The sequence below is a fragment of the Bradyrhizobium sp. 33ap4 genome, from assembly GCF_032654765.1.
GTDB classification, from domain to species: Bacteria; Pseudomonadota; Alphaproteobacteria; order Rhizobiales; family Xanthobacteraceae; genus Bradyrhizobium; species Bradyrhizobium australafricanum.
The window spans coordinates 56,947-102,957 of record NZ_JAUMTJ010000032.1; the positions used below are offsets into that span (position 1 = coordinate 56,947).

Consider the following 46,011-nt stretch of genomic DNA (forward strand, 5'->3'; position numbering starts at 1 on the left):
GATCCGACGAAGCTGACCGGCAAGGCCCGCGTCGCGTTCCGCAGTGGCTTCCTTGGGGTGCAGTCCTGGGGCTGGTCGACGCTGGTGCAGATCGTGCCTGCCACCGAGAACGATTGCAGCGCGCTGATCGACCGCCTCGCGAGGCAATTGATCGATCGCTTCGGTGCGCCGGATCTGGCGACCGCGCGGACGGCGGCGGAAGAGGAGGTCGCCTTCGCGCAGTCGCTCTGCAACCATCCGGTCAGCTCGCTCATTGCCGTTCACCGTTCGGTGAGCGACGGCGAAGTCCGGGAGTCGTTCCGCAGGCTGCAACTGCGCCAGGGTCAGGGACACAGCAAGGCGTTCTCGTTCATGGAAGTCGAAGACGATGTCGAGCCTGACGGTGATCTCAAGCTTGCCGATATGAGTGGGGAGTCGCGGCACCGATGAATGATTTCTGGATCGCGTGCGGCCACCATCTGCTCGATCGCGACGGGAGCGGGGGGCTTTGCGTCACCGACGAGTTCCTGAAGGCCTATTTTGCTCGTCCGGAGCTGGTTCCGCCGGACGAAGCATGCCCGGTCGAGCGGCGGCTGCACCGCGCGCTGTTCGCGGCTCCCCGCAGGCCGGTCGGCGCCGAAGAGATTGACGCGATCGTCGATGCGGATGCTCGGGAGAACTGGCGGCTCGTGCTTGCCTTCCGCGACCTCCTCGTGCGGCATCCGACGCTGGAGCAGGCCTATCTTGCAACCGTCCGGTCCGGGACGAGCGATTTGCCGCCGCTGTTTGTCAATCAGCTCGTGCACGTGATCCTGCGCAATGCGCTCGATGGCTGCGATGATCCGTTCGTGCTGCGCGCAGCCGAACTGTTCTTCCGCCCGCAGCGCATCCTGCCGCAGGAGCAGGCCCTGCTGCTCGGCGATGAAGAGATCGTCGGGGGACAGAGTCCGACCCCGGTGCTCTCGCTGATGTCGATGCTGGGGGCGGTGACCGATGCCGAGCTCGACGTCTTGCGTGAGGACAACGCCGACGACTACTGGCGCCGGAGCGATCAATTCGACATGGCATTCGACCTCACCGCAGGCGGCCGCGGGCCGGCGGCGCTGGCGCAGGCGATGGTGCGCTGGATCTCCCATCTGCTCGGGATCGACGTCAGCATTGAGCCGCTGCGCGAGCTTCGTGATGCACGTCTCACCTGGTATGTCGGGCTCGACGCCGATGCGACCAGGCTCGGCGACCGTCTCTGGCATGGCGAGCAGCTTGACGACCGCAGCGCCGGACGCGTGCTCTCATTGTTCCGCCTGACGTTTGCGGACACCAGCGTGGCCGCAGACGAGATGCGGGGCGAGCCGGTCTATCTCATTCTGTCGATGAACGCCGATCAGAAGCTGCGGATGAAGCCGCAGAATTTGCTGACGGCGCTGCCGGTCAAGCATCTGGAGATGGCGACATGAGTCGGGCCGCGCTGCCGCTTGTGCGTGTTCCCGTCGGCGTCGTGGTGGAACGGCATCAGGCGGACTCGCCGTGGACCGATTTCGTCTGGCGCGCGGTTGCCGTTCTGCCCGACGAGCCGGACACCAAACCCTGGACGGTGCTTCGCGACGAGAACGGGACGACGCTGTTTTATGCCGGCAGCGCCACGGTCGATCTCTATGGTTCCGAGACGGCGCGCTATCGCGACAATCTCGCCTCGGGCAGTCCGGCCATCTGGGCCGTCTTGTCGCCGGCGGAAGGCGCCTGGCCCTACTCGGTGGCTGCCGCGACCGCCGATCCTTCGGAGGGCGAGGCGTTCACGGAGGCCGGTGCGAATCTGGTCGAGGCCGTCCCCATGCCGGAGATGCTGCGTGAGCAGATTGAAAGCTTCGTGGCCGAGCACCACGTCGAACGTGAGTTCTTCAAGCGCAAGCGACGGCGGGCCGATCCCGAGGCGCTCGCGCGCCGGCAGCATGAAGGCGGACACGAATGAGTGAGGACAAGTTCCTGACGCGCTGGTCCCGCCGCAAGCAGGAGGCAAAGGCGAACGCCACGCCACCGGATCCGGCAATGCGCGACGACATGCAGTCGCCGCCGCCAGCCGTCAAAGACGACGACGCGGAGTTCGACCTTGCGAGCCTGCCTTCGATTGACACGATTACCTCGGCGACCGACATCACCGCGTTCCTGCGCAAGGGAATCCCGCAGGAGCTGAGGCGTGCGGCGCTTCGTCGCGCCTGGAGCGCCGATCCCGTCATTCGCGACTTTGTCGGGCTTGCCGAGAATGCCTGGGACTTCAACGACCCGACCGCGATGCCGGGCTTTGGCCCGCTGGATTGCTCCGAGGCTGAGCTCACCGCACTCATCGACAGAATCGTCGGCGGCCTCGGCAAGCCGGCCGAGGCACCGCCCGAGCGTTCGGTTGAAGTCGCGGATTCTTCGCAGGAATTGCGCGAGGTCGAGTTGCCGGGCATCGGCGCCGAAGAAGCCGCGACCACGGGAACCGCACCTGATCCTGCTGCAACGCAACGAACGCTCACCGAAAGCTCCGACGGCGAACAGGTGCCGGTTGAGCGCCGCACGCACGGCAGCGCGCTGCCTCGCTAGGGACCGCGACGAAAGGCCATAGCCTCAGACTATGCAGCTGATTGACCCCCCGTTGGGCTGGGACTAGGCTTCGCTAGCGCTTTGTAAGAAAAGCAAAATCAGCACCCGGGACTTGGATGGAGGTCCACGTGCGCGATGCTGGCCTTGAGCGAGCCATTGACGCTGCCGGCGGCGTTGCAGAGCTTGCGCGCAAAATCGGCATCAGCCAGCCCTCTGTTTCGAACTGGAACAAGGTGCCCGCGCAACGGGTGATCGCCGTCGAAGCCGCCACAGGCATCTCGCGCGATCATTTGCGGCCTGATCTGTACAGCGAGCCGTTTTTCTCCGAAGAGCCGATCGATTCTGTCGATGTCGCGCGTGCGCAGGAATATCTGCTGCTCGCGACACTGTTGTCCGCTGCACCATCGAAGAAACTGCTCGATCAACTGGCTGCGTTGACCGCCGATGCCACGCCGCTTGGGCGCGCGCATGCCGCGCTGGCCGAATCCGCCGCCAATGCAGTCGCGGCGACGGTCGAACGCGAATATTTCGATCTGTTCACAGGTCTCGGCCGCGGCGAACTCTTGCCCTACGCCTCCTACTATCTGACCGGCTTTCTCAACGAGCGGCCGCTGTCGAGGCTGCGCGCCGACCTCGCTGCGTCCGGGATCGAGCGCATAGCGAACAATTCCGAGCCGGAAGATCACGCGGCTCTCCTGTGCGAGATCATGGCGGGCTTCGCGGGAGGGCGTTTCCCGGCGCCGTTCGACACGCAGCGTGCCTTCTTCGGCAAACACGTCGCGCCCTGGATGGGGCGGCTGTTCGTCGACATCGAGCGCGCGGAGAGCGCCGTCTTCTATCGTGCGGTCGGTGCGCTTGGTCGCGCCTTTGTCGAGATCGAGACAGAAGCATTCACGTTCGCGAACTGACCTGCATCCGCAGGTCCAGGAGAGATGCGATGAGTGAAGACAGGACAACCACAGTCGGGCGCCGCGATTTCTTGCGCAAGGTCGGCGTCGGCACGGTGGGCGCGACCCTCGCAACGCCGCTGGTCGGGGCTGCGCAGGCTGACAGCGAAACCAACGATGAGAAGCGCAAGGCGCGCTACAAGGAAACCGATCACGTCAAGGCGTTCTACCGCGTCAATCGTTATCCGGCCAAGGGAGGTTGACCGTGCTGATCAAGCGAACAAACCAGCGTTCCCTGCGCCAAGGCTCCGCCGCCAGCTCCCTTGCAGATCAGGCCGGTGGCCTCGACCGCCGCAGCTTCCTGCGCAAATCCGGTCTTGCCGGCGGCGCGCTTGCCGCATTCGGCAGCTTGCCGCTCGGCAGCGTGCGCAAGGCGGAAGCCGCGGCGGCCGGTCCGCTCACGGCGGGAGCGACCGTGCGCAAGAGCATCTGCACGCATTGCTCGGTTGGGTGCACGGTGACGGCCGAGGTCTTGAACGGGGTATGGATCGGCCAGGAGCCGAGCTGGGATTCTCCGATCAATCGCGGCTCGCATTGCGCCAAGGGCGCCTCCGTGCGTGAGCTCGTGCACAGCGAGCGGCGGCTGCGCTATCCGATGAAGCTGGTGGGCGGGCAGTGGACCCGCGTCTCCTGGGACACCGCGATCAATGAGATCGGCGACAAGATTCAGGCTGTTCGTGAGAAGTCGGGTCCCGATTCCGTCTATTGGCTCGGCTCAGCCAAGATGACCAACGAAGGCGCCTACCTGTTCCGCAAGCTCGGCGCGTTCTGGGGCACCAACAATACCGATCACCAGGCCCGCATCTGCCATTCAACCACCGTCACCGGCGTCGCCAACACCTGGGGCTACGGCGCGATGACCAACAGCTACAATGACATCCGCAATGCGAAGACGCAGGTCATCCTGGGCGGCAATCCGGCCGAGGCGCATCCCGTCTCGCTGCAGCATCTGCTCGAGGGCAAGGAGCTGCAAAGGGCCAACTTCATCGTCATCGACCCGCGGCTGACGCGCACCGCCGCGCACGCGACCGAATATGTGCGGATGCGGCCGGGTACCGACATTCCGGTGCTCTACGGCATGATGTGGCACATCCTGCAGAACGGCTGGGAGGACAAGGAGTTCATCCGGCAGCGCGTCTACGGTTTCGACGACCTCAAGAAGGAGGTCGAGAAATGGCCTCCTGAGGAAGTCGAGCGCGTCACCGGCATTCCCGGCGAGCAGCTCAAGCGCGTCGCCAAGATGTTCGCCACCGAGAAGCCGGCAACGCTGATCTGGGCCATGGGCCAGACGCAGAAGACCGTCGGCACCGCCAATGTGCGGGCGAGCTGCATCGCGCTGCTGATGACCGGCAATGTCGGCAAGGCCGGCGCCGGCGCCAACATCTTCCGAGGCCACGACAACGTGCAGGGCGCGACCGATGTCGGGCTCGATATCGTCACGCTGCCGTTCTACTACGGCCTTGCCGAAGGCGCCTGGAAGCACTGGTCGCGGGTCTGGGAGGTCGACTATGACTTCCTGAAGGCGCGGTTCGATTCCAAGCAGATCATGGAAACCCCCGGCATTCCGCTGACCCGCTGGTTCGAGGCGGTGACGTTGCCGAAGGAGCAGGTTGCGCAGAAGGACAACGTGAAGGCGGTGTTCGTGCAGGGACACGCCTCCAACAGCATCACCCGTATCCCTGAATCCCTCAACGGCCTGAAGGCGCTCGAGCTGCTCGTCATCGCCGATCCGCATCCGACGACCTGGGCCTCGCTCGCGGTCGAGGCGGGACGCACCGAAGGCGTCTACATTCTCCCGGTCGCCACCCAGTTCGAGTGCAAGGGGTCGCGCGTCGCTTCCAACCGCTCGCTGCAATGGGGCGAGCAGATCGTGAAGCCGATCTTCGAGTCGAAGGACGATCTCGAAATCATCTATCTGATGGCGAAGAAGCTCGGCTTCGCCGATCAGATGTTCAAGAAGATCAAGGTCGAGAACAACCTGCCCGAGGCCGAGGACGTGCTGCGCGAGATGAACCGCGGTAGCTGGTCGACCGGCTATTGCGGACAATCGCCCGAGCGCCTCAAGGCGCACATGAAGAACCAGGCGAAGTTCGACATGCTGACGATGCGGGCGCCAAAGGATGATCCCGAGGTTGGCGGCGACTATTACGGGCTGCCTTGGCCGTGCTGGGGATCACCCGAGGTCAGGCACCCCGGCACGCCACTGCTCTACAACACCAATCTGCACGTGATGGACGGCGGCGGCACGTTCCGGCCGCGGTTCGGCGTCGAGCGCGAGGAGAAGCTGCCGGACGGCACGGCGCGGAAGGTGAGCCTGCTCGCGGACGGCTCGTATTCGTTGGGGTCGGGAATCCAGGATGGCTATCCGGAATTCACGCTGGCGAGCCTGAAGAAGCTCGGCTGGGACAGCGAGCTCACCGAAGCGGAAATGGCCGTGATCAACAAGATCAATCCGGCCAATCCGGACACGGTGTCGTGGTCGCTCGATCTGTCGGGCGGCATTCAGCGCGTCGCGCTGGCGCACGGCTGCGTGCCCTACGGCAACGGCAAGGCGCGCATGAATGCCTTCGGCTTGCCGGATCCGATCCCGGTTCACCGCGAGCCGATCTATACGCCACGCGTCGATCTCGTCGCCAAATACCCGACGCTGCCCGACGCCAAGCAGTTCCGGATGCCCAATATCGGATTCTCGGTGCAGAAGGCCGCGGTGGAGAACGGCATTGCAAAGCAGTTTCCGCTCATCCTCTCGTCCGGCCGTCTGGTCGAATATGAGGGCGGCGGCGAGGAGACGCGCACAAACCCGTGGCTCGCCGAGTTGCAGCAGGACATGTTCATCGAGATCAACCCTGTTGATGCCGCCGACCGCGGTGTCAAGGACGGCGGCTGGGTCTGGGTCACCGGCGCCGAGAACAATTCCAGGGCAAGGATGAAGGCGCTCGTCACCGAGCGGGTCGGCAAGGGCGTCGCCTGGATGCCCTTCCATTTCGGCGGCTGGCTTGCGGGCAAGGATCTTCGCGGCAACTACCCGAAGGGCACCGATCCGATCGTGCTCGGCGAAAGCGCGAACACGATCACCACCTACGGATACGATCCCGCGACGGGCATGCAGGAGCCCAAGGTCACTCTCTGCCAGATCGCGGCGGCATAAGGGAGCAACGACGATGGCACGTATGAAGTTTCTCTGCGACGCCGACCGTTGCATCGAGTGCAACGCCTGCGTCACGGCCTGCAAGAACGAGCACGAGGTGCCTTGGGGCATCAACCGCCGCCGGGTCGTCACCCTCGCCGACGGCAAGCCGGGCGAACGCTCGGTCTCGATGGCCTGCATGCACTGTACGGACGCGCCCTGTGCGGCGGTGTGCCCGGTGAATTGTTTCTATACCACCGCCGACGGCGTGGTTCTGCACTCCAAGGATCTCTGCATCGGCTGCGGCTACTGCTTCTACGCCTGTCCGTTCGGCGCGCCGCAATATCCGAAGGTCGGCAATTTCGGCTCGCGCGGAAAAATGGACAAATGCACCTATTGTGCCGGCGGTCCCGAGGCCGATGGCAGCAAGGAAGAGTACGAGAAATACGGCGCGAACCGGCTTGCCGAAGGCAAGCTGCCGCTGTGCGCGGAGATGTGCTCGACCAAGTCGCTGCTCGCCGGCGACGGCGAGATCATTGCCCAGATCTATAAAGAGCGCGTGCTGAAGCGCGGCTACGGCTCAGGCGCATGGGGCTGGAAGACCGCCTATCGCGAGACGATCGAGTCCTGACGACGACCTGGCGCGGGTCGCGTCGATATCGGGAGGACCTTATGGCGTGTTTTGCACGATGTGTTCGGCTCGTCATTGGCGTGGCTGGACTCCTGCTGCTCGTCTCCGCGGCTTCCCCGTCCGTAGCCCAGCAGGTCAACCCGACCGCAAGCGCGGTCAAGGAGCAACAGCTCCTGCAGGAACTGAACCGGGTGCAGGGACGCGTCAGCATACCCGACCAGCGCTCGGGCGTTCTCGAACAGCCGGCCGGCCGTGAATGGCGCGAGTTCCGGAACGTGACGCTGCGCTGGATCGGCGGCATCGCCATTCTTGGCATGCTCGCGGCGCTGGTCATCTTCTATCTCAGCCGCGGGATGGTGCGGCTGCAGAGCGGTCGTTCCGGCCGGACCATCGTGCGCTTTTCCGCATTCGAGCGCTTCGTGCACTGGATGACGGCGACTTGCTTCATCATTCTGGCGATCTCGGGGTTGAACGTCACTTTTGGACGTCCATTGCTGCTGCCGTTGATCGGCCACGAAGCGTTTTCCGAATGGTCGCAATGGGCGAAATATGTTCACAACTATCTCAGCTTCCCGTTCACCATCGGCGTCGTGCTGATCTTCCTGATGTGGATCGCCGGCAATATCCCGAACAAGGCGGATGTCGACTGGATCAAGCGCGGCGGCGGCATCGTCGGGCACGATCATCCGCCGGCCTATCGTTTCAACGCCGGCCAGAAGGCGATCTACTGGATCGTGGTCATCGGCGGAGGTCTGGTGGCAGCGACGGGATATGCGCTGATGTTCCCCTTCTACCTGTCAGGCATCGAAGGGATGCAGCTCGCGCAGATCGTCCACTCCATCGTAGCGATGCTCTTCACGGCAGTGATGTTGGCGCACATCTATATTGGAACGATCGGCATGGAAGGCGCGTTCGAGGCGATGGGAAGCGGCACCGTCGATGTCAATTGGGCCAGGGAGCACCACAGCCTCTGGCTGGAAGAGGAGAATGCGCGCGATGCTCGACCCCAGCCCTCCGTCACCGCGGCGGAGTAGGGGGGCGCGCAGCCGTTGAACGCGAACTTGCTACAGCCGTACGCCCGTCGTTGCAAAGGCCTGTGCGACCGGTTCTTGCACCCGGTTTAGCGCCAGGGCCCCGAATGCCGACACGACGACGGCGGCCACGCAGGCGAGCAAGAAGACTTTCATTGTCGTTCTCCCAAATCGATCGGGATGCAGTGGGAGTTTACACAAGATGAAGCATCGCGGACAGCGTTGTCCGGCGCGTGTGGGCGGCCATCGCTCAAGCCATGGGGCGCAAGCGGCGGCTTTCGGGACGCTGCACCATCGAGACGCCGCATCCCGCGTTAGGTTGCCTTGGCGACCAGCAGGTCGCGTGGAGCGTGGATTGATCGCGCATGTCGAGCCTTAATGGGATTCCTCAGGCGGTCCGGTCCCCTCAAGGATCGGGGGCAAAAAGAAATTAATGAAATGAATGACTTAAGGTAGAGATTGTCGGTGACCCCGATGCTGGATTGGACTGGCTGATCCCAGGGTCACGGTAGATGATGTTTGCTCTCGGCACAGAGCGTGCGCTTCTAGACGTCAAAATGGCGCTCCCGCCTGCGCGCTTGCTGAATTGGGTTTGATTCAGATCAACCCACGATGCGCGTCGATGCTCTGTCTATGGTGTGAGGTACCGGGTCCAATGGGGAGCGCCGTGGCAGCCTGGAAGCACGCTTTGAGGGTCCTCCGCGCGACATTTATCGATGGCGACGCAAACAGCCGGAGCGCCACGCATGGGTCGATGCGGATTGCAGGATGCGTTTTGAGCATCGCGGTCGTGCTGACCTCGACGAACTGTCTCGCGATGGAGTTTTCCCGTGTCCAGGGGTGCTTTGGAGATGTCTTGAAGCTCAGTGGAGATATCAGGGATGGGGACTTTGTCCGCTTTCGCGGATATCTGGCGACTGAGCGTCGGGTCGTTGGCCTCGATCTCGATTCCCGAGGTGGGTCACTCTACGAAGGCTTCCGAATCGCCATGCTCGCGCACCAGAGGCAAATCGCCAGTTACGTTTCCGGAGAATGCGACTCGGCATGCGCTTTCATTTTCCTGGCGAGCAGGAAGCGTTATGTGGCGCCAAATGCCAAGATCGGCGTCCATTCGGTTTCCAATTTACACGGCAACGAGGACAGTCGAACGATTCGTGACACGATCAAGCTTGCGAGGTTGTCGGCCAAGCTCCGTATTCCTCCGTCGGCCATCGGCAGGATGGTCATGACTCCGCCGGGAAAGATCTCCTATTTGAATAAGGAGGAACTCGCTTCGCTGAAGGTCATGGAGCGGAATCCGTTTGATCGCACGGCGACCGCGGAATCAAGGAGTGGCTCCATGTGCGGCGCGGCGCCCTCGAAGAGCGCGTCGGAGGAGGAGCGGCCGATGCGGAACGCCGCCGGCTCGAAGGGAAGCTAGGGCGCTGGTTGAGCGGGCTTTGGCGCCGAACCGGCTCGTATAGCCCAATTGGGTCAGTCAAGCCGTCGCACGTGACCCTGACTGCTTGGCACAAGCTGCACTGGTCTCTCCATTCCACCGCGATCTACAATCGCAGCCATGGGGTATACCAGCGACAGATTTCGGCGAGTGCGTGGCGCAAGCCAGCCGGCTGGCGCTCGCAATTGGCTGCTTCGCTGGCTTGAAGAGGCCGACGGCGATATTGCCTTCAAGGTCGTGGTCGTGACGGCCGGGATGCTGTCGACCGCGGCGATCGCCTTTGGATTGCTATCGTCCTGAGCGCGCCTCTTGTTTGCCGCGCGTGATGCTGGAATTGTCGTTCTGAGGTGCTCCGCCCGTGAAGCTCTGACAAGATGAGATATCGTCTTCAGCACGACACGGATCATTCACGGCGGCAATGAATGCACTTCGAATTAGCTGAAAAATCGAGCGGACGTCGAGACCGTCTGGCGGCCAGGTTGGGCGTCGGGACCTGCGCCGCGACCTTCCTGTTTTGCTGCGCGCAACAGACGGCCGCGCTGCCGCTGACGCCTTTCCGCTATGAAGCCCAGGCTCAGCGGCATTGCCCCGGCGATAGCGTGGTCTGGCTCGATTTTCGGCGCGGACGCTACTACCTCAAAGGGCAAAGCCGCTATGCCAGGGGCTTCGATGGCAGCTTCGTGTGCAGGAATGAAGCGCGCGAGAGCGGCTATCGGCGTTCGCTGCTCGGCCTTCGGTGACATCACCGAAGGCCGGCCTGTCACGTAAAGCCGGCACTACCATCCGTCATAGTAGCGTGGCCGATCGTAATAGCCGTAGCCTCCGCCCGGCGGGCAATAGTCGTAGCCATAGCCGCCGCCATAGCCGTATCCACCGCCATAGTAGGGATACCCGCCATAGTAGGCCGAGCTCGCGATGGCTCCGCCAACGATCGCACCGGCGGCTGCAGCGCCCCAGCCTCGATAGCCCCATCCACGATAGCCTCCCCAGCCGCCGGTGCCGCGCCAACCGCGATAGCCCCAGCCGCCGCCGCGCCAGCCGCCCCAGCGCACCTGAAGGGCGGTGTTGCTCTCGACCATGCCCTTCATGGCCGCGACGTTGGTCGGCAACGGGGCCGCCTGGCTCGCGCCAATGCCGACCATGCTCGCAAGCAGGATCAAGGCCGGCAGGGTCTTGGTGTTCTTCATGACGTCCTCCACATCGGGGTGACACAGGCAGTCGCGACCGAAAGGCAGCCAAATCGAAAGCGGCTTTCCGATCCATGAGGACGCCGAGCCTGTCAGCCGCGGCCGGCCCGAAGCTTGATTTGAATCAAAGTGGCAAGAGGGCGGTGCGGACGATTGATCCTGCGCCTGGGACAATTGCCGCGGATAGGCAGGACGCCGCCTGATGGGGCGCGATCGCGCTCGTGATCCCGAGCGCGAATGCATCCCGGCGAAGTCGGAGCGGCCCCCGATTCCTGCCCCCGAACCGGGCCGCTTCCTCGGTGAAAGTCCGGACGCGTCACGCTTGATCTGAATCAAGCCGTGCGCAGCAAGGCGATGGCATCGCTTCCCGCGTAGCTGCTGATGCTCGATTCGAAAGCACGCTCTTGAAAACCCTTCGCCAGCTCGTGACCGGAGACGAGTTCGTCCAGCTCGCAATTCGCCTCGGATTGCTGGCACTGTTGATCTACTGGTCGTTCGTCCTGGTCAGCCCGTTCGTGCCGATCCTGGCCTGGAGCGTCGTGCTCGCGGTCGCGCTCTATCCCGTCTTCACCTGGCTCGCAGCAATGCTCGGCGGCCATACCGGCGTCGCGGCGCTCGTGCTGACCTTGATCTCTCTGGGAGTCGTCATCGGGCCGGCGACCTGGCTCGGAATTGGAGCGGTAGAGGGGGTGAGGGAGCTCGCCGAACAACTCGGCGCCGGCCACGTTGTCGTGCCGTCGCCGCCGCCCGAGATCAAGGATTGGCCGCTGATCGGCGGCCCACTCCATGAGATCTGGGATAGGGCGTCGACCAATCTGCGTGCCGTGCTGCGCGAGGTCGTGCCGCAACTGAAGCCGTTGGCCGGGACCCTGTTTGCATTTGCCAGCGATGCCGGGATCGGGATGCTGAAGTTTCTGCTGGCGGTCGTCGTGGCAGGGTTTCTGTTTCCCTATGGCTTGCAGCTTGCGGCGGCGTGCCGGAGCTTCCTGTCCCGCATCGTGCCGGAGCAGAGCGAGCACTTCCTCGACCTTGCAGGTGCGACCATCCGGGCGGTTTCCCGCGGCGTCATCGGCGTCGCCGTCCTGCAATCGCTGCTGGCCGGCATTGGCTTCAAGCTGGCGGGGATCCCGAGCGCGGGGCTGCTGGCGTTTGTCGTGATGCTGCTCGCGATCGTGCAGATCGGGGCGGCAATTGTGCTGTTTCCGGTCATCATCTGGCTATGGTCGGCCAAGGATTTCACGACCGCACTCGCCCTCACGTTCTTCTTCCTGGTCGTCGGCGTCCTCGACAATGTGCTGAAGCCGCTGGTGATGGGGCGGGGCCTGACCACGCCGGCGCTCGTCATCTTTGTCGGCGTGATCGGCGGCACGCTTGCCCACGGCATCGTGGGCCTGTTCATCGGTCCAATCATTCTCGCGGTCGCCTGGGAATTGCTCACGGCATGGATCCGGGACGACCGCGCCCGGCTGGCGGGAGAGCGATAATGCTGTTTCAGCTCCTCGTGGGATCGGCGGTGAGCGCGATCAATATCGCGATCCATTCGCTGTGGACCGTCGCGGCGATCGGGTTGCTTCGCAACGTTGCCTTGAGCGCGGCCGGCCGGGCGGGGCTCCAGCTCAGCGGCGTGATGGTCGCAACCGCGCTTGCGCTGATGCTGGCTCACACGCTCGAGATCGTGGTGTGGAGCCTGGCCTATTGGGTGCTCGGCGCCGCGCCCGCCGGCAGCAATCTGCTGTATTTCGCCTTTGTGAACTACACCACGCTCGGCTATGGCGACGTCATCCCGGTCAAGCAGTGGCTGTTGATCGGACCGATGGCGGCCATGAACGGCATTCTCATGTTCGGGTGGTCGACCGCGGTCTTGTTCGAGGTGTTGCAAAAGACCATCGAGCGCCAGGCGGCGCTGACGAAATCTCCCTGACGTCGGCTAGTTGTCCAGCCTGGACAGCTGGTCGCGGTCGACCAGCATGATCTCGCGCTGGTTCGAGCCAAGGAAGTTGAGCGCGCCATAGGCGTGCAGCTTGGATAGCGCACGTGACACGGTTTCGAGCGTCAGTCCGAGATAGTCGGCAATATCACGCCGGCACATCGGCAAGGCGACGACACCGACTCCGGTCAGCCGGCGATCCATTTCGAGCAGAAAAGCCGCAACCCGCTCCAATGCGGTCTTGCGGCCGAGTAGCAGCATGTGCTCCTCGGCATGCCGCAGGTTGCTGGTCGTCATGACCAGCAGGTTGCGAGCCAGGGCGAAATCGGAGTCGGCCACGCGTTCGAGGCTGATCCGCCTGATCAGGTGCACGTTCGTGTCGACGATGGCTTCCGCGGTAAAGCGATGGGTTTCGGCATTCTCGAGGCCGAAAATATCCCCGACGAGGTGAAAGGCACCAATCTGGCGGCGTCCGTCGGAAAGCAGCTTGTAGCTGCGGACCGCTCCTGAAGCGACCTGGTAGACGTACTCCGCCGGCTCCTTCTCACCGTAGATCTCGGTGCCTTTCCTGTAGTGGAATTCGCTGCTGACGCAGTTGGCGTGCCGGGCGGTCAACCCACCGAGGATGCTCGGCACATTGGCGGGTCTGGCATTGACGCGAGCAAACATGGACTAACTCTCTCGGGTAACAACTGATGCAGCGTCCGCGGCGGCTCGAAATGCTTTTGTCCGCGCGCAATAACTACGACAGGGCCCGGCCGGTCTCTATTGGTCTTGAGGTCATTGTCCTAAAGGACAGGGTGCGCAAAATGCGGCAATTTGTTCGTAAATTGGTGCGCACAGTCTTAGATTACTTTTCAATTTTCTCGGCGACAACCGGGTGCTAGGTTTTGAACCCGTTGGTCTCCGGCTCCGAACGTTATGGGCAGTGCAATTCGGCTCTCTGGACTGATCATCCTGCTGGCTGCTTTGTTGGCACCGGCTGATCTCCGGGCGCAACAAACGCGCCCGCATTCCATGCTGGTGCTGGACCAGTCCGATCGACGTGGCCCCTTCTACTACCAGGTGTTCGTTGGCCTAAGGGATGCGGTGAGCGCTCACGGGCACGCGCCGACCACCGTCTACACCGAAAGCCTCGATCTCAATCGCTTCGGCGGCGAGGCCTATCAGGAGGATTTCCGGCGATTCCTCGAGGCGAAATATCGCGATCGGCCGATCGGCGTGGTGGTCACCATTGGCGCGGCTGCGCTTGAGCTTGCGCTCCGCTGGCGCCCTCAGCTCTGGCCCGACACGCCAATCGTGTTTTCGCTGGTCGAAGAGGCTGATTTCAAGCGATTGCAGCCGCCGGCCCATGTTACCGGCGGCATCGTGAACTTGAAACTCAAGGATGCCGTCACGGCTGCCCGCGCCATGATGCCAGGCCTCAAGACTGTCGTGCTGGTTGGCGCGGACTGGGACCGGCAAGTTCTGTTTCGCAATTGGAAAGACCAGGCAGCGGCCGGCATTCCGGGCCTCGACATCATCGAGATCATCGGACGTCCGATGCCCGAGATCGTTGAGCGGGTCGCGGCGCTCCCCGATCATAGCGCGATCATCTACACGGGCCTCTATAGCGACGGCAAAGGCAACTATTATCCGCCGTCGGATGCCCTCACATTTGTCGCGGCAAGAGCCAATCGTCCGATTGTCGTCGCCGCGGAGACCTTCCTCGGGGCGGGCGGCATCGGCGGATTCGTCATAGTTCCGTCGCTGATCGGTGCCGAGGCTGCGGGAAGGGCGCTGCGCATTCTGGATGGCGAGGCGCCCGAAGGCCTGCCACCGTCGGTCATCGATGCGGTGAAGCCGATCTTCAACTGGCGGCAGATGCAGCATTGGGGCGTCAGCGAAGCCAGTCTGCCAAAAGGTAGCGAAATTCGCTTCCGTGAGCCATCCTTCCTGGAAAAATATCGTTGGCGGGCCGTTGCGCTGGCAGTGGCGCTGCTGGTTCAAACCGCGCTGATTGCGTTCCTGCTCCACGAGCGTCACATGCGGCGGAGTGCCGAGGTCGAAGCCCGCAGTCGCCTGTCCGAGCTCGCCCATATCAATCGGCAGGCTACTGCCGGAGAACTCTCGTCCTCGATCGCCCATGAGCTCAACCAGCCGCTGGGCTCGATCCTGACCAATGCCGAGAGCGCGGAGCTGATCCTCGCTTCGCCGACGCCCGACCTTCAGGAGGTGCGGGAAATCATTTCCGACATCAAGCGTGATGATCTGCGCGCAAGCGAGGTGATCCGCAGGATGCGCAGCCTGCTCAAGCGTGCGCCATTTGAGAAGAAGGAGATCGACCTCAACCAGACCATGCGGGAAGCATTTGATTTCCTCAAGCTGCAGGCCTCGACGCGCAACGTCGCGATCTATCTGCAGACCTCGCCGCAGACCCTGCGGGTGAAGGGCGATCCGGTGCAGTTGCAGCAGGTCATTCTCAACCTCGTCGTCAACAGCATGGACGCGATGGCCAAAATGCCCTACGGGCGCACCATCATCGGCCGTACGGAAGTCAATGGGGACGCGTCGGCGGTGATTTCCATCAGCGATTCCGGGCCGGGAATTCCGCAGGACAGGCTGAACGATATCTTCGATCCGTTTTTCACCACAAAGGAGCAGGGCATGGGCATCGGCCTGTCCATCGCACGGACGATCGTTCTGGCGCATAGCGGCCAGCTCTGGGCCGAGAATCAGTCCGGAGGAGGGGCGGTATTCCACCTTTCGCTGCCGCTGGCCGCGTAGCGCGTTTGGGTCTTGTTTGCCGGAGTGCAAGGTTCGATTTACGACGAACGCAGCATTTTCAGATCGCCGCTGATGGACATTCTACAGGTAGCGGCGATCACCCGGCGATGGAGCAGCAATGCACGCTTACGTGCACATAGTCGACGACGACGCCTCGTTTCGCGCAGCGCTCGAGCGCCGGCTCAAGCTCGCAGGCTATCGTGTCGTCACCTACGCATCGGCCCGGGAATTGCTCGACCAATTGCCCGACGACGAAGGGGCCGGCTGTATCCTGCTGGACGTCCGCATTCCCGGAATGAGTGGTCCGGAGCTGCAGCGTCGCCTCAACGAGCTGGGATCGACGCTCCCGATCGTATTCCTGACCGGACATGCCGACACGGCGACCACCGTCCAGGCGATCAAGGCAGGTGCCGAAGATTTTTTGACCAAGCCGATCGCGTCGGAACAGCTGATCGAGGCGATCAATCGCGCCCTTGCGCGGCACGAACTGGCCCGCGGCCGGCGAACCAGGCTCGATTCGCTGCGCGCGCTGCTGGCGAAGCTGACCCCGCGCGAGCGGCAGGTGTTCGATCTGATTGTGTGCGGCCGGATCAACAAGCAGATTGCTCACGAGCTTGGCACGACCGAACGCACGATCAAGGCGCATCGTCACCAGGTCATGGAGAAGATGCAGGTGCAGTCACTTGCCGAGCTGGTTTCGATCGCCGAGCAGCTCGGCACGCGCGCATCCGGTGGCGAGGTCAAGGCTTGATCGGCCTGGCAGCTCTGCCCCTCCTGTCCCATGGTACAATATGAAAGCTCTGTGACGCGGCGTATCTCCGATCTTGGCCGCGAGAATATTGCGCGCCGGTAGCCGCTTGACGTGCCCTTTATCCATACGCGGGCGAAGGTCATTCAGCGATAGGGTGAGGCTTCAGGATTTGCCGACCGCGAAACTCGTTTTCGTCGTGGATGATAATCCCTCCATGCTCCGTGGAATCGGACGGCTTCTACGGCAGTTTGGATTTGCATCCAGGTTATTCGAGACCGGAAGCGCGTTACTGAGACATGGCAGCTTTGACAGCGCGGTCTGTCTGATATTGGACATCAATCTCAGCGATGGGTCCGGGATCGAACTGCGGCACCGCCTGGCGGATCAGGGCATCGAAATCCCCGTCATCTACATCACCGGAAATGACAATCCGGCGACGCGCATGGCGGCAACGGCATCGGGATGCGTGGCCTATCTGACCAAGCCATTCACTGCCAATTCGCTGATCCAGCCGATTGAACGGCTGTTGGCCGGCGTGGTCTAGCGGTTGCCGGTCTCGATCATTCATCGATGACTTGATCGAGCGTCAGCGCAGGCGCGCCCTTGCGCACGCTTGCAAAGCGGTCGAGCGGCACCGATGTCGTCATCGTCAAAATGCTGGTGTCGACGACCTCGATCGAGAGCGTCTTTCCGCCATCCATGTCCTCGAGAAGCTTGGGATCGGCGACATCGGCCGCGATGCACATGTTGGTCGCGCACCAGGTGTAGGGCAGCCGATGAACCGCCTTCTGGTCGACCGATAGCTTGACGCCGGCTTGCAGATACATTCCGACCGGCAGGAATAGCTGGACGCGGCTGCTGCCGTCCTCTCGCTCGATCAGATCGAGGCGAACGGCCGTCTGCCCGGTGGGGAAGGTGCCGGTGATCGTCGTTCGGCACAACGTCTTGGCGCCGGCGGCGTTGAAGCAGACCTTTCGCCACTCGCCATACTTGATGTCTCGCACCGGCTGACGTGCCCCCCGCGGGGCTACTTCGCCGCCGTCCTTCACCGTAGCAGGCGGTGAGGGCGTCTGTTGACCGTGGGCAGCACTGATGCCGGCCGCAAACAGCGCCAACTTCGCCAAGGCACCATATCGGACCATGGATGCTCCTCCAGCGTGAACGGCCGCCTAGCGAACCTTGTCTAGAAATCGTTCGACCAAAGGCGACCACGTGGGAATGGAATCGGGAGAGCCGATCAGGAAATGTCCTTCGTCGCCGAACGGCGGCAAAAGATGGTACTCGGCACGACCGCCGGCGCGCGTGAAGGCCTCGTGCATTCGCTTCGACAGGGCCGGGCCGAAGAATGTGTCGTTCTCGATGTAGAACCACAGCATCGGCACCCGCGATGTATGGCCAAACATGCCGGTGGCCTCGACCAGTCTGTCGGGGCCGCAATTGTTGTTGGGTTTGCCATCGACGCGGCCGCCGCGGCCTGCGGCGAAGGTGATGATGGCCTTGACTTGCGGCGGGTTGAGGCTCGACAGCGCGATCGCAGCCCAGCCGCCGGCCGACTGTCCGACGACGATGACATCCTTCGGCAAGGTGCGCTTTTCGGCGGCCATGTAATCAATGATCCAGAGATCGACCTGCGCGACGGCCAGGCCCGCATCGAGGAAATTCGGATTGGTGCATTTGCCGACCTTGGAGAAGAATGGGCCATAAAGACCGCGTTCAGGAATATCGATGGCCGCCGCGCCATAGCCGGTACCGACCGGCGCCACCACGAGATAGCCGCGCCGTGCAAACCACATTGCGGCATCGCGAAATTCGACCAGCGGGAAGAAGCTGCGATCCCTGGCATTCAGTGACACGCCGTGGTTCATGATGACCAGTGGGAAAGGGCCATCGCCGAGCGGACGGACCAGATAAGCGAACATCGGCAGCGGGGTAGGCAGCGCCCAGATCTCTTCCTGGATGCGCTGGGACGTGTCTTGGTCCTCCGCGCGCGCCGGAGCGATCAGGCCAAGCAACAGCAGCGCTGCGGTTGCGAGGGTCCGTAAGCGGTGCTGACGCATGCCATGCGCTCCGGCAGTCATCTGGCAAATCTGCAGGTCACGACGATCGAGCCGCGCAAGATCAGAAGCACATTTGAGCACTTCGAGGCTTGATCTGAATCAACGCGCATCGGGCCCGCCGGCGCAACCACATGCGACCATTGTGCGTCATACGGCGGGCTTGATGTCGATCCAGGCAGAGACGAGTTGGATGCGCTGGTTTCCGCCGGCGAACTGGCTCGCCGACTACCGGGCATCCTGGCTCGGGGCGGACGCAATCGCCGGGGTCACGCTGGCGGCCTACGCGATCCCGGTGTCGCTGGCCTATGCGGGGCTCGCGGGTCTGCCGCCGCAGATCGGCGTCTATGGCTATCTGCTCGGCGGCGTAGGCTACGCCCTGCTGGGCTCGTCCCGGCAACTCGCGGTCGGACCCACGTCGGCGATCTCGCTGATGATCGCCGGCGCCGTCGGCATACTGGCCGGCGGCGACGCCACCCGTTACGGGCAGATTGCCAGTCTCGTGGCCTTCAGCGTCGCCGTGCTCTGCCTGATTGCCTGGCTGTTCAAGCTCAGCCTGCTGGTGCGGCTGATCAGCGACAGTATTCTGGTGGGCTTCAAGGCCGGAGCGGGGCTCACCATCATCATGAGCCAGCTGCCCAGCCTGTTCGGCGTGGCAGGCGGCGGTCACAATTTCTTCGACCGCGCGATCAAGCTAGCGGGCCAGCTCGGCGACACCAGGCCGTTGGTGCTCGGCATTGGTGTGGCTGCGATCGTGCTGCTCCTGTTCGGTGAGAAGAGACTGCCCGGAAAACCCATTGGGCTGGCAGTGGTCGCGCTGTCCGTCCTCGCGGCCAGTGCATTCGGGCTCGCAGAATTGGGACTTCCGGTGACCGGGCCGATCCCGACCGGGTTGCCGACGATGTCGTTCCCGACGTTTGGCTTGCTTGAATTTGACGATCTCTTTCCGATCGCCGCCGGATGCCTCGTGCTGGCCTATGTGGAAGGGGTGTCTGCCGCGCGCAGCTTTGCGGCAAAGCATGGCTACCCGCTGGATGTCAGACAGGAGTTTCTGGGACTCGGCGCGGCCAATCTCGCCGCGGCCTTCGGGCATGGTTATCCCGTCGCCGGCGGGTTGTCGCAGTCGGCCGTGAATGACGCCGCCGGCGCACGCACGCCGCTGGCGCTGGTGTTCTGTTCGGCAACCCTCGCGCTCTGCCTGCTGTTCTTCACGGGCCTCCTGACCAATCTGCCGAAGACCGTGCTCGCCGCGATCGTTTTCTCAGCCGTCTACAAACTGGTCGATATTGCGGCGCTCGCCAGAATGTGGCGGATCAGCCGGATCGATTTCTATGCCGCTATCATCGCGCTGGTGTCCGTCCTGTTCCTCGGGATATTGCAGGGCGTGCTGCTGGCGGCCGTCGCTTCGATCTTCCTGCTGCTGTTGCGGGCGTCGCAACCCAATATCGCGTTTCTGGGCCGTCAAGCCGGCAGCGGGCGCTATTCCGACCGGGCGCGACACGATGATGTCGAGCCCTTGACCGGGATCATCGCGTTCCGCCCGGAAACCTCGCTGCTTTATGTCAATGCCGAGACGATCTTCGAAACGGTGCTGGCGGCGCTTCGGATGTCGCCCGACGTCAAGCTGGTGGCCTGTGACCTGTCGGCCTCGCCGTTCATCGACCTTGCGGGGTCGCGCATGCTGCACGACCTTCACCAGGAACTCGCATCGCGCCAGATCACATTCTGCATCGTCGGCGCGCACGCGCAGTTGCGGGATCTGCTTCGGGCGGATGGTCTTGCCGACAAGACCGATAGCGGCGACTGGATGCGTACGCTCGACAGCGTATTGAGCAACAGGAAGCCGCAGGCAGGAATCTAGCGTGCGCGGCCGCACGGACTGCCGCGACATTCCAGCCTTGTTGCGTCGCAAGACGTCGCGACCATGCGCGCTTGGGGAGCTGTCTCAATCCAGCTTGCAGCTTGACTTGGATCAAAGGGCGCAACGGGCCCGGTTTGTACGATTGGACAGAACCAGCGCTGAGATCACGAGATCGGGAGACACTCATGGCCAACGACGCGAAGCCGGCACAGCAGCGCATCGATCAGTTCTTCTCTGGGCCCGGCGGACGAGCCGACAATTGGCGCGATCTGGTCGAGGCGGCGAAGGTGTGGAGCAGGGGCGGCAACCGTGCGGCGTATGACGCGGCGCTGTCGGCGCTTGCGGTGACGGAGGAGTTTCACGGCTATCCGGGCCTTCGTTTGATGGCGGCGCTGAAGGAAGCTGCGGCGGAGGGCGACGCCGCCACCTCGCATATGCTTGCGACGCGGATCGCCCAGGCGCTTCAGACAAAATCCTTCCGCCAGCATGCAGGTGACTGGAGCACGCAGGACGAGGGCAATGGCGACGTTCCCGATCTGCTTCCGCCAACTCTGGGGCAATCGGCGGTGCGCCGTCCTTACTTCGAGACCCTGATCGTGACCGGGGTGCCGGCCAGCAACTGGCCCGGGCTCCTGGCGGAATGGCGCAAGCTGCGGCGTCCGGTCGACGCCTTCATCTATGAGCCCGTGGTCGTGGGCAACCTCGAGGACGCCTTCTGTGCGGCCATGCTGAACCCCAATATTGCGGCGGTGGTGATCAATGAAGGCTTCGGGCTGCGCTCGCGCCACGATGCGCCGGTGCTTCGTGCCATGACCGGCGCCATGGGGCTCAGCGAGGAGTCCGATGCGTCCGCGCTCCGGTTGGCCCATATCCTGAAGCGGGTGCGTCCCGAGCTTGACCTCTACCTGATGTCCAACCGCGACGTCGAGGAGTTGGCCGGCAATCCCGAAGCCGATGTGGTGCGCCGCGTGTTCTACTCGGTCGAGGATATCCTCGAATTGCACCTTTCAATTCTGGAGGGCGTGCAGGATCGCTTCGACACGCCGTTCTTCGACAATTTGAAGAAATATGCGCAGCGGCCGATCGGCACCTTCCACGCGCTGCCGATCGCGCGCGGCAAGTCCGTGTTCAAGTCGGACTGGATCCGCGACATGGGCGAATTCTACGGGCTAAACCTGTTCCTTGCCGAGAGCAGCGCGACCACCGGCGGCCTCGACAGCATGCTGGAGCCGACCGGCAACATCAAGAAGGCACAGGAGAAGGCCGCGCGCGCGCTCGGCGCCGACCGCGTGTACTTCGTGACCAACGGCACCTCGACATCCAACAAGATGGCGGTGCAGGCGCTGCTGGGTCCCGGCGACATCGCAATCGTCGACCGCAATTGCCACAAGTCGCACCACTACGGCATGGTGCTGGCCGGCGCGCAGCCGCTCTACGTCGAGGCATTCCCGATGACGGAATACTCGATGTATGGCGCGGTGCCGCTACAGACGATCAAGCAGGCACTTCTGAACGCGAAGGCGGATGGCCGGCTCGACCGGGTCAAGCTGATCGACCTGACCAATTGCACCTTCGACGGCCACATCTACAACACGCGGCGGGTGATGGAGGAATGCCTCGCGATCAAGCCTGACCTGATCTTCCTCTGGGACGAGGCCTGGTTCGGCTTCGCGCGGTTTTCGCCGTTCCTGAGGCGGCGAACCGCGATGGGCGCGGCGAATGAGATCGAAGCCTGGATGCGCGATCCCAGGTCGGTCGCCGCCTATGAGAAACAGCAGGCCGAGCTCGGCAAGAATCCGTCCGACGAGGTTCTGCTCAAGACCAGGCTGATCCCCGATCCGCGCCAGATCCGGCTGCGCGTCTACCAGACCAACTCGACGCACAAGTCGATGTCGGCGATCCGCCAGGGCTCGATGCTGGCGGTCAAGGACATCGAATTCCACACCGTCGAAGCGCAGTTCAAGGAGGCCGTATTCACGCACGCCTCGACCAGCCCGAACCAGCAGCTGATCGCGAGCCTCGACGTCTCGCGCCGGCAGATGGAGCTCGAGGGATATGGACTGGTGGCCAATGCCATGGAGATCGCGTTCGCCATCCGCAACGCGGTCAACACCAATCCGTTGATTTCGAGATATTTCCGCGTTCTTGGCGCGGATGCCATGGTGCCGAAGCAATACCGCCAGAGCGGATTTACCGACTATCTGGCGGCCGGGACCAACTGGGCTAGCGCCCTGAAGAGCCTGAACGACGACGAGTTCTGCCTCGATCCGACCCGCATGACGCTGGTCTGCGGCACCGCCGGGTACGACGGAACGTCGTTCAAGGGGCTGCTCGCCAGCCGCTACAACATCCAGGTCAACAAGACCTCGCGCAACTCGGTCCTGATCCAGTCCAACATCAACAATACGCGGAGCGACGTCGCGCATCTCGTCCGGGTGCTGGCCGAAATCTCCGGCGAAATTGATCGCGGCCTCGCCAAGGGCGGCGCGAACGCCAGGGTCGACTTCGACATGCGGGTCAACAGCCTGATGAAGGATGTCCCCGATCTGCCGAACTTCTCGCATTTCCACGACGCCTATCGCGGCGATGCCGGCGCGAAGACGAATGAGGGCGACATCCGCGGCGGGTTCTATTCGGCCTATGACGCGGCAGGATGCGAATATATTCGCCTGCACGATCCCGAGATCGACAGGCGTCTGAAGAACGGGCCCGCTCTCGTCTCCGCCAACTTCGTGATTCCCTATCCGCCGGGCTTCCCGATCATGGTCCCTGGCCAGGTTATCACGCAGGAGACCATCGATTTCATGCGCAAGCTGGATGTGAAGGAGATCCATGGCTACGACGCGGCCGAGGGCTTGAAGCTGGTGACGACCGAGGCATTGGGCAGGATGGGCAAGCCGCGAGCGGCCGCGCCGAAGTTCAAGGCTGCATCATAGACGAAGGAGATTCCGCAAGGCGTCTTCGCATTCTTGCGGCGATGAGTCTTGCGCAACGAGGCGTAACGCAACCGGTTCCTGGAGGGACATGATGAGGAAAGTGAGTTTGATCGGAGCTCTTGCAATGCTGGCCATTGGATTGGCCGGCTTCAGCACGCCGTCGCCGGCTGAAACCGGCTCGGTCGCCGTCATCTTCACCAAGGGTGGATTCATCGTTGGTGTCGGAGGCGGCGAGGGCGTCTTGACGCTGCGCGGCAAGCACTATCCGTTCACGGTGTCGGGCATGAGCGTCGGCTTCACGATCGGCGCCTCGACCACCAAGCTGGTCGGGCGCGCCCTCAATCTCAGAGGGCCTGCCTCGATCGAAGGCTCCTACAGCGCGGCAGGCGCCGGTGGGGCGATCGCCGCGGGCGCCGGCGGCGTGCAGCTTCAGAACGCCAATGGCGTGATCCTGCAGCTCAGCGGCCCGAAGGTCGGCGCCGAAGTCTCGGCCGCCGTGGGCGGGGTTTCCATCCGCTTGAAGTAGGTCCAAGGGAGGCCGGCCGCGCGCCCTGCGCGGCCTGTCCTCTCAGTAGCGTTCCTCGACGAACTTCATTCCGCGCAGTCCGGCCTGATCGTTGTAGCGACCCTTGTTGGAGCGCTTGGGGAGCTTGACCTTGTCGCGCTTGACCCGTCCGTGAGGAATTGTCTTCAGCAGGAACGAGATGCAATTCAGCCGCGCCCGCCGCTTGTCGTCGGAACGGATGACGTTCCAGGGCGCGTGCTTCGAGCTCGTCGCCTTGAACATCAGGTCGCGCGCGCGGGAGTAATCATACCAGCGGCGATAGGATTCGGTGTCCATCGGGCTCAGCTTCCATTGCCGCATCGGATCGTCGATCCGCGCCCTGAAGCGGCGCTCCTGCTCCTCCATCCCGACCTCGAGCCACAGCTTGATCAGGATGATGCCGCCCTCGATGATGTATTGCTCCATCTGCGGGCAGAGGGAAAGGAATCGCTTGTGCTCCGCCGGCGTGCAGAACCCCATCACATATTCGACGCCCGCGCGATTGTACCAGCTGCGATCGAAGATCACGATCTCGCCGGCCGCCGGAAACTGCTGCATGTAGCGCTGGATGAAGAGCTGGGACTTCTCACGATCCGAGGGCGCGGGCAGGGCGACCACGCGAAACACGCGCGGGCTGACCTTCTCGGTCAGGGCCTTGATCGTTCCGCCCTTGCCGGCCGCATCGCGTCCCTCGAACAGGATGATGACCCTGAGCTTGTTCGCCTGTACCCAATCCTGGAGCTGGCAGAGCTGGGCCTGCAGCTTCTGCAGCTCTTCCTCATAGTCCTTGCGCTTCATCTTCTCGGTCGGCTTGTCTTTCGCCATGGATATCCGTCCATCGTTTCAACTAATCACCCCAGGCAATGACAATGCCGATGTCGCCGGGCATGCCGCCGGGGTAATCAACGATCTGATAGCGGATGCGGTAGCCGCGCGGCTGCAGGTAGTCAGCCCAGAGCTGGTATATTTCCTTAGGGATACCCGTCAGCGTCTTCTCCCAGCCGGCCTCCATCTGATTGATCGCTCGCCCCTTGTCGGAGCACAGCGAGTTCGGGAAGCGATAGACCTGGACCTCGCTCAAACCATTGCGCACCGCCCGCTGAATCACCGTCGACGCCAGCTTGACCTTCTCGTCCTCGGTAAGCCCGGAGGGCTTGCTCAGCCGCTCGATCAACGCGCGCTTCTCGGCTTCGATAGCAGCCGCACGCTTGGCATGCTCCTCGGCCTTCTCCGCTTCCTTGAGCGCTGCCTGCTTCTGGATCTCGTGCGCCTTCGGGATCAGGTCATCGATCTTGTTTCGCATGGCTGGGGACTCCTAACCCGATCTTCCACCTTGCCCCCGGAACGGTAGAGATGAGCCGACCGGCTTCCTTGATCCAGATCAAGCAAGCGCGATAGGATCGTCAGCAGTGTCGATCAGGATTCGCCTGCGGTGTTATTGCGACCGGGAGACTTGGCTTGAGCGAACAGATGCATCCGGCGGCCCCCCATCATCTGCCGTTTTTCATTCCCGGCGCCGACGGGTCGGACACCCTGATGGTGGTGATGGGCATTTTCCTCGTAGCCACCGTCTTGTGGGTTGGCACTCTGTACTGGAAGCTGCACAGCCTGCCGGAGCGCATGGCGCACAAGAGCCAGAAACTTCAGTTTGAGATCGTCGCCGTTCTCGGCTTGATATCGCTTTTCACCCACATGCATATCTTCTGGGTCGCCGGCCTGTTGCTTGCGCTCATCGACCTGCCGGATTTCGGCACGCCGATGCGCAGCATCGCAGATTCCGTCGAGCGCATAGCCGACGCCACGCCGGGCGCTGCCGAACCGGTAGCCGAATCCGGACCTGGCGGCAGTCCCGACGGCCGGACGCCCGCGAAGCAAGAGGTGCACAACCATGCTTGAGCTGATGATCTGCTCGCTGGTGACGATCCTGCCGGATTACCTCTACCGCCGCTATTGGCAAGGCAAGCGGTTCGGCAAGGAGATCACGTTCTTCTCTGTCTGGTATGAACTGAGATGGGGGATTACCGGCTGCCTGATGCTCACGATCTCGCTGATCACGATGATCTTCTATTTTCATCCCTCGACATCCTCGGCGGCGATCTACTTCAGGACCGTGCCGATCCTGCCCGAAGGCTCCGGACGTGTCGTCGAGGTCAATGTTGGCTTCACCGCGCCGGTGAAGAAGGGGGACGTTCTGTTCCGGCTCGACAGTTCGAAGCAGGAGGCCGCGCTCGAGACCGCCAAGCGAAAGATCGCCGAGGTGGATGCGTCGTTGATCGCGGCGCAGGCCGACGTCGTAAAGGCGGACGCTCAGATCGGGGAGGCGAAGGCCTCCTTGCAGCAGGCCAAGGACGAGCTGGAGGTGAAGAGCGAGTTGCAGCGCCGCAATCCCGGCATCGTGCCGCAGCGTGACATCGAGAAGCTGCAGGTGCTGGTTGATCAGCGGCAGTCCGGCGTCGATGCCGCCAGCGCCGTTAAGGAATCGGCGACGTTGCGCGTCTCCACGCTGTTGCCGGCCGAGAAGGCGAGCGCCGAGGCTGCGCGGGCGCAGGCGCAGGTGGATCTCGACAAGACTTTCGTCCGTGCCGGCGTCGATGGCCGCGTCGAGCAATTCCTCGTTCGCCCCGGGGACCTCGTCGCCCAGATCATGCGGCCGGCCGGAATCCTGATACCGGACGAAGCGGGCCGCAACAGGTTGCAGGCGGGATTCGGGCAGATCGAGGCCCAGGTGATGAAGCCCGGCATGGTTGCGGAAGCCACCTGCATGTCGAAACCCTGGGTGATCATTCCACTGGTCGTCACCAGCGTGCAGGATTTCATCGCCGCCGGCCAGTTTCGGGCCAGCGAGCTGTTGATCGACCCGCAGAATCTGCAACAGCCTGGTTCGATCCTCGTGTTCCTCGAGCCGCTCTACAAGGGCGGCCTTGACGGCGTGACGCCGGGCAGCACTTGCATCGTCAATGCCTACACCAGCAACCATGACGAGATTTCCGATCCGAAAACCGGGGCGTTGAAAGGCTTTGCCCTGCATGCCGTCGACGCGACTGCACTCGTTCATGCCTTGCTGCTACGGATCCAGGCTCTGCTGCTGCCGATCAAGACGCTGGTGCTTAGTGGCCACTGACGGGTGCGAACAGGGAGACAGCAGATGAAACCGGTCCGTAAGCTTCGCGCAATCGTGGCGACGGGCATGATCTTCGGATTGCCGGGTTACGCGCAGGCTTTCGATCTCACGGGTGCCTGGGCCACGAGCGCCGAGCAATGCCGAAAGGTGTTCGCCCACAAGGGCAGGGCGAACCAGCTGACCTTCACGAACTTCTCAGGCGTCTATGGCGGCGGATTCATCGCCGAGCCCGATCGCCTCCGGAGCAAGTTCGAGAACTGCAAGATCAAATCGCGCAAGGACGACGGCCAGACCATCAACATCATCGTCGGTTGTGCGTCCGGAATCATGGTATCGAATGTGCAGTTCTTCCTTAAGGCCGTCGACGACGATACCATTACGCGCCAATTCCCGGGCATCGAGGGGATGGAGGTCAACTATCATCGTTGCAAGATCTAGAGGCATCCGCTCCCCGCGCTGGCTCAGCGCCGCCGGACCGTTGTCGGCTGGCGCCGAACCGATCGAGTGATGCGCCGTGGATCCCAGCAGGTTGCCGAGGTCATTGCGCATCGCCCTGGTGGCCGGCCTTGTGCTTTTGGCGGGGGGTGCGAGCCTGTTCGCCTATCGCTGGTACGAGCGGCCGGCGACCCTGACGATCGCGGTTGGGTCGCTGGACGGCGAGGCCGGGAGGCTGGTCTCGGCGATCGCAGGAAAGTTCGCCCAATCGAAAGCACCAGTCCGGCTCAGCCTGGTCCAGACGCCGGGACCGCTTGAGTCCGCCAAGGCATTCGCGTCCGGAAAGGTGGACCTCGCGGTCGTCCGTGGAGACGTCGGCGATCTATCGCAGGCCCAGGCCGTGATCGTGTTGGCCCACGCCACCGTACTGTTGGTCGCGCCGCCCGGCGCTGCGATATCTGACGTGGCGGAGTTGAAACGCGTCGCGATCGGTGTGATCGGCGCCGAAGCCAATCAGAAGCTGATCAAGGTGCTGACCGACGAATACGATCTGACGCGCGCGGGCGTGACGTTCAAGCCGCTTGCCCCCGCGGACGCGCGCCGGGCGCTCGACACCAAGGAGGTACGGGCGATTCTGCTCGTCATGCCCTTGACCGAAAAATATCTTTCGCTGCTGCGCAATGTCTTCGCGCGCACCACGCGAGCCGGCCCGGTGATGATCGCCATCGAGTCCGCCGGAGCGATCGCCGAGAAAGAGCGCGCCTATGAAAGCTTCGACGTACCCAAGGGAACCCTGCGCGGCTCGCCGCCTGTTCCTGCTGATGACCTGACGACGCTGCAGACGTCGTTTTATCTGGTGGCACAGAAGAAGCTCGGGAATGACGTGATCAGCGACCTGACGCAGTCGATCATGAACGCGCGGCGAGAGTTGCTCGCCGAACTGCCGGCGCTCTCCCAGATCGCTACGCCTGATACCGACGCGGGCGCCTACATTCCCGTGCATCCCGGGGCGGCAGCGGTCTATGAGGGGACCAGGGAGAGCTTTCTCGATCAATGGGGCAATGCGATCTTCCTGGCGCCGATGATCGCTGGCGGGCTTGCGTCGGTGCTCGCGGCGGCGTGGAAGTTTCTCCGCTCGAGCGAGACACCGAGCCGGAAGGAGGCGCTCGACACGCTTTATGCATTGGCAGGGCGAATTCGGATGGCCAGGCGTGTGTCGGATCTCGAAGAGATCGAGCGCGAAATCGATCAGGTGCTGCGTACGCAGCGCGAGCAGCCGGTCGCGGACGACAAGGCCGAGCGTGCCGTCACGGCGGTGAACGTTGCGGCCCATCGGCTCGAGAACCTGATTCACGACCGCCGCATCCACCTTGCGTCGCGACAGCCGGGCCAGGCCGGAAGCCAGGTCGAAAGCTGAGCCGAAGGACAGTTTCCTTGATCTCGATCAAGGAGGGGAGGGGATCGTGGCCGATGCTGTCGACCGTTGGTGTCGATGGAGGTCGCGATGTTCCGTTGGGGCAAGATTCTGCTCGCGGTTGTGCTGGTGTCGGTGACGTCCGTTGCCGCATTCGCGCAAACGGCTGACAAGCCGCCCGCCCAGACCAGCCCGCCCGCCCAGGCTAGCCAGCCGGCTGCGGCAACCCAGCCGACCGATCAGCTCCTGAAGCCGGAACAGCTGGAAGCCCTGGTGGCGCCGATCGCGCTTTACCCGGACTCGCTGCTCGCCAACGTGCTGGCGGCGTCGACCTATCCGCTCGAGGTCGTGCAGGCCGATCGCTGGCTCAAGGAGCGCAAGAGCCTGAAAGGGGATGCGCTGAAGGCCGAGGTCGACAAGCAGGCCTGGGATGACAGCGTGAAGGCGCTCACCAGCACCGCCGACGTGCTCGCGATGATGAGCGACAAGATCGATTGGACGAAGAATCTGGGCGATGCCGTGCTGGCGCAGCAGCCCGACGTCATGGATGCGATCCAGCGGCTGCGCAGCAAGGCGCAGGCCAACAACAAGCTGGTGACGACCAAGCAGCAGAAGGTCAGCGTCCAGACCCAGGAGAACAAGCAGGTCATCGTCATCGAGCAGACCGATCCGAACACCGTCTATGTGCCCTATTACGATCCCGCCACGGTCTATGGCGCGTGGCCCTATGCAGACTATCCGCCGTATTATTTCGGCTATCCGTCCTATATCGGCGCCGGTGTTGTCGCGGCAGGTCTTGCATTCGGCGCCGGATGGGCGATCGGACGCTGGGGCAATTATTGGGGTGGCGGCTTCAACTGGGGCAATCGCAACGTCTATGTCAATCATCGGACCACCAACATCGCAAATGGCTGGCAGCACAATCCGGCGCACCGCCAGGGCGTCCGCTACAACAACAGCAACGTCCAGCAGCGCTTCGGCGGCAACGCCAATCGGGCTGGTGCCAGCGATCGGATGGATTTTCGCGGCCGCGATGGTCAGCAGGTCCTCAAGCCCGGCGGCGATCGCCCGGGTGCTGATCGCGCAGGTGACCGGGCAGGAGACCGCGGTGATCGCGCCGGAGATCGCGCTGGAGATCGTGGAGGCGACCGCGCCGGAGACCGTGCGGGCGATCGCGGCAAAGGCGGTGACCGTGCCGGTGCCGCCGATCGCGCCAAGGGCGGCGACCGCGCCGGTGCCGGCAACAAGGCCAAGGGCGGCGGCGATCGCGCCAAGGCCGCCAACCGCGGCAATGCCGGTAACCGCGCAGCAGCGGCGAATCGTGGCGGTGGCAGTCGCGGTGGCGCCATGAACGTATCGTCCGGGCGGGCAGCTGCGGCGGCATCGGCGCGCGGGCGATCGAGCATGGCCAGCATGCCACGCGGCGGCGGCGGCGCAAGTTTTGCCGGCCGTGGCGGGGGCGGAGGCGGCTTCCGCGGTGGTGGCGGAGGTGGCGGCTTCCGCGGCGGCGGCGGCGGTGGACGACGCTCCGACATCGCGCTCAAGCACGATATCGAGCTGCTTGGACATCTCACCAACGGCCTCGGCTACTATCGCTTCAGCTATCTCGGTAGCAGCAAAGCCTATGTCGGCGTGATGGCGCAGGAGGTCGAGCAGGTCATGCCGGCGGCGGTGACGCGCGGCGCCGACGGCTATCTCAGGGTCTATTACGACAAGCTTGGGCTCAAGTTCCGCAGCTACAACGACTGGCTTGCGGCCGGCGCGAAGATTCCATCCCCGTCGGAGGCATCACGATGACAGGCCCCTCATACTCGCGACTGGATTGTATTGCCTCCATCGGCATGGCCGCGGCAACAGCACTCGCCTTGCTGCTATCTCCTGCGCGCGCCCAGCAAGGCTTCCCCAATCCGGAAGACGCGGCGTCCGCCTTGGCAACCGCCGTCAAGGCCGGCACCAGCCGGGCGATGCTGAAGGTGCTGGGCCGCGATGCCGCCGATATCATCGAGTCGGGCGACGATGTCGCCGACGCCAATGCGCGAGAGAGCTTTCTTTCTGCCTACGACGCCAAGCATTCGATCAAGGCTGACGGCAACAAGAAGGCCACCTTGATTTTGGGGAGGGACGATTTCCCGTTCCCGATCCCGCTCGTCAACAACAATGACGGCTGGAGTTTCGACGCCGCCGCGGGGCGGCGCGAAATCCTCTACCGCAGGATCGGCCGCAATGAGCTGGCCGCGATCCAGACCAGTCTTGCCTATGTCGACGCACAGAACGAATACGCAGAGAAGGATCGCGGCGAGGGTGTGGGCGCCTATGCCCAGCGCATCGTCAGCAGGCCGGGCAAGACGGACGGGTTGTTCTGGCGCGACGACAAGGATCCAAGCCCGCTCGGCGAGCTGGCCGCCCAGGCCGCCGCGGAAGGCTACAAGGTCGGCGAGCAGAGCATGCCGTACCACGGCTACTACTATCGGATTCTGAAGGCACAGGGCTCCGACGCCCCGGGCGGCGCGCTGAACTATGTCGTGAAGGGCAAGATGATCGGTGGATTCGCGCTGGTCGCCTATCCCGCCGAATACGGCAATTCCGGCGTCATGACCTTCCTGGTCAATCACGCAGGCACGGTCTATCAAAAGGATCTCGGCTCACGCACCGATTTCCTCGCCAAGCGCATGATCGTTTTCGATCCGGATCAGACCTGGAAGAAAGTGGATCCGGCAAATCCCTGAGCGAGGAGGGGGCTGCAGTGACGCGATCCATGATCCGTTCCGTCGTACTGGCGCTTGTCGCGATGGACCTCTTGGTCGCGCCATGCTTCGCGCAGGCCGTCGGCCACGTCCAGGTCAAGTTCGTGAAGGCGGCGCTCGTCGTGGGCGGCGGCGGCGGCAGCGGCACGTTGACCTACCGCGGGCGGCACTATCGGTTCATCGCGTCCGGCTTCAGCCTCGGCGTGAGTGCCGGTGCGTCGGTGACCTGGCTGGAGGGCACCGCCTCAGGCATCAGGGACGTCAACGATTTCGCCGGCAGCTACGCGCTGGTCGGAGCAGGTGGCGCATGGGCTGGTGGCGTAGGCGGGGTGAGCCTGCGAAATGAACACGGCGTGGTTCTGATGCTCAAGGGGCCGAAGGCAGGATTGGAATTCGCCGCCAATCTGGGCGGGCTTACGATCTCGCTGCGCTGAGCTCGGGCTCGATTCGCCCTGCCTCAGATGGGCCGCAGGTGGCAGGTGCCTCCGCCGAGCGACGACCAGCGTCCGGGGTGCGGCACTGAGCGATGGATTGATCTATCTCAAGGCCGGGTCCGAGGCGCAGGTGCAGCTTGCACCTGACGGGGGGCGATACGTCATCCAGATAACCGGGAGGTCTAAGCATGTACCGGCACATTCTCATTCCGACAGATGGGTCGGAACTGGCGGAGCAAGGGGTGAAGCACGGTTTGGCGTTGGCGAAATCCGTCGGAGCCAAAGTATCGGTCGTCTTCGTCGTTGAGCCGCTCTCGGAAATAGGAGGGCGGTACCGTGATCTGCTCGCGAGATTTGCCGAGATACGCAAGGAAGAGGCCACGAGCGCGCTGGATCGTGCCGCACACGCGGCCAGGGAGGCCGGCGTTCCCTGCGAGACAAGCCAGGCCGAGAGCGGGCAACCCCATCAAGCCATCATCGCAGCAGCCGAGGATAAGGGCTGCGATCTCATCGTTATGTCATCGCACGGGCGCAGCGGGCTCTCCATGCTGCTCATCGGCAGTGTGACAAACAAGGTGCTGACGCAAGCAAAGACTCCGGTCCTTGTCTGTCAGTGAGCGTGCAGATCGCTGGATGGAAAGTACTGTGCATGGAGCTTGGGAGAAATCGAATGAACAAAATCGCTGTGTGCCTGGCTCTTGCCGGTGCGACGCTATCCGGCCCGCTGCAGGCGCAGACGAGCGTCGATATGGCGCGGATAACTTGCTCGCAATACCTCGCCATGTCCCCGGGCGATTCTTCCGTATTTTCTGCCTGGATGAGCGGCTGGTTCAATCAGAAGAAGGGATACGTCTTCGTCGATCTCAACGCGTATGCGCGAAATGTCGCAAGCGTAAAGGCGTGGTGCGCGACCAATCCCACTCAGACCGTGATGGCCGGCCTTGAGCGCTCTACGGCCGGCCAGTGATCAAACAGGGTTGGAAGATAACAATGAAACTATCGATCCTTGCCGTTGCGACCGTTGCACTCCTCGCCACCAGCGTCGTGGCCAAAGCGCAAGTCGTCGTCGATCTGTCCCTCATTACCTGCAAGCAATTGCTGGAGGCGGATCAGGAACGACAAACGCTGATCAGCTCCTGGATGTCGGGCTATTTCAGCGCATCGAAGAACCTGACCGTCGTCGATTTTCGCTACGTCGAGCGGAACGGCAAGGTTATCGGCAAGTACTGCAAGTCGCACAAGGCGGACACCGTAATGAATGCGATGCAAAAGAACTGGCGCTGATCATCGTCGCTGCGATCGCGCGAGCCTTGGAGGGCATTCTTGTCCGTCGCGTCTGCGATGAAGCCGGCGATGCCAACGGTCGGCAGGCTCGTCGCTTCACTCGCGCTTCCGATCGAACCGGCTGTCTCTCAATGCCGGCCGCGGCTCCCGTATTTTTACGGTCCGGGCGCTTGACCGAGGTCAAGGCGCGGCCACTGGCAAGATGGTGTGTCGCTAGGGCTGTTCGCTCTCTCCGGTGTCGCGGTGTCGGCCATCTGGTATGTCACTTATGAAATTCGCCGACGTGGTCTGCTGGCTCGAAGGGCGCGCAGTCCTCGCGAGACCAGGACATTTGCTACTGAATCGGAAGCCAAGGCATTCGCGCGATCAAAACTGGACGAAGGGCTGGTCGTGTTTGCCGGCACCATCAATCCGCACCTCCCCAGGCAATTGATCCCCTCGCAGAACATCGCCGATTGGCTCGTCGAACAGTGAGTCGGCTCCGGCGCTTCCTCTCCGGCAGCACGAGCTTCGTGCTGCACCGAATGTTGAAAGCACAGCCCAAGCACGGTGTTGGTTTGCCCTTGAGTGTTGCCATTTTGGCACGCGCCTTTTCGTGACTCACATCTAGGCTTCGATCACTGCCCCGATCGGGCGAGCGCAAGGACTGCTTTTCTCGATTGACGCGAAGAGACCCGGAGATCATTCCATGAAGAGATTTTTGCTTTCTGTCGCCGCGATTATCGGCATGGCCACGCCGGCGTTGTCGGCTGACATGGCCGTCAAGGCGGCGCCTGTGCCGGTTCCTCCGCCGGTCTACAACTGGACCGGCTTCTATATCGGTGCGAACGGCGGTTGGGGTGAGAGCCGCACCTGCTGGGACTTCATCCCCGCAGTCGGAGGTGTCGTGGCCGATGGATGCAGCTCGCGCTCCGGTGGCGTTTTCGGCGGACAGCTCGGCTATCGCTGGCAGGCTGGCCAGTTCGTCTTCGGCCTGGAAGGACAGGGTGACTGGGCGGACCTGAAGAGCTCGCGCCTCAGCCTGATCGATCCGAGGTTCTCGACGACAACGAAGACCGACGGACTGGGCCTTTTCACTGGCCAACTCGGCTGGGCCTGGGATGCCGCGCTGTTCTACGTGAAGGGCGGTGCAGCGGTCACCAGCAATCGCTATGACATCTTTACCACGGTCGGCGGAATCGGGGTCGCGTCGGCGACATCGACCCGTTGGGGCGGTACCGTCGGCGTGGGCTTCGAGTACGGGTTCACCCCGAACTGGTCCGTCGGGCTCGAATATGACCGTCTGTTCATGGGCGATGCCAACAACACGTTCTCGGTGGTCAATCCCATCGTGGCCGGCGCCGCCAACCGGATCGGACAGGATGTGGATCTGCTGACGATCCGCCTGAACTATCGGTTCGGTGGGCCGGTCGTCGCCAGATACTGATCTCCCTGGATGGATGTAATTTGGGCCCCGGCATTCTTGCCGGGGCCTTTCTTTTAGTTTTGGCGGCTACCGGACCAAATGTCCGAAGTGCGGCAAGCGCCGCTGTCAGCGCTTTGCGGCTGCGCCCTTCGCTGCCTCGTAGGCGTCGCGATAGCCTCTGGCGATGGTCCGAACGCCTCGCCCGATATCATCATAGACATCGTCGGGCAGGTTCGCGAGCGAGACGCGAAGCGACCATTCGGGCGCATCGAATCCGCCGCCGTTCAACAGCACGATCCCGTGGGCTTCAGCCAGCCTGAACGCGAGGTCCAGCGGATGGACGTTCTTCTTCAGGTATTCAACCGCCTCGTCGCCGATATTCTTTCGGGCCCAGAACTCGAAATCGATCAGGGCGTAGTAGGCATCATAGCTCGGATTCGGGCTCAGCTTGTCGGCAAGCCCGAGGCCGTCGAGCAGCGACCACAGGCGCTTGTTGACGATCTCCATGCAGGCGGCCTGATAGGCCTTCTTTTCGTCCATCATCTCCGCGAGCGAGAACAGGCTCATCATCACCTGCTGCGGCAACGACAGGCCCGCAGTGTGATTGAGCGCCACGTCGCGGCTGTCGGCGACGATGCGGTCGATCAGCTTGAGCTTGCGCGGTTCGAGCGTAAGCGGCCCGTAGCGCTTGTCGAGCGCCTTGACGGCCTCGTCCGGGAGCTTGGCGATCATCTTGTCGAAGATGTTGTCCTCGTGGATGGCGATCGCGCCGAGCCGCCATCCCGTGCAGCCGAAATACTTCGAATAGGAGTAGACGCCGATGGTGTTGTGCGGCAGCTCGCCCAGCAGCGAACGGAACCCGTGCACGAAGGTGCCGTACACGTCGTCGGTGAGGATCATCAGGTCGGGGCGCTTGGTCCTGACCAGATTGGCCAGCTTGGCAACTGTCTCCTTGCTTAACGCCATCCCCGGAGGGTTGGACGGATTGACCACGAAGAAGGCCTTGATCTTCGGATCCTCCAGCTTCTTGATCTCCTCGTCGGTGAACTGGAACTTGTTCTCCTGCGGAGCCCTGATCTGAACCACCTTCAGGTCGTAGTCTTCCAGGTGCGTCATCTCGATGTAGGGCGTGAAAATCGGCGTCGCCAACGCGATCGTATCGCCGGGCACCAGCAGCCGGTTGGCCTTCAGCGACTTGAAGAGGTAGCACATCGCCGCCGTGCCGCCCTCGACCGCATAGATGTCGAATTTTCCGGCCGGCCGGGGCTCGCCGCAAACCGCCCACATCAGGTATTCGTGCACGATCTTTTCGTTGTGCACCAGCATGCGGTCCGGCACCGGGTAATTGTCGCCGATGATCGAATCGACCAGCTCGTGGACGAAGGCGTCCGGGTCGAAGCCGAATTTCTTGACCGCAAAGGGCAGCATCTCGGTCAGGAAGCTCGCACCCGGCATGTCCTTGTGCTGCTTGAGCCAGACTTCGAACCGGCCGGCGATGCCGCTTGCCTGGGGCATGCCGCCGATGCCCGCCGGGTGCTCCATCACCCGCTTACTCTCGGTGATGGCGAATTGTCCCAGCAGGAAGAAGCCTTCGCGCGGCGTCGTGGCCACCCAGTTCGGATTGCCCCGCCCGGCGTTCAGGAAGGGCATCTGGCTCCGCTTCGAATTGCTCTTGGCGAGGTTGATCAGCTCGTCCTTGATCTCGAAGGGGCTCAACGCCTCGAATTTCTTCAGGGTCAGAAGATCGGCCATTTGACACTCCCGGGGCGATGCGTGCTGTTGGAATGGAGGCGACAGGCTCCGTTGCCTGCGCAATCGCGCGCAGCATGATCGGCGACCGGTTACGAGCCTTGATCTATGTCAACGGTCACGCGCAGGCGATGCGATGCTGCGACGGATAGTCGCTCACGATGCGAGTGCGCGGCACATGTGTGGTGTCGGCAAGATCATGAAATCGCGAGGCTCTCGCAGCTGCGGTTGACATAGATCAACATCCTGCTCGCCAACCGCCGTCTGATGTCGACCGATACGGTTGCTCGCCCTTTTCGGCACCCGTGCACGAGATCGAAGCGGGCGCACGCCAAAGCCCCGGGACAGCATGAACGGGTGACATCATGATCGATTGGCTCTTCCAGACGCTCCGCACCTATCCCGAAATTGCGATCTTCCTCTCGCTGGCCCTGGGCTACTATTTCGGTTCCTTCACCTATAAGGGGCTTGGACTGGGCGCGGTCACCGCGACACTGGTTGCCGCTGTCATCATCGGCCAGATCGGGATCACTATATCAGGGCCGCTGAAGCCGTTCTTCTTTCTGATGTTCCTGTTTGCAATCGGTTACGGTGTCGGACCGCAATTCGTGCGCGGTATCGCGCAGGACGGCGTCCCGCAGGCGATTTTCGCGGCCGTGGTCTGCGTCTTCTGTCTGCTGTCCGCCTATCTCGGCGCCAAGGTCGCCGGTTACGACGTCGGATCGGCCATCGGGCTCTATGCCGGCTCGCAGACGATCTCCGCGTCGATGGGACTCGCGACCGACGCCATCAATCGCCTTGGTCTGCCCGCGGACGAAGCCAAGAAGCTGCTCGATGCCATGCCGGTCGCCTATGCCGTGACCTATATCTTCGGCACGGTTGGGTCGGCGATCGTGCTGGCGCTGCTCGGACCGGCGCTGCTCGGGATCGATCTCGAAGCCGCGTGCAAGAAATACGAGGAGGAGCATGGCGGCAAGAAGGAGCTGGGCGGCCCAGGGACGGCCTGGCACCAGTTCGATGTGCGCGCCTATCGCGTTCATGAGCGCGGACCCGTCGCCGGCAAGACCGTCGGGCAGGCCGAGGCGCTGCTTCCCGATCATCGCATCTTCGTCCTCCGGCTCCGGCAAGCCGGCAAGATCGTGGAGGCAACCTCCGACACCGTGATACATGCCGGCGATGTCGTCGCCGTCGCCGGGCGCCGCGATGTGCTGGTGCAGCTGATCGGCGAGCAGGCCGAGGAAGTTGACGATCGCGAGCTGCTGGCGGTGCCGATCGAAGGTGTCGATGTCTACGTGACCAGCAAGGACGTCGACGGCAAGACGCTGGAGCAACTGGCCAAGGAACCGGGCGCTCGCGGCGTATTCCTGCGCAAGATCGCCCGGGGGGCGATCGCGACCGAGATTCCGATCCTGCCGAACACCAAGATCAATCGGGGCGACATCCTCACCCTGGTCGGCCGCACGTCCGATGTCGCTGCCACCACAAAGATGCTGGGCCGGCCGGACCGTGCAACCGATGTTGCCGACGTCGCCTTCATCGGGGCTGCGATCGCGATCGGCGCCCTGGTCGGCGCCTTCGTCTACAAGATCGGAAGCGTGCCGCTGACGTTGTCCACCTCCGGCGGCGCATTGATCTCAGGTCTGTTCTTTGGCTGGCTCCGGTCCGTGCACCCGACCTTCGGCCGCATCCCGTCACCCACCGTGTGGTTCATGAACTCGGTCGGCCTGAACGTCTTCATTGCCGTGGTCGGAATCTCCTCGGGCCCGGGATTTGTCGCCGGCCTGCAAAAGCTCGGCTTCAGCCTGTTCCTTTGGGGCGTCGTCGTGACCACCGTGCCGCTGATCCTGGCGATGTTCGTCGGCAAATACGTGTTCCGCTTCCACGACGCGATCCTGCTCGGATGCTGCTCCGGCGCGCGCACCACGACCGCTTCGCTGGGCATGATCAACGACCGCGCGAAGAGCCAGATTCCCGGTCTTGGCTACACCGTCACCTATGCGGTCGGAAACACGCTGCTGACGATCTGGGGCATGGTGCTGGTGATGATGATGACATAGCCGCGGCGCGGGACCGTGTTGAGACGATGTTGAGCTGGCTGGCGCAATTTCTCGTTCGTTATCCGGAGCTCGCGCTGTTCCTGGTGATCGCCGCGGGCTACTGGATCGGAAGCTTCAAGATCGGCGCTTTCAGCCTCGGCCCGGTGACGGGCGCGCTGTTCGCAGGACTCGCGGTCGGCGATTTCGCGCATGTGCCCGTCTCCAGCATGACCAAATCGTTCCTGTTCCTGCTGTTCCTGTTCGGGGTCGGCTATTCGGTCGGTCCGCAATTCGTGCTGGCGATGAAGCGCGACGGGCTGAAGCCCATGCTGATGGCCGTTGTCGTGAGCCTCACCGGTCTTGCGGCGGCGATCGTCGTGGCACGCGTGCTGCGGCTCGACCCCGGCTTTGCCGCCGGGCTCCTGTCGGGCGCGCTCAGCCAGAGCGCTGCAATGGGTACGGCGACCGACGCGGTCAATTCCCTGCCTGTGTCCGAGGCACAGCGCGCGTTGTTTGTCTCGCATATCGCGGTCGCGGATGCGGTCTGCTACATCTTCGGCTATGCCGGCGTGATCACGTTTTGCACCATTGTCGTTCCGGCGCTGCTCAAAATCGATCTGAAGGCGGAGGCGCTCAAGCTAGAGCAGACCCTGGGCATCACGCGCGCCAAGCCCGGCCTCGCGTCGGCCTGGCGCAAGTTCGAACTGCGCGCCTACCGGCTGGATGCTCACGCTGCGATCGTCGGACTGACAGTTGCGGCCGCCGAAACGCGCGTGACCGGGCAGCGTGTATTCATCCACCGCATCCGTCGCGGCGAGCGCGTCCTCGAGGCGGAGCCTGCAACGGTGCTGGCGGCAGGCGATGTCGTCGCGCTGTCGGCGCCGCGCCAGATCATCGTCGAACTGATCGGACCGCGCGGGGAGGAGGTCGAGGACCGGGAGCTCCTCGATATCCCCGTGGTCGCGGCGGACGTGTTCCTGATCAACGCGAAGCTCGCGGGCAGCAGCCTCCAGCAGGCGTCTGAACAAGACTGGACGCGCGGCCTTTATCTGCGCTCCGTGAGCCGGGGCGGTGAAGCGCTTCCGATCGCTGCGGGCACGGTTCTGGAGCGCGGCGATCTGCTGAGCATCGTGGGTCCTGAAACCGTGGTGCAGAACGCGGCCAAGAGCATCGGCGTCATCGTCGCGCCCAGCACCACGATCGATTTCGTGGTGCTGGGGCTCGCGATTTTCCTCGGCGGCCTCCTTGGCGTTCTCATAAGCTTTTCGGTTGGCGGCATCACGATCTCGCTGAGCACCAGCGTCGGCACGCTGCTCGCCGGACTTCTGGTCGGCTACCTCCGTACGCGTCTGCCGTATTTCGGCCGGATCCCCGACGGCGCCATCAGCCTGATGACATCGCTCGGACTGGCTGCGTTCGTCGGCCTGACCGGGATTCATGCCGGGCCGATCTTCCTTTCCGCGATACGCGAGTCGGGCATCGGGCTGCTGCTGGGCGGCATGATCGTCACCCTGTTGCCGCAGATCGTCGGCTTCTGCTTCGGCCATTTCGTGTTGCGCATGAACCCGATCCTCCTGCTCGGTGCGCTGACTGGAGCACAGACGGTCACGGCCGCGATGGCGGCCATTCAGGAGCGCTCGGGCAGCTCCGTGGTGGTGCTTGGCTACACGCCCGCCTATCCGATCTCCAATATTCTGCTGACGACCTGGGGATCGATCATGGTCGTTGTTTTCGCTGGATGACGGGGCAGGGACGGCTCGCGCCTACCTCGACATTGAGAGCGGCGCACAAGCGAGCGTCCCCCTGGTCCGGACGACCGTATTCCGCCTGTTCCGAACTGAACCGCGGTTTCCAACGAGTCCCTGCGGCTGAAGGGTCAGCGCGCCCGGCGGGGCGAATCTCGAGATCCGGATCGATGCCTTGATGAAGTCCCTCTGCTGGCCGCGTGGCCCAGACTGCGCCGATGTTGCAGGGGACTAACGCGCATTTCAGAGCGAAACATGAATATGAATGCGGAGGCCGATGAGTAACCCAGCCGCAACGCGATCTCTGTGATCGGCAGGTCGCTGCCCAACAATTCGATAGCCTTGAGCAGGCGGAGACGCTGACGCCATGCACGCAAGCTCATGCCGACTTCGCGCTCGAAGTGTCGCGTCAAGGTTCGCGGCGACATGCCAATCTCACGCCCGCATCTCGGCGTGGCGCGGATTCGCAGGATCGGCGTAGAGGGTTTCACAGAGGGCCAGCAAGCCCGGGTGGGTGGGCCAAGGTAACGCTGCCGAGATCGGCGTCGCCCGCCGCAACTGATCGAGGATGAGCGCGATAACTCGAGCGGCGTAGCGACGATCCTCGCTTTTCAGCGACGCGGCTTCCACGATGAGCGTCCGCAGGAGCGGGGACACATGGATGACCGTCGTGCCGGACGTCATGCCTTGGCTGGCAGCATTGGCGACCCAGAGGCTCCGGAATTCCGCTCCCATCAGGGAGCCGACCGAATGCTTCGTACCGGCCGGCAGCCAGACGGCCTGTTCCGGAGAAATGACGACGCTCCGTCCATCCGCCTTCACGGTGAGCGCGCCCGAGATCGCGTAGACCAGCTGATTCCAGCTGTGACTGTGTTCGGCGAAGTAGCTCCTCGCAGGAAGAGACTGCACCCGTACGATCAAAGGCTTCGGTGATCCGAGGCCCTGCGGGGCATCGACCGTCTTCCAGCCGGCATTCCTTGGCGAAATGTGACGCTTCATCGACATAAATTGGCAATCTGTAGAAGGAAAAGTCCAGCGATTTCTCCTTAACTCCGACACGGTGATCCACGGCCCGGTGGATCAGCCACTGGTCCTATCGGCCACGTCCCGTCGACGGACATCTAACGGCGGAGCAAGCCGCAGCGTGAATTTCAATTTTTCCGTTCCCACCCATGAGGCGCCGACCGCCATTCGCCGCGAGCGCAACAATGTCGCAAGGCCTGCCGTCGCCCAGGCCCTCGCAGGCGCCAATTCCACGGTCGTCTACGCAACCGGGGCCGTGGTCGGCGACATGCTGGCGCCCACCAAGGCACTTGCGACGCTGCCGGTCTCGGTTTTTGTCGTCGGCATGGCTCTGTGCACGCTGCCGGCGGGCGTTGTCGCGCAGCGCTATGGCCGGCGCACGACATTCCTGCTTGGTGCAGGCAGCGGCGTCCTCGCAGGCTTGAATTGCGCTCCTTGCGGTACTCAACGCGTCATTCCCGCTATTCTGCGCCGGGACCTTCTTTGGCGGCGTCTACGCGGCCGTGGTGCTCTCGTTCCGCTTTGCGGCGGCCGATTGCGCAGCACCTGAACGGCGTCCGCGCGTGCTCTCGGCCGTGATGGCTGGCGGTGTGTTCGCCGGTGTGATCGGTCCACAGCTTGTGACGCACACCATGAATCTGTGGGCGCCGTACCTCTTTGCCGCGACGTTTGTCGGCCAGGCGGTGGTTGCGGCGCTCTCCGCGGTTATTCTGGCGGGCGTTGAGCTTCCTCCGCTGACTGTAACGCATCTCAACGCCGGAAGGCCGCTCGCTGTCATTGCCCGGCAGCCGCGCTTTATCCTGGCCGTGATCTGCGGGGTCGTCTCCTACCTGCTCATGAATTTCCTCATGACCGCAGCCCCGCTGGCGATGAAGCTCTGCGGGCTGCCTCAGGAATCGGCCAATCTCGGTCTGCAGTGGCACGTCATTGCGATGTACGCCCCGAGTTTCTGGACCGGCCGCCTGATCACGCGCTTCGGCGCATCCGCGATCGTCGCGGTCGGGCTGGTATTGATTGCGGCCTCTTCGTCGGTGGGCCTGCTCGGGATCGATGTCGTGCATTTCTGGGCGACGCTGAGCCTGCTCGGGATCGGCTGGAACTTCGGCTTCATCGGCGCCTCCGCGATGGTTCTGGAGTGCCATCGTCCCGAGGAAAAGGCGCGCGTTCAGTCGCTCAATGACTCGTGGTCTTCGGCACGATGACCGTCGGCTCCTTCCTGTCGGGCGGGCTGCTGTCGTCCTTCGGCTGGTCGACCGTCCTGATGCTGTCGTTCGCACCACTCGTCGCCGCATTGCTGGCACTCATCGGCTTTTCATACCGGCCCACCGCACGACCAAGCTAGCGTCTCGAGGAGAATCCACATGAGCGTAGCGGAAACCCCGGTTCAATATATGGAGCGAACGCGCCAATATTACCGTGCCCTTGGTTACGACAACGACTATGTCTGGGCGAGGTTTGATGATGTCCCTTTCACCAAACCTGCCAAACTGTCATCGGACCTGCGTATCGCACTGATTACCACGGCCAGTCCGCCGGATTTTGACGGCGTCAAACGGGTGTGGTCGGGTGAGGTTTCGCCGCCGCCCGGGAAGCTGTTTACCGACAACGTTGCGTGGGACAAGGAGTCGACCCACACCAATGATCCGGGCAGCTTCCTGCCGGTAGAAGCCGCTTTCGGATTGGTCGGCGAGGGCGCCCTTGTCGGACTGACCCGGCACTTTCACGGCGTGCCGACAGAATACAGCCAACGGAAAACGAACGCGGAGGATGCACCTGAAATCCTGGCACGGGTTCGAAAAGACGGGGCGGATGCTGCGATCCTTTGCCCCCTTTGCCCCGTGTGTCATCAGACCGTAAGCTTGGTGGCCCGGCATCTGGAAGCGAACGGCATTCCGACGGTCATTGTCGGCTCGGCGCAGGATGTCGTGGAGCACTGCGGCGTGCCACGGTTCTATTTCACGGATTTCCCGCTGGGCAATCCTTGCGGGCATCCCTGGCGACCGGACATGCAGCGCGAAATCATGCGCCAGGCGCTCGCCCTTTTTGACACGGCGACGGCGCCGCGAACGACTGTGAAAGCGCCATTTGCGTGGAAGGAGGAGGGTTCCCTTTGGCGGCGCCGGTATGGAAGAGTAAATCCAGAGGATCGCGAGCGGCTGCTCAAGCTGGGTGACGAGCGCCGCCGGCGGCAAGCCAAGGCCAAGCAGGTTTCCATGGAGGGAGTGTCATCAAAATGACCGAGAGTTCGATGGGAAATCGGGTGGGCGTTCTTGAAGACCGGTACGGCAACCCCTTGAGCACAAGCTCTGCCGCCGCCCGCGACGCATATGTCGCCGGCGTCGACAAGCTGCTCTCGGCCGGATCGGGGATTGACCAGGCATTCCGCGACGCGATCGCCGCCGACGAAGGTTTTGCTCTGGCGCACATTGCGCTTGCGCGAACCCTGCAACTGCTCGGTCGCGGCAACGAAGTCAAAGCGCCGCTCGAACGCGCGATCGCGCTGGCGCCTGCTACGACTTCGCGCGAGCAAGGTCATATTGCGATCTTTGCCAAGATCCTGAGTGGTCAAGGCGCTGCGGCGGTTTCGGCGATCGCCGAACATATCAAGCACTGGCCGCGCGATGCCATGGTGCTGGCACCGGCCACCGGTGTCTTCGGCTTGATCGGCTTCTCGGGCAAGTCCGGCCGCGAGGTTGAGCAACTGGCGATGCTGGAGCCGCTTGCAACCCATTACGGCGATGACTGGTGGTTTCGAACCGTGCTCGCGTTTGCCGAAATCGAGCTGCACAGGCTCGACAGTGGTTTCAGGAATATCGAGACCGCACTTCGTGGTTGTCCCCGCAACGCTCACGCTGCGCATATCAAGGCCCATCTGTTCTATGAGAAGGGACAGCGCGAGGAGGGGCTGGCTTATCTCGAGCAATGGAACGCCGCTTACCCACGCGAGGCGCAACTGCATTGCCATATCAGTTGGCATCTTGCCCTGTGGTCGCTGGAGACCGGCAGGCGGGATCAAGCCTGGAAGATCTATCGTGAGGCGCTGCATCCGGGCGGCTCGTGGGGGCCGCAAATCAATGTCCTCACCGATTGCGCCTCGTTCCTTGCACGCGCCGAGATGGCGGGCGAGCCGCGGTATCCGGAACTGTGGAGCGAGATCAGCCAGTATGCGGCGAAGTGGTTTCCCAACTCGGGGATCATCTTTGCCGACATGCACAGCGCGCTCGCCTTTGCAATGGCCGGCGATGCGGAGGCCTTGGCGAGGATCATCGAGAACCCGAAGGGACCCGCCGCGGACATGGTGGTGCCCATCGCGCGCGGCTTCGATGGTTTGGCCAAGGGCGACTGGACACGGGTCGTCGATGAGCTAACGCCCGTCCTGGCAACCCATGAAAGGGTTGGAGGCAGCCGCGCGCAGCGCGACCTGCTGGAATATTCCGTGACTTGCGCCTTGCTGCGCAGTGGTCGCGCCGAAGAGGCGCGGCGGCTGATCGCGTCACGACGACCGCAGAATGCGGCGAGCGGCGTTCCGCTCGCGGGGTTCTGAACGTGTCCTGGTTTAGGACCTGCGCTGGTCAAGAGATCCGAAATGGAGAAGCGGTGGGTTTCGGATAGCGCAGCCTGAGGGAGAGTGACGATGCGCATCAACGATGATCTGTCGAAGCCTGTTATCGTTCACGCCTCGAAGCTGGACTGGGTGGCCAGTCCGTCGGCCGGCGTGGATCGGCGCATGCTGTTCCGCATTGGCGCCGAGGTCGCGCGCGCCACCTCGATCGTGCGCTATGCTCCCGGTAGCGCCTTCCCGCGTCATACGCATGGCGGTGGAGAAGAGATTGTCGTCCTTGAAGGTACCTTTCAGGATGAGCATGGCGACTATCCCGCGGGCAGCTACTTCCGCAACCCTCCGGGGACGTCACATGTTCCCGCCTCGAAGGACGGCTGCACAATCTTCGTGCGGCTCTGGCAGTTCCGGGACGAGGACCGGACCCAGGTCGTGCGTCAGCCAGGTGAGGGCCAACAGGTTGCGCCGCGCCCCGGTGCAAGCAACGTCAGCGTGCTATTTGACGACGGCCACGAAGAGGTCCGCCTTGAAGACTGGCGGCCGGGTGAAATCGTCAGCCTTGCGAACGCGCGCGGGCTCGAGTTCTTTGTTCTATCGGGGGGACTAACGATCGGGGACGAGACGCTGCAGCCGCCGGGCTGGGGTCGGCTACCCGCCGGCGTCGACCTGAAGGCGACGGTGGGCCCGCAGGGCGCGAAAATCTGGATCAAGGAGGCGCCGCTGCTGCATCCGGATGTCTGTCGACCCGGGTAGCCGGCACAGTTCTGACCGCCTCCGTTGAGCTCCCTGCAATGGCGAAGCTACTTTGCATGGGGTTGTTTTCGATATTTTGGTTGGGCCGGGCCTGTTTCGGCCGGGCAGCGCTCCGAAACATCATGTTGCATTGAACCGATGTTGCGGCTAGGCAATTGAGATGACATGGAAATTTTCCGTCGCCCCGATGATGGATTGGAGCGAGAGTTTAAGCTTTTCAACCGGTTAGATGATGGCGTGTGCACGACGTGTGCACCGGGAGATCGAGAAAAATCTCAACACAGCCAACGTGCGCAGGCCTGTGGCGCATGTGCCTGGATCTGAACTTCCGAGGGCAGGGCGAGGCGAGTGCTTAAGTGCGGTCTCAGCTGTTCGACGCGGAATGGTCGAAAACCGTGGGTTTGACTCCCACTCTCTCCGCCATTTTTGCGATCTCGTGCGCTAGTCTTCGACTCTGTACTATTTTACGCGCGGTAGTCGTTCGTGAAGAACTGGCGCCGGCGCCCGGCTTAAGCGGTGTTTCGAGCCGGGACGGTCTCGAAGAAGGCTC

The 46,011-nt window shown here is 63.1% G+C and carries 47 protein-coding genes and 1 pseudogene (1 of these 48 only partly in view); 38 read left to right on the forward strand and 10 right to left on the reverse strand.

The genetic code is table 11. The features are described from left to right. From Q2M23_RS24165 to Q2M23_RS24205, 9 genes are all read left to right on the forward strand, one after another. Nucleotides 1–429 carry the 3' portion of a DUF6505 family protein gene (locus tag Q2M23_RS24165; RefSeq protein ID WP_316397258.1) on the forward strand. It extends 111 nt beyond the left edge of the window, so only the last 429 of its 540 coding nucleotides appear in the window; its start codon lies off the left edge, out of view; it ends in the stop codon at nt 427–429. Continuing rightward, nucleotides 426–1,433: a DUF6352 family protein gene (locus tag Q2M23_RS24170; protein ID WP_316397259.1), complete on the forward strand. Its 1,008-nt coding sequence runs from the start codon at nt 426–428 to the stop codon at nt 1,431–1,433. The genes Q2M23_RS24165 and Q2M23_RS24170 overlap by 4 nt, the downstream gene beginning before the upstream one ends. Further along, on the forward strand, nt 1,430–1,945 hold the full coding sequence (locus Q2M23_RS24175) for a DUF3305 domain-containing protein (RefSeq protein WP_076826300.1): 516 nt from the start codon (nt 1,430–1,432) through the stop codon (nt 1,943–1,945). The genes Q2M23_RS24170 and Q2M23_RS24175 overlap by 4 nt, the downstream gene beginning before the upstream one ends. Further along, nucleotides 1,942–2,559, forward strand: a complete 618-nt coding sequence (locus Q2M23_RS24180; RefSeq protein ID WP_316397260.1) for a DUF3306 domain-containing protein — start codon at nt 1,942–1,944, stop codon at nt 2,557–2,559. Before Q2M23_RS24175 ends, Q2M23_RS24180 begins: the two co-directional genes overlap by 4 nt. A gap of 128 nt (nt 2,560–2,687) precedes the next feature. Then, entirely contained in the window at nt 2,688–3,467 is a 780-nt protein-coding gene (locus Q2M23_RS24185; protein ID WP_316397261.1) for a Cro/CI family transcriptional regulator, read from the forward strand. Between the two features lie 29 nt (nt 3,468–3,496). Continuing rightward, nucleotides 3,497–3,709: a twin-arginine translocation signal domain-containing protein gene (locus Q2M23_RS24190; RefSeq protein ID WP_076826306.1), complete on the forward strand. Its 213-nt coding sequence runs from the start codon at nt 3,497–3,499 to the stop codon at nt 3,707–3,709. Nucleotides 3,710–3,711: 2 nt separating this feature from the next. Continuing rightward, a complete protein-coding gene (locus Q2M23_RS24195; RefSeq protein ID WP_316397262.1) occupies nt 3,712–6,654 on the forward strand; it encodes a formate dehydrogenase subunit alpha in 2,943 nt (980 codons plus the stop codon). Nucleotides 6,655–6,667: 13 nt separating this feature from the next. Beyond that, nucleotides 6,668–7,264 carry a formate dehydrogenase FDH3 subunit beta gene (gene fdh3B, locus Q2M23_RS24200; protein ID WP_316397263.1) on the forward strand — a complete coding sequence of 199 codons (597 nt, stop codon included), beginning with the start codon at nt 6,668–6,670 and terminating at the stop codon, nt 7,262–7,264. A 41-nt stretch (nt 7,265–7,305) separates the two neighbouring features. Beyond that, the gene (locus Q2M23_RS24205) at nt 7,306–8,298 is read left to right on the forward strand and encodes a formate dehydrogenase subunit gamma (RefSeq protein ID WP_057017138.1); all 993 of its coding nucleotides are present in this window, start codon (nt 7,306–7,308) and stop codon (nt 8,296–8,298) included. Between the two features lie 30 nt (nt 8,299–8,328). On the opposite strand, the gene Q2M23_RS24210 is transcribed toward Q2M23_RS24205, so the two are convergent. Then, the gene (locus Q2M23_RS24210) at nt 8,329–8,451 is read right to left on the reverse strand and encodes a hypothetical protein (RefSeq protein ID WP_256520575.1); all 123 of its coding nucleotides are present in this window, start codon (nt 8,449–8,451) and stop codon (nt 8,329–8,331) included. Between the two features lie 619 nt (nt 8,452–9,070). Here Q2M23_RS24210 and Q2M23_RS24215 point away from each other — a divergent pair. After that, nucleotides 9,071–9,715, forward strand: coding sequence for an ATP-dependent Clp protease proteolytic subunit (locus tag Q2M23_RS24215; protein ID WP_316397264.1), 645 nt, complete (start codon nt 9,071–9,073; stop codon nt 9,713–9,715). A 440-nt stretch (nt 9,716–10,155) separates the two neighbouring features. Beyond that, nucleotides 10,156–10,473 carry a hypothetical protein gene (locus tag Q2M23_RS24220; protein WP_316397265.1) on the forward strand — a complete coding sequence of 106 codons (318 nt, stop codon included), beginning with the start codon at nt 10,156–10,158 and terminating at the stop codon, nt 10,471–10,473. Nucleotides 10,474–10,509: 36 nt separating this feature from the next. On the opposite strand, the gene Q2M23_RS24225 is transcribed toward Q2M23_RS24220, so the two are convergent. Continuing rightward, the gene (locus Q2M23_RS24225; protein ID WP_316397266.1) at nt 10,510–10,920 is read right to left on the reverse strand and encodes a hypothetical protein; all 411 of its coding nucleotides are present in this window, start codon (nt 10,918–10,920) and stop codon (nt 10,510–10,512) included. Between the two features lie 404 nt (nt 10,921–11,324). Here Q2M23_RS24225 and Q2M23_RS24230 point away from each other — a divergent pair, with 404 nt between their 5' ends. Together Q2M23_RS24230 and Q2M23_RS24235 are read left to right on the forward strand one after the other, a co-directional pair. Further along, on the forward strand, nt 11,325–12,404 hold the full coding sequence (locus Q2M23_RS24230) for an AI-2E family transporter (RefSeq protein WP_076826310.1): 1,080 nt from the start codon (nt 11,325–11,327) through the stop codon (nt 12,402–12,404). Beyond that, the gene (locus tag Q2M23_RS24235; RefSeq protein WP_038374727.1) at nt 12,404–12,841 is read left to right on the forward strand and encodes a potassium channel family protein; all 438 of its coding nucleotides are present in this window, start codon (nt 12,404–12,406) and stop codon (nt 12,839–12,841) included. Before Q2M23_RS24230 ends, Q2M23_RS24235 begins: the two co-directional genes overlap by 1 nt. A 6-nt stretch (nt 12,842–12,847) precedes the next feature. Here the strand turns inward: Q2M23_RS24235 and Q2M23_RS24240 are convergent, their stop codons facing one another. Continuing rightward, a complete protein-coding gene (locus Q2M23_RS24240) occupies nt 12,848–13,516 on the reverse strand; it encodes a helix-turn-helix domain-containing protein (protein ID WP_316397267.1) in 669 nt (222 codons plus the stop codon). 348 nt (nt 13,517–13,864) lie between these two features. Here Q2M23_RS24240 and Q2M23_RS24245 point away from each other — a divergent pair, with 348 nt between their 5' ends. The 3 genes from Q2M23_RS24245 to Q2M23_RS24255 all read left to right on the forward strand — a co-directional run bounded on the left by Q2M23_RS24245 (nt 13,865) and on the right by Q2M23_RS24255 (nt 16,908). Further along, nucleotides 13,865–15,613, forward strand: a complete 1,749-nt coding sequence (locus tag Q2M23_RS24245; RefSeq protein ID WP_159109522.1) for an ABC transporter substrate binding protein — start codon at nt 13,865–13,867, stop codon at nt 15,611–15,613. A 118-nt stretch (nt 15,614–15,731) separates the two neighbouring features. Continuing rightward, nucleotides 15,732–16,364, forward strand: a complete 633-nt coding sequence (locus Q2M23_RS24250; protein ID WP_168856818.1) for a response regulator transcription factor — start codon at nt 15,732–15,734, stop codon at nt 16,362–16,364. A gap of 196 nt (nt 16,365–16,560) precedes the next feature. Then, nucleotides 16,561–16,908, forward strand: a complete 348-nt coding sequence (locus Q2M23_RS24255) for a response regulator (protein ID WP_309145033.1) — start codon at nt 16,561–16,563, stop codon at nt 16,906–16,908. A gap of 16 nt (nt 16,909–16,924) precedes the next feature. Here Q2M23_RS24255 and Q2M23_RS24260 read toward each other — a convergent pair whose 3' ends face one another. Together Q2M23_RS24260 and Q2M23_RS24265 are read right to left on the reverse strand one after the other, a co-directional pair. Further along, the gene (locus Q2M23_RS24260; protein ID WP_316397268.1) at nt 16,925–17,506 is read right to left on the reverse strand and encodes an invasion associated locus B family protein; all 582 of its coding nucleotides are present in this window, start codon (nt 17,504–17,506) and stop codon (nt 16,925–16,927) included. A 27-nt stretch (nt 17,507–17,533) separates the two neighbouring features. Next, the gene (locus Q2M23_RS24265; RefSeq protein ID WP_316397269.1) at nt 17,534–18,421 is read right to left on the reverse strand and encodes an alpha/beta hydrolase family protein; all 888 of its coding nucleotides are present in this window, start codon (nt 18,419–18,421) and stop codon (nt 17,534–17,536) included. 163 nt (nt 18,422–18,584) lie between these two features. Between Q2M23_RS24265 and Q2M23_RS24270 the strand changes: the two genes are divergently transcribed. From Q2M23_RS24270 to Q2M23_RS24280, 3 genes are all read left to right on the forward strand, one after another. Continuing rightward, a complete protein-coding gene (locus tag Q2M23_RS24270) occupies nt 18,585–20,279 on the forward strand; it encodes a SulP family inorganic anion transporter (RefSeq protein WP_316397270.1) in 1,695 nt (564 codons plus the stop codon). Between the two features lie 185 nt (nt 20,280–20,464). Then, nucleotides 20,465–23,215, forward strand: coding sequence for a decarboxylase (locus Q2M23_RS24275; RefSeq protein WP_316397271.1), 2,751 nt, complete (start codon nt 20,465–20,467; stop codon nt 23,213–23,215). Between the two features lie 91 nt (nt 23,216–23,306). Then, nucleotides 23,307–23,741, forward strand: coding sequence for a hypothetical protein (locus tag Q2M23_RS24280; protein ID WP_316397272.1), 435 nt, complete (start codon nt 23,307–23,309; stop codon nt 23,739–23,741). Between the two features lie 42 nt (nt 23,742–23,783). Here Q2M23_RS24280 and ppk2 read toward each other — a convergent pair whose 3' ends face one another. Together ppk2 and Q2M23_RS24290 are read right to left on the reverse strand one after the other, a co-directional pair. Further along, nucleotides 23,784–24,584, reverse strand: coding sequence for a polyphosphate kinase 2 (gene ppk2 / locus Q2M23_RS24285; protein WP_057017150.1), 801 nt, complete (start codon nt 24,582–24,584; stop codon nt 23,784–23,786). A gap of 22 nt (nt 24,585–24,606) precedes the next feature. Continuing rightward, the gene (locus Q2M23_RS24290; protein ID WP_057017151.1) at nt 24,607–25,062 is read right to left on the reverse strand and encodes a hypothetical protein; all 456 of its coding nucleotides are present in this window, start codon (nt 25,060–25,062) and stop codon (nt 24,607–24,609) included. Between the two features lie 155 nt (nt 25,063–25,217). Between Q2M23_RS24290 and Q2M23_RS24295 the strand changes: the two genes are divergently transcribed. The 12 genes from Q2M23_RS24295 to Q2M23_RS24350 all read left to right on the forward strand — a co-directional run bounded on the left by Q2M23_RS24295 (nt 25,218) and on the right by Q2M23_RS24350 (nt 34,617). After that, nucleotides 25,218–25,655, forward strand: coding sequence for a hypothetical protein (locus tag Q2M23_RS24295; protein WP_316397273.1), 438 nt, complete (start codon nt 25,218–25,220; stop codon nt 25,653–25,655). Further along, the gene (locus Q2M23_RS24300) at nt 25,648–26,880 is read left to right on the forward strand and encodes an HlyD family secretion protein (protein ID WP_316397274.1); all 1,233 of its coding nucleotides are present in this window, start codon (nt 25,648–25,650) and stop codon (nt 26,878–26,880) included. The genes Q2M23_RS24295 and Q2M23_RS24300 overlap by 8 nt, the downstream gene beginning before the upstream one ends. A 24-nt stretch (nt 26,881–26,904) precedes the next feature. Next, the gene (locus Q2M23_RS24305) at nt 26,905–27,318 is read left to right on the forward strand and encodes a hypothetical protein (protein ID WP_229189524.1); all 414 of its coding nucleotides are present in this window, start codon (nt 26,905–26,907) and stop codon (nt 27,316–27,318) included. Nucleotides 27,319–27,409: 91 nt separating this feature from the next. Next, nucleotides 27,410–28,732: a TAXI family TRAP transporter solute-binding subunit gene (locus Q2M23_RS24310; RefSeq protein ID WP_316397275.1), complete on the forward strand. Its 1,323-nt coding sequence runs from the start codon at nt 27,410–27,412 to the stop codon at nt 28,730–28,732. An 87-nt stretch (nt 28,733–28,819) separates the two neighbouring features. Further along, nucleotides 28,820–30,526, forward strand: a complete 1,707-nt coding sequence (locus Q2M23_RS24315; protein WP_316397276.1) for a DUF3300 domain-containing protein — start codon at nt 28,820–28,822, stop codon at nt 30,524–30,526. Next, nucleotides 30,523–31,455 carry a DUF2950 domain-containing protein gene (locus tag Q2M23_RS24320; protein ID WP_410469759.1) on the forward strand — a complete coding sequence of 311 codons (933 nt, stop codon included), beginning with the start codon at nt 30,523–30,525 and terminating at the stop codon, nt 31,453–31,455. Before Q2M23_RS24315 ends, Q2M23_RS24320 begins: the two co-directional genes overlap by 4 nt. A gap of 29 nt (nt 31,456–31,484) precedes the next feature. After that, nucleotides 31,485–31,907, forward strand: a complete 423-nt coding sequence (locus tag Q2M23_RS24325) for a hypothetical protein (protein ID WP_233475530.1) — start codon at nt 31,485–31,487, stop codon at nt 31,905–31,907. A 188-nt stretch (nt 31,908–32,095) separates the two neighbouring features. Beyond that, entirely contained in the window at nt 32,096–32,524 is a 429-nt protein-coding gene (locus Q2M23_RS24330; protein ID WP_316397277.1) for a universal stress protein, read from the forward strand. Between the two features lie 53 nt (nt 32,525–32,577). Then, nucleotides 32,578–32,874, forward strand: coding sequence for an HdeA/HdeB family chaperone (locus Q2M23_RS24335; protein ID WP_229189089.1), 297 nt, complete (start codon nt 32,578–32,580; stop codon nt 32,872–32,874). Between the two features lie 23 nt (nt 32,875–32,897). Beyond that, the gene (locus Q2M23_RS24340; protein ID WP_316397278.1) at nt 32,898–33,191 is read left to right on the forward strand and encodes an HdeA/HdeB family chaperone; all 294 of its coding nucleotides are present in this window, start codon (nt 32,898–32,900) and stop codon (nt 33,189–33,191) included. Nucleotides 33,192–33,398: 207 nt separating this feature from the next. Then, on the forward strand, nt 33,399–33,665 hold the full coding sequence (locus Q2M23_RS24345; RefSeq protein WP_229189088.1) for a hypothetical protein: 267 nt from the start codon (nt 33,399–33,401) through the stop codon (nt 33,663–33,665). Between the two features lie 214 nt (nt 33,666–33,879). Beyond that, nucleotides 33,880–34,617 (forward strand): outer membrane protein, encoded by a 738-nt coding sequence (locus Q2M23_RS24350; RefSeq protein WP_229189086.1) that lies wholly within the window; start codon nt 33,880–33,882, stop codon nt 34,615–34,617. Nucleotides 34,618–34,722: 105 nt separating this feature from the next. Here Q2M23_RS24350 and aspD read toward each other — a convergent pair whose 3' ends face one another. After that, complete coding sequence (aspD, locus tag Q2M23_RS24355) at nt 34,723–36,348, reverse strand: aspartate 4-decarboxylase (RefSeq protein ID WP_316397279.1); 1,626 nt, start codon at nt 36,346–36,348, stop codon at nt 34,723–34,725. A 362-nt stretch (nt 36,349–36,710) separates the two neighbouring features. Between aspD and aspT (Q2M23_RS24360) the strand changes: the two genes are divergently transcribed. Both aspT (Q2M23_RS24360) and aspT (Q2M23_RS24365) read left to right on the forward strand, forming a co-directional pair. Beyond that, nucleotides 36,711–38,402, forward strand: a complete 1,692-nt coding sequence (aspT, locus tag Q2M23_RS24360; RefSeq protein ID WP_057017161.1) for an aspartate-alanine antiporter — start codon at nt 36,711–36,713, stop codon at nt 38,400–38,402. A gap of 26 nt (nt 38,403–38,428) precedes the next feature. Next, nucleotides 38,429–40,123 carry an aspartate-alanine antiporter gene (aspT, locus tag Q2M23_RS24365; protein WP_316397288.1) on the forward strand — a complete coding sequence of 565 codons (1,695 nt, stop codon included), beginning with the start codon at nt 38,429–38,431 and terminating at the stop codon, nt 40,121–40,123. A gap of 134 nt (nt 40,124–40,257) precedes the next feature. Here aspT (Q2M23_RS24365) and Q2M23_RS24370 read toward each other — a convergent pair whose 3' ends face one another. Then, the gene (locus Q2M23_RS24370) at nt 40,258–40,554 is read right to left on the reverse strand and encodes a helix-turn-helix domain-containing protein (protein WP_316397280.1); all 297 of its coding nucleotides are present in this window, start codon (nt 40,552–40,554) and stop codon (nt 40,258–40,260) included. Between the two features lie 7 nt (nt 40,555–40,561). Continuing rightward, nucleotides 40,562–41,131 carry an AraC family ligand binding domain-containing protein gene (locus Q2M23_RS24375; RefSeq protein ID WP_316397281.1) on the reverse strand — a complete coding sequence of 190 codons (570 nt, stop codon included), beginning with the start codon at nt 41,129–41,131 and terminating at the stop codon, nt 40,562–40,564. Nucleotides 41,132–41,315: 184 nt separating this feature from the next. Between Q2M23_RS24375 and Q2M23_RS24380 the strand changes: the two are divergent. From Q2M23_RS24380 to Q2M23_RS24400, 5 genes and pseudogenes are all read left to right on the forward strand, one after another. Next, nucleotides 41,316–42,491, forward strand: a pseudogene (locus Q2M23_RS24380) (MFS transporter). Between the two features lie 19 nt (nt 42,492–42,510). Next, on the forward strand, nt 42,511–43,386 hold the full coding sequence (locus Q2M23_RS24385) for a glycine reductase (RefSeq protein WP_316397282.1): 876 nt from the start codon (nt 42,511–42,513) through the stop codon (nt 43,384–43,386). Continuing rightward, nucleotides 43,383–44,693 (forward strand): tetratricopeptide repeat protein, encoded by a 1,311-nt coding sequence (locus Q2M23_RS24390; RefSeq protein ID WP_316397283.1) that lies wholly within the window; start codon nt 43,383–43,385, stop codon nt 44,691–44,693. The genes Q2M23_RS24385 and Q2M23_RS24390 overlap by 4 nt, the downstream gene beginning before the upstream one ends. Before the next feature lie 90 nt (nt 44,694–44,783). Then, complete coding sequence (locus Q2M23_RS24395) at nt 44,784–45,461, forward strand: cupin domain-containing protein (RefSeq protein WP_316397284.1); 678 nt, start codon at nt 44,784–44,786, stop codon at nt 45,459–45,461. A 356-nt stretch (nt 45,462–45,817) separates the two neighbouring features. Then, the coding region (locus tag Q2M23_RS24400) for a hypothetical protein (RefSeq protein ID WP_316397285.1) at nt 45,818–46,011 on the forward strand (194 nt) is incomplete at its 3' end.

Coding starts and splice junctions, on each gene's coding strand:
- Q2M23_RS24170 (WP_316397259.1), top strand. CDS start 426: ATGAATGATTTCTGGATCGCGTGCGGCCACCATCTGCTCGATCGCGAC.
- Q2M23_RS24175 (WP_076826300.1), top strand. CDS start 1,430: ATGAGTCGGGCCGCGCTGCCGCTTGTGCGTGTTCCCGTCGGCGTCGTG.
- Q2M23_RS24180 (WP_316397260.1), top strand. CDS start 1,942: ATGAGTGAGGACAAGTTCCTGACGCGCTGGTCCCGCCGCAAGCAGGAG.
- Q2M23_RS24190 (WP_076826306.1), top strand. CDS start 3,497: ATGAGTGAAGACAGGACAACCACAGTCGGGCGCCGCGATTTCTTGCGC.
- fdh3B (WP_316397263.1), top strand. CDS start 6,668: ATGGCACGTATGAAGTTTCTCTGCGACGCCGACCGTTGCATCGAGTGC.
- Q2M23_RS24205 (WP_057017138.1), top strand. CDS start 7,306: ATGGCGTGTTTTGCACGATGTGTTCGGCTCGTCATTGGCGTGGCTGGA.
- Q2M23_RS24210 (WP_256520575.1), bottom strand. CDS start 8,451: ATGAAAGTCTTCTTGCTCGCCTGCGTGGCCGCCGTCGTCGTGTCGGCA.
- Q2M23_RS24220 (WP_316397265.1), top strand. CDS start 10,156: ATGCACTTCGAATTAGCTGAAAAATCGAGCGGACGTCGAGACCGTCTG.
- Q2M23_RS24225 (WP_316397266.1), bottom strand. CDS start 10,920: ATGAAGAACACCAAGACCCTGCCGGCCTTGATCCTGCTTGCGAGCATG.
- Q2M23_RS24235 (WP_038374727.1), top strand. CDS start 12,404: ATGCTGTTTCAGCTCCTCGTGGGATCGGCGGTGAGCGCGATCAATATC.
- Q2M23_RS24240 (WP_316397267.1), bottom strand. CDS start 13,516: ATGTTTGCTCGCGTCAATGCCAGACCCGCCAATGTGCCGAGCATCCTC.
- Q2M23_RS24245 (WP_159109522.1), top strand. CDS start 13,865: ATGCTGGTGCTGGACCAGTCCGATCGACGTGGCCCCTTCTACTACCAG.
- Q2M23_RS24250 (WP_168856818.1), top strand. CDS start 15,732: ATGCACGCTTACGTGCACATAGTCGACGACGACGCCTCGTTTCGCGCA.
- Q2M23_RS24260 (WP_316397268.1), bottom strand. CDS start 17,506: ATGGTCCGATATGGTGCCTTGGCGAAGTTGGCGCTGTTTGCGGCCGGC.
- Q2M23_RS24265 (WP_316397269.1), bottom strand. CDS start 18,421: ATGCGTCAGCACCGCTTACGGACCCTCGCAACCGCAGCGCTGCTGTTG.
- Q2M23_RS24270 (WP_316397270.1), top strand. CDS start 18,585: ATGTCGATCCAGGCAGAGACGAGTTGGATGCGCTGGTTTCCGCCGGCG.
- Q2M23_RS24275 (WP_316397271.1), top strand. CDS start 20,465: ATGGCCAACGACGCGAAGCCGGCACAGCAGCGCATCGATCAGTTCTTC.
- Q2M23_RS24280 (WP_316397272.1), top strand. CDS start 23,307: ATGAGGAAAGTGAGTTTGATCGGAGCTCTTGCAATGCTGGCCATTGGA.
- ppk2 (WP_057017150.1), bottom strand. CDS start 24,584: ATGGCGAAAGACAAGCCGACCGAGAAGATGAAGCGCAAGGACTATGAG.
- Q2M23_RS24290 (WP_057017151.1), bottom strand. CDS start 25,062: ATGCGAAACAAGATCGATGACCTGATCCCGAAGGCGCACGAGATCCAG.
- Q2M23_RS24300 (WP_316397274.1), top strand. CDS start 25,648: ATGCTTGAGCTGATGATCTGCTCGCTGGTGACGATCCTGCCGGATTAC.
- Q2M23_RS24305 (WP_229189524.1), top strand. CDS start 26,905: ATGAAACCGGTCCGTAAGCTTCGCGCAATCGTGGCGACGGGCATGATC.
- Q2M23_RS24315 (WP_316397276.1), top strand. CDS start 28,820: ATGTTCCGTTGGGGCAAGATTCTGCTCGCGGTTGTGCTGGTGTCGGTG.
- Q2M23_RS24320 (WP_410469759.1), top strand. CDS start 30,523: ATGACAGGCCCCTCATACTCGCGACTGGATTGTATTGCCTCCATCGGC.
- Q2M23_RS24325 (WP_233475530.1), top strand. CDS start 31,485: ATGATCCGTTCCGTCGTACTGGCGCTTGTCGCGATGGACCTCTTGGTC.
- Q2M23_RS24330 (WP_316397277.1), top strand. CDS start 32,096: ATGTACCGGCACATTCTCATTCCGACAGATGGGTCGGAACTGGCGGAG.
- Q2M23_RS24335 (WP_229189089.1), top strand. CDS start 32,578: ATGAACAAAATCGCTGTGTGCCTGGCTCTTGCCGGTGCGACGCTATCC.
- Q2M23_RS24340 (WP_316397278.1), top strand. CDS start 32,898: ATGAAACTATCGATCCTTGCCGTTGCGACCGTTGCACTCCTCGCCACC.
- Q2M23_RS24350 (WP_229189086.1), top strand. CDS start 33,880: ATGAAGAGATTTTTGCTTTCTGTCGCCGCGATTATCGGCATGGCCACG.
- aspD (WP_316397279.1), bottom strand. CDS start 36,348: ATGGCCGATCTTCTGACCCTGAAGAAATTCGAGGCGTTGAGCCCCTTC.
- aspT (WP_057017161.1), top strand. CDS start 36,711: ATGATCGATTGGCTCTTCCAGACGCTCCGCACCTATCCCGAAATTGCG.
- aspT (WP_316397288.1), top strand. CDS start 38,429: ATGTTGAGCTGGCTGGCGCAATTTCTCGTTCGTTATCCGGAGCTCGCG.
- Q2M23_RS24370 (WP_316397280.1), bottom strand. CDS start 40,554: ATGTCGCCGCGAACCTTGACGCGACACTTCGAGCGCGAAGTCGGCATG.
- Q2M23_RS24375 (WP_316397281.1), bottom strand. CDS start 41,131: ATGTCGATGAAGCGTCACATTTCGCCAAGGAATGCCGGCTGGAAGACG.
- Q2M23_RS24385 (WP_316397282.1), top strand. CDS start 42,511: ATGAGCGTAGCGGAAACCCCGGTTCAATATATGGAGCGAACGCGCCAA.
- Q2M23_RS24390 (WP_316397283.1), top strand. CDS start 43,383: ATGACCGAGAGTTCGATGGGAAATCGGGTGGGCGTTCTTGAAGACCGG.
- Q2M23_RS24395 (WP_316397284.1), top strand. CDS start 44,784: ATGCGCATCAACGATGATCTGTCGAAGCCTGTTATCGTTCACGCCTCG.